This is a genomic window from Ancylobacter pratisalsi (assembly GCF_010669125.1).
Taxonomy (GTDB): Bacteria; Pseudomonadota; Alphaproteobacteria; order Rhizobiales; family Xanthobacteraceae; genus Ancylobacter; species Ancylobacter pratisalsi.
The window spans coordinates 4,360,694-4,416,757 of sequence record NZ_CP048630.1; the positions used below are offsets into that span (position 1 = coordinate 4,360,694).

Below are 56,064 nucleotides of genomic sequence, written 5' to 3' on the forward strand. Positions count from 1 at the left end.
GTGATGTTGTACCTGATCTATCGAAGGAATGAGGAGCTCACCTACAAGGGCGGGCAGGAGCCGATTATCCACCTAGAAGCCGATCTTCACGCCTCGATTGCCTGGGCGAAGCAGAACAACCGGCGCTGGGCGTTTACCTTGTCGAATGCCGGCGCATATTACTTTGAGGACCGGTCGGACATCGCCCAACTCGGCGATATCAACTGGGACGCCGTTCAAACGCGACAATGGTCGGGGAACGGCATTTCACGGTCGGTGAAGGAAGGCAAGCAGGCGGAGTTCCTGATCGAACAGGCGTTTCCCTGGCACCTTGTCGAGCGGATCGGCGTCTATTCGCAGGGATACGTGCAACCCGTATCGCAGGCGATGCAAGGCGCAGCCCACCGGCCGGGGATCGAAATAAGAAGAGATTGGTACTATTGAGGGAGGATGGCGATGATCGAATTCAAGACAGGGGACATCCTCCGGGCGGACGTGGAAGCGCTCGTTAACACGGTCAACTGCGTCGGCATTATGGGACGCGGCATCGCCCTTCAGTTCAAGAACGCCTTCCCGGAGAATTTCAAGGCTTACGAAGCCGCCTGCGAGCGCGAAGAGGTGCAGCCGGGCAAGATGTTCGTGTTCGAGACGCGGACGCTGACCAACCCGAAGTTCATCATCAACTTCCCGACCAAGCGCCATTGGAAGGGCAAGAGCCGAATGGAGGACATCGACTCGGGGCTGAAGGCTCTGGTCGATGAGATCCGCACCCGCAGCATTCGATCCATCGCCATCCCGCCGCTGGGCAGCGGCCTCGGCGGCCTCAACTGGGCCGACGTACGCCCGCGCATCGTCGAGGCCCTGCGCGGCCTCAACGACCTTCAGGTGATCGTGTTCGAGCCGAACAGCGCGCCCGTGGCCACGAAGTCGCGCGAAGTTCCGAACATGACGGCGGGCCGCGCCGCGTTGGTCGTGCTGATGCACCGGTATCTCGGCGGGCTGATGGACCCGTTCGTGACGCTGATCGAGATTCAGAAGCTGATGTACTTCATGCAGGAAGCAGGCGAGCCGCTGCGCCTGAATTACATCAAGCATCACTACGGCCCCTATGCCGACAACCTGCGGCATGTCCTGACCAAGATCGAAGGCCATCTCGTGTCCGGCTATCACGATGGCGGCGACGCCCCCGAGAAGCAGCTGGAACTCGTGCCCGGTGCAGTGAAGGATGCGGAGAGCTTCCTCGCGGCGGACGGAGACACGCGCGGCCGCTTCGATCGTGTCGGGAAGCTGGTCGAAGGCTTCGAAACCCCGTTCGGGCTTGAGCTGCTGGCGACCGTTCATTGGGTGGTCCGCCACGAGAACGCAACGAGCGCCGAGGATGCCGTTTCCAAGGTCTATGCCTGGAACGACCGCAAGAAGCGCTTCTCGCCGCGCCAGATTGGCATCGCGTACGAGACCCTTCATGCGAAAGGGTGGCTGGCGGCCGCATGAAGACCGACACCTCGGAAAAGGGCCTTGAGGCCCTCATCGTCACCGGAATGACGGGCCACACTTCGGCGCCGACCGGCGGCGGATTTTCCGAGGACCCCGAACCTTTCGTCGGCCTGCACAACTGGCTGCTCGGTGATCCGAAGGCATATGACCGGGCATGGACGGTCGACCTTGTGCAATTGCGTGCCTTCATCGGCGCGACGCAACCAACACTGGTGGAAGCATTCGATCTCGACAACGACAGCCCAACCCGCCAGAAATTTCTCGCCCGCCTTCAAGGCGAGATCGGCAAACGCGGCGTCATCGAAGTTCTGCGCAACGGCCTCAAGCATGGGCCGCACCATATTGACCTGTTCTATGGCACGCCGTCGCCGGGCAATGCCAAGGCGGCCGAGCGCTTTGCCATGAACCGGTTCTCGGTCACACGCCAGCTTCGCTATAGCCGCGACGAGACCGCCCACGCGCTCGATCTCGCGCTGTTCATCAACGGCTTGCCGATCGCCACCTTTGAACTGAAGAACAGCTTAACGAAGCAGACCGTCGAGGACGCCGTCGAGCAATACAAGCGCGACCGCGATCCACGCGAGAGGCTGTTCGAGTTCGGCCGCTGCATCGTCCATCTTGCCGTGGACGATGCGCAGGTGAAGTTCTGCACTCATCTGAAGGGCAAGGGATCGTGGTTCCTTCCCTTCAACAAGGGCTGGAATGACGGCGCCGGCAACCCGCCGAACCCCGCCGGCATCAAAACTGACTATCTGTGGAAGGATATCCTCACGCCGCTAGGCTTGACGGACATCATCGAGAACTACGCCCAGATCGTCGAACGCAAGGACCCGAAGACCAATCGATTAAGGCGGGATCAGCTTTTCCCGCGCTTCCATCAGCTCGACGTGGTACGCAAGCTTCTTGCCGATGCCAAGGCGAAGGGCGCGGGCCGTCGCGTGCTGATCCAGCATTCGGCCGGATCGGGGAAATCGAATTCAATCGCCTGGCTGGCGCACCAACTCGTCCGATTGGCGAACGATTCCCGTCAGGTCTTCGATTCCGTGATTGTGGTCACCGACCGTCGCATCCTCGATCAACAAATCCGCGACACCATCAAGCAATTCGCCCAGGTTGGTGCGACGGTCGGCCATGCCGAGCATTCAGGCGACCTTCGCCGCTTCATCGCCGACGGCAAGAAGATAATCATCACGACGGTTCAGAAATTCCCGTTCATCCTCGACGATATCGGCTCGCAGCACAAAGACCGTCGCTTTGCGATCATCATCGACGAGGCGCATTCGAGCCAGGGCGGCAAGGCCGCTGCGGCGCTCAATGTCGCGCTGACCGGCGCCGAAGACGGCGACGAAGAGGAAAGCGTCGAAGACAAGATCAATGCCATCATGGAGCAGCGGAAGATGCTCCCGAACGCAAGCTATTTCGCGTTCACAGCGACGCCCAAGAACAAGACGCTCGAGAACTTCGGCGAACCCTATCCCGAGGGCGACAAGATCAAGCGTCGCCCCTTTCATAGCTACACGATGAAGCAGGCCATCCAGGAAGGCTTCATTCTGGATGTGCTTCGCTATTACACGCCGGTCAACAGCTACTATCGGCTGGTCAAGACGGTCGATGCCGATCCGGAGTTCGATACGAAGCGCGCAACGAAGAAGCTTCGCCGCTATGTCGAGAGCAACGATCACGCGATCAAGCTCAAGGCCGAAATCATGGTCGATCACTTCCACGAGCAGGTGCTCGCGTTGAACAAGATCGGAGGCCAGGCGCGGGCGATGGTGGTGACTTCCGGCATCGAGCGCGCGATCCAGTACTACCAGGCGGTGAGCGCCTATTTGGTTGAACGCAAGAGTCCCTATCGCGCGATCGTCGCCTTCTCAGGCGAGCATGAATTCCGCGGCGTGAAGGTCACCGAGGCGAGCCTCAATGGGTTCCCGTCGAAGGATATCGCCGATCAGATTGAGAGCGACCCTTACCGCTTCCTGATTTGCGCCGATAAGTTCCAGACCGGCTACGATCAGCCGCTCCTGCATTCGATGTACGTGGACAAGGCCCTATCCGGCATAAAAGCCGTTCAGACCTTGTCGCGGCTCAATCGGGCGCACCCGCAGAAGCACGACGCCTTCGTTCTCGATTTCATGAACGATACCGCGACCATCCGCGCATCGTTCGATACTTTCTATCGCACCACAATCCTGAGTGACGAAACCGACCCGAACCGGCTCCACGATCTCAAGGCCACGCTGGACGGGTATCAGATCTACAATCCGGCCCAGATTGACCAACTCGTTGGTTTGTATCTGTCGGGCGCTGATCGCGATCAGCTCGACCCGATCCTTGATGCTTGCGTCGCTGCTTACAACGACAGCCTCGACGAGGATGGCCAGGTTGATTTCAAAGGCAAGGCTAAGGCGTTAGCGCGGACCTACGCCTTCATTGCGTCTATTCTTCCATACACCAACGCAGAATGGGAGAAGCTGTCGATCTTCCTGAACTTCCTGCTACCGAAGCTGCCGGCGCCGCGTGAGGAAGACCTGTCCAAAGGGATTCTCGAAGCAATCGACATGGACAGCTACCGGGTCGAAAAGCAGGCAGTGCAGCATATCCAGCTGGTAGACCAGAATGCCGAAGTGGACCCGGTCCCCACCGATGGTGGTGGGCGCACGCTGGAGCCAGAGCTCGACCGGCTGTCCAATATCATTCGCAGCTTCAACGACCTGTTCGGAAATATCACCTGGGAGGACGCCGACCGCATTCGGCGTCTGATCGGCACCGAAATCCCGAACAAGGTCGCTGCCAACATGGCATATCAGAATGCGAGGCAGAATTCAGACAAGCAGAACGCAAAAATAGAACATGACAAGGCGCTCACGAATGTAATTGTGGGCCTGATGAAGGACGACACAGAGCTATTCAAGCAATTCAGCGACAACTCTGAATTCAAGCGTTGGCTTGCCGATACCATTTTCTCTGCGACTTATGATCGGCCATTTTCGCCCCCTTCTTGACGGTGGCGGCTCGCGACGGAGGCCTTGGCTTTCGGGGAGGATGCCAATGTACGCAATTGGCGCAACCAGACCCTTCGGAACTGTAAGGCGCAACGTCTGCTTTCAGGAAATAGCTAGCACGATCTCTACGACCGAATTCAGGGCGTAAAGCCGCCATCCGCGCGGGCGTGTCGAGATGGCTTCTGGTCAAGGAAGTATTGCGTATTGCAGGTCATAGATCGGCTGTTGGGCATCCGTCGCCGTCGCGTCAGTCTTGGGAATGACCAGACGCTCACATTCACCCACTCGATACCCCGCATATCGATTTGTGCCGGGCCGGTTGCCCGACGACCTCTACACCTACGCCGAAACGCGGCCGCCCCGTCGCAGGCAGCGTCCGTCCCCAACTCCCGCCCCGATGACCGTCACTGACGACTGGCCAGAATACATTCCGGTGATGGAGGCGGAGATTGCTGTCTTCGAGGCATGGTTCGGGGATATTCTGGAGGAGCTGATCCAAGGGGGATGACTGCCTGACACGAAAGGCTCTGCCATGACCGCTTCGCTGCGTGCCGCTTTGTACCTGCGCGTCTCCACAGCCCGGCAAGCCGAGCACGATGTCTCGATCCCCGACCAGCGCCGGCAGGGCGAGGCGTACTGCCAGTCCCGCGGCTACCAGCTGGTCGAGACCTATGTCGAACCGGGGGCCTCAGCGACCAATGACCGCCGGCCCGAGTTTCAGCGGATGATCGAAGCGGGCACGCTGAAGCCGGCGCCGTTTGATGTCGTGGTGGTGCACAGCTTCTCACGCTTCTTCCGCGATCACTTCGAGCTGGAGTTCTATGTCAGGAAGCTCGCCCGCAACGGCGTGCGGCTGGTGTCGATCACCCAGGAGATGGGCGACGACCCGATGCACGTCATGATGCGGCAGATCATGGCGCTGTTCGACGAGTACCAGTCCAAAGAGAACGCCAAGCACGTCCTGCGGGCCCAGAAGGAGAATGCCCGGCAGGGCTTCTGGAACGGTGCTCGCCCGCCGATCGGCTATCGCGTGGTCGAGGCCGAGCAGCGGGGCGCCAAGGTGAAGAAGAAGCTGGAGATCGATCCGCTCCACGCCGACACGGTGCGGCTGATCTTCGACCTCGCTCTCAATGGCGATGGCCGCTCCGGCCCTATGGGCGTGAAGGCCATCGTCAGCCATCTCAACCGCAACCGGATCTACACCCGCGAGGGCGGGCGTTGGGGCATCGGTCAGCTTCACCGGGTGCTGACTCGCCGCACCTATGTCGGCGAGCACCAGTTCAACAGCCGCTCCAAGAGCAAGCAGAAGAAGCCCGAGAGCGAGGTGGTGGTGGTCGCCGTGCCGCCGCTGATCGACACCAAGGTCTTCGACGCTGTGCAGGAGCAGCTTCAGGCGCGCAATCCCAAGATCGTCCCGCCGCGCGTGGTGAGCGGTCCGACGCTTCTCACCGGCATCTGCTATTGCGCGCAGTGCGGCGGGGCCATGACCATCCGCACCGGCAAGAGCGGGCGCTATCGCTACTATGCCTGCTCGATCAAAGCGCGGCAGGGCGAAACCGGCTGCTCGGGGCGCGCCATTCCGATGGAGACGCTCGACACCCTTGTGGCGACCCATATCGAGCAGCGCCTTCTCCAGCCCGAGCGGCTGCAGGAAATCCTCGCTTCCATGCTCGACCACCGCCAGGAGCGGCTTGAACGCCGCCGCGAGCACATCGCAGAGCTCAACAAGCGCGCCACAGAGGCGGATCAGCGGCTACGTCGGCTCTATGACGCCATCGAATCGGGTGTCGCCGACATCACCGATCCGGCTTTGAAGGAACGAATCGACGGGCTGAAGGCGATTCGTGACCAAGCGCAGGCTGATATTGTCCGCGCGCAATCGTCGCTCGCAACGTCGGGCGAGGACGTTGTCACGCCCGCCATGGTCACGCGTTTCGCCGACATTGCCCGCAAACGCATGCGCATTGAAGGCGGCGGCTATCGGCGTGATCATTTGCGCGCCTTGGCTCAGCGTGTGGAAGTTGGAGCCAAGGAAATTCGCATCATCGGATCGAAGGGAGACCTGCTCCGAACGCTGGCTGCCGCATCGGGAGGGAAAACGGCTGCGCTAGGCGTGCCCAGTTTGGGACTGAAATGGCGGAAGAGGTGTCCGCCAGAAGATCGCCCTAACATGCTGCATCGATTGACGAGTTTATCACGCTGATACTCACGGCCCTACTTCTGGCCCTAGCCGATTTCAGCGGGTCCAGTTACGGCTCTGACTCACATTTGCTGCTGTTGGAAGGCATGCTTTTGCTGATTCACCGGAGGATCAGCTTATGCAGCATCGATTTCCTCGCGCGAGCCTCGCGCCTGACGGCTTTTCAGTAGATGAAGTAAAGGTTGTAGCGGATAGCGTTCAAATACAGTTGCGGTCGCGCCACCCCGTAGGAAGATGTCCGGACTGTGGGCGACTGAGCCGCAGAGTTCAAAGCCGATATGTGCGCCGACCTGCTGACCTTCCTCTTTCTGGTCGACCCGTCCAGCTAATGATAGTCGCGCGTCGATTCTGGTGCGATGCCGTACTGTGCGGTCGGCGCATCTTCTGCGAGCAGTTCGATGGCAGTGTATTAGCTCGCTATGGTCGGCGTACCCAACGGTTGGAAACAATCGTCCACCATCTCGGCCTGGCACTCGGCGGCAGACCGGCGGCGGCCTTTGCCAATCGCCTCATGATGCCGGTGAGCAACGACACACTGCTGCGGGTGGTTCGCCGGCGTATAGCCGATCAGAGTGATGAACTCACTGTCATAGGCATTGATGACTTTGCCTTTCGACGCGGCCAGACCTACGGAACAATCGTTTGCGACCTGGAACGGCGGAGGCCTGTCACCCTCTTGCCGGATCGTGCACTGGATACGTCACGATCATGGCTGGCCAAACATCAGTCGATATCGATCGTCGCTCGCGACCGGGGCGGCGGCTACGGCGAGGCCATCGCGAAGGCCCTGCCTGATGCAGAGCAGGTCGCCGACCGTTGGCATCTCATGGAGAATTCCAGCCGGGCGTTTCTCGATGCTGTCGGCAGGTCGATGCACCAGATCAGGCAGACGGTCGGCAGCAATGTCGTTGACCCCAAGCTTTTGACGTATGCAGAAAAGTTGCAATACGAAGGTTATCTGCGCCGTCAGGAAACGAATGAAGCGATCCGGGAGCTGTCGAAAAAGGGAACCCCAATTCGTCAGATTGTGCGGCAAACCGGTCATAGCCGGAAGCTTGTCCGCGACGTGTTACGTGGCCAGCGCCTCGATGTCTTTCGAACTCGGCGCAGTTCGCTCGATAACTGGCTGCCCTGGCGTGACAGCCGCTGGGACGAAGGGGCTCGAAACGCCTTGGCACTCTGGCGCGAGATGCGAGAAAAGGGTTTTCCAGGGCAAAGCGGCGTCGTCTCGCAATGGGCACAGCGTCGACGTCTGGCAGAGAAAGCTAACCAGAGTGGGCTCGCCCGAACACCATCGGCAAGGATTATCGCTCGATTGATGACTGCCGCACGCGATGATCTGACGAAGTCCGAAGCAATCTTGGTGGCAGCGATCGAAATGGGCGTTCCGGAACTGGTTGCCGCGCGCACGGTCATCGGCGACTTCCAGTCCATGATCCGCTCGAAAACGGCGAACAAGCTCGATGGTTGGCTTGAAACAGCCAAGAACAGCTTGGTCGGATCCTTCGCAAACGGCGTTGAAAAGGATATCGACGCCGTTCGAAACGCTATCATCTCTCCTTGGTCGAACGGGCAAACGGAAGGACAGATCACTCGCCTGAAGCTCATCAAACGCCAAATGTATGGGCGAGCAAAACTCGATCTGCTGCAGGCGCGATTGATCGGTGCATAAGCTGATTCTGCGGAGAAACAGCAAAAACGTGCCTTCCAAGAGCAGAAAATGTGAGTCAGAACTTGGAATTGTTCCGGCTTTTCTGAGCAACTGCCGATTGTTCAGAAAAGAGCAGGCATTTGGGCTTATGCATGACCAGCGAACCAAGGAGAACGCCATGAACGGAACGGAAAACAGCGAGATAACAGGACCTTCCCGGTCGGGTGGCACCCGCCGGACAGCGCGCGACCGCGGCGGATGGCTGAAGCCGCTTTCAACGTTCCGAGCTCTTGGTCTCGTCCTGCTCGCCGTGATGAGTGCCCTGAGTTCTGGTGCTGCCGGTGCGCTTGCTGCCGATTATGCCGTTTACGAAGAGCACTCGCCGGAAACGAAACCGATGCAGCCGGGGGCAAATCTCCGGGCGTTGAACCGGGTGATCACCCAGATGGGCGATGCGATCCATCTTGATACCGAAACCGGGATTGTCTCCCTGAAGGCGGGAACCTACCGGATCTCCGGCGTTTCGGTGCTGACCTATTTCGACGCGCAGGCGGATACGGATGGACGGGTTTCGGCCCAGGCCCGTCCCAACGCCAGCTACGCCATGCTGCTCCATCCGGGCTCGGCCAGCCGCGATGTTGAGCCTCTGGCGCTCGGGACAGTCTCGACGGCGAACATGGACCCGAGCTTGCTCGACGCGATTCTGACCTTCGACGCGGATACGCAGATCGTGCTGATGCATCAGGCGGGACGCGACGTGGGGGGCATTTATCTTCAGGTCTATGTCGACGGCTCCGACAAGCACGTCATGGCCCGGCTGGTCATCCAGAAGCTGGATTAGCATTACAGTCGCGTTTTCTAACGACGTCTGAATCCACATGTCTCCATGGTTCGAAGGTCGTGGATGAGTCCGTACCCCAGGTGCTGCACGTCAGCAAAAGTGCGTCAGAGCCCAGTTACCGCGTAGACTTCTCCACCTTCGCGCGCACCTCGCTGGCGAAGCGGTGCCACGGCGCCAGGATTGCCCGGCCAGCTTGACGCATCAGCAGGATGGAGCCGGCCGGCTTCACCCTTCGCTCTTCACCTGAGCTATGTCGATCTCGTGCACGTCTGAGCCGACCACGACGCGAATGCGATAAAATTTGCCGTCCGGATCATTGACGGGTGGAGCGATATGCACCTGCCCCCCCACCCACTCGCCGGGCATGACCGTGTTGTCTTTCAGAACCTGCTGCTCAAGGGTGGCCATGTTCCGTTGCCCCGTCTCGACCGCATCACGGATCATCGCCGAGTTCGTGGCGGACGCGTTTGCCTGAGCCAGGGCAGCCGCAGCAGGGTCATAACCGGACACTGTGTAACGGACAGGCCCTCGCGGGGTGTAGACGGTGCCCCGTCCTTGATAATACCCCGCCTGGGAGGCTGAGTAGGAATTCGCTGCCGAGCTAACGCCAACAGCGACGGCTCGCATAATCTGACGATTCTTTTCTTCACGAACCAAATCGTCGTAGCTGAGCACCTTGAGATCGGTGATCACCTCGCCATTTCGAGTCTGCTCGACGGCGATGTCGTTGGTCGACATGAGGACCGGCGTTGCGCCAGTGTTCATTACTGCGACGATATAGATCGGACGCGCACCCTGCTCTATGTGCCGACTTGCCGGTCGGATCAGCACGATCGATCTCGATTTCGTCGACACCAATGCCGGTTGCCCGTCGCGAACAAGGGTTTCTTGCCCGACCGAAGGCTTGAACTGAGCAGACTCGGTAACACAACCGGCCAGCATCACGCTGGCACAGGCCGCAACGATTATCTTCATTGAGCGCTTCCCCCACCCTATCGCTTAGGTTGCGCACAGCACTCGCCAGAGTCGAGTGAATTTTGAATCATCTGGGTGAGGGATTACCGGGGCCGCAGCGCGTAGCTGAAGCTCCACAGACCCCTTCCGCAATCTGGCCACTCGCGCCCGTTCTCTGTAATGAATGGCCCTGGCGACGTCACGAGCGCCGGGCCCGAATTATTGCGCTGATCGCGAGCAGCACCGCTGAAGTAGCAATCCCGACCGCGAGAATACCGGCCGGTGTCACGCGGGCGCGGCTCTGCAGGGTTATGCTCTTGCCAATCCTCATTTCCCACACCGCGTTCATTTCCTCCGGGTGGCAGCGATAGGCAGGCGTCTGATCCTCCGTTCCGTCCATCCCAAATCCCCGTTCGATCTACTGCTCTCGCTCCCGCAATCGTACACCCGGACCGTTGCCGTTCTGATCGATGAAGATCACGCCGGCGGATTCGAGGGTAGCCCGCATTTTCTCGACGCTGCTCATTCGGGCGTCCTGCCCTGTCTCAAAACGATTGACGGTGTTCACCCCGACCCCCGCTCTGGTAGCGAGTTCTTGAGTGCTCCAGTTGAGCGCGGCTCGGGCCATACGGCATTGAACTGACTTCATTTGGTGTTTTTATCACCACATAGGGTTGACATCAAACCTGTGACGCCTTCATGGTTAATGGTGTGTTTATCACCACTTCCTATCCGGAGAGCAGCGAGAAGCCGCCGTATGCCCCTCCGATCTAACCGGTAGCGAGCCGGCGGAACGATCCATTTTCCTGACCATATGAACAGGCCGGCGCGGCACGCGTGACCGGCGAAGGAGGAGCCATGTCCAAAGAATTTCCTGTCGATTTCCCCGTCGGTCAGTCGGCCTATGACGATCTCAAACAGGGCCTCGCCCAGGTCCGCACCGTACGGGCTGCACTCTTTGCGAATGAGGGCGGCGATTTGTCGGCCGACGACATCGACGCAGCCCGCGATGTGCTTGGCGAGGCCATCGGCTATCTGGAGGCCGCTGCGCGCTGGGCCTCGCATGCTCACAGCGAGGAGTGCCGCCGGGACGCCGAACAGGCTATCGGCGCCCCCGGCACGCCTCCTACCACCTTGCTCGGCCGTCCCCAGAACTGACGCCAAGGAGGTTATCATGGCCAGAACCCCGCGCGACCTGCTAATGGCGCGCCCATTCCTGTCACCGGAAGAGGTCATCACCCTCGCGGCGCAGCTACAGACAACGGACGAGGCGCACCCCGACGCCGCGCTGATCCGGCTGCAGGCGGAACTACGCATCCGGCATATTACCTGGATGGTGACTATGTTCGACGACGGCGAGGGCGCGAGCCCTCCATATACCGATGGCGACGCCCTTGAGGCTGCCAACACCGTCGCCAATGCCATCCGGGCCATTCCCGCCAAGACAGCCCGCGGGCTCGCTGCCCATGCGATGGCTCTCATCTGGGATAGCGGCGAACTCGTGGACCTCGCCCCCAATCCGTCCGATGACCTCGACTGGATGCCGAAATGCTTCATCGCGCTGATGCGAGAGGTGGAGCGCTTGGCTGATGTTTCCTGTGAACCGGTGGTCACCCTCATGCCACAGGCATGACTTCTCGTCGTCGTTTTGGTCTGGTTCAAGATCCCTCCGTCATCAACGGTGGAGATCACTATGCCCCGCCCGCTGAAGGAACTCCCCTTATTCCCGACCGAGTCGGAGATCGCGCGCGAGCTTTTCGGTGCCGAGCGGATCAACGGTTGGCCTGCGATCGTCAAATCGCTTGAACTTCAGGGTTTCCCGCGCATCGATCCGGTGTTTGGCCGCCGCTACTGGCCGGCCGTGCGCCAGTGGCTCGATCATCGCTATGGTGTCGGCACTCTTGGTGCCCCCTCCGCGGTGGATGGCGAGGAGAACTGGTCATGTCTGAAAAAAGGCCGAAGCCGCCAGGCTTGAAATGGCGGTCACGGAAAAGCGGCGAGAGGGTCGCGTATTGGGTCGCCAGGCCCGATGCCGTGAAGCAGGGTTTCCGGCCCGCCACGCAACGCCTGCCCTACGATCCTGACGACCCGGGGCACCTGGACAAGATCTCTTTCGAATGCGGGCGCCTGCAGGCTCAGATGATGGCCTTCCAGCATGGCGGCTGGGAAAGGATGAAGCGGCCCGAGGACGGCACGGTGAGGTCGATCATCAACCTCTACCTGCATGATGAAGAGAGCCCGTTCCACCGCCTCAAGCACACGACCCGCCGCCCCTATGAATGCTACGCGGTAGTGGTCATCGACACCGTCGGATCGCGGGAACTCGGATCGATAGACGGACGGGACGTGCGGCGCTGGTTCAATGGTTGGGCCGGAGCCGAGGAGACGCCCAAGCTGGCAAGGGCGCAGACCTGCCTCGCCGTGCTGAAATCCGCGCTGTCCTTCGGCGTCATGTGCAGGCGCAAGCACTGCGCCGAGCTGCGCGAGATCATCAGCGTCATGCGGTTCCCTCACCCGGCCCCCCGGAAGATGGCCCCGAGCCGGGCGCAGATCGTTGGAATCCGCAAGGCCGCGCACGAGAACGGCCACCCAGGCATTGCCCTTGCCGCCGCGCTTCAGTTCGAGACGATGCAACGGCTATGGGATGTGGTCGGGCAGTGGGTGCCGCTCGCGGATCCGACGCCCTCCGCCCGCATCGCCGGCCGGCACAAATGGGTCGGTCCTCAATGGTCGGACATCGACCAGAACATGATCCTGAGATGGAAGCCGACCAAGACCAGCAACACCACCGGCGTCGAGATCGAGGTCGATCTGTCCGTCTGCAGGATGGTGGCGGAGGAAATGGCGCTGGTGCCGCAGGAGCAGCGGGTCGGCCCGCTTATCGTCGACCCGAAGGGAAGGCCATACGACGCCAAGCGATATCAGCGGGCCTTCCGCGAGATCGCCCGTGCCGCCGGCATCCCGGATGCACTGTGGAGCCGCGACATCCGTGCCGGCGGGATCACGGACGCAAGGATGAACGGTGCGCTCATTGACGATATCGCGAAGGCCGCCGGCCATACCGACCAACGGACTACGTCCAATATATACAACCGCGATGCCCTAGGAGCTCATAGGCGAATTGCTGAGTTGCGGCGATCAACCATGCAGTGCGAATCCCACACAGATGACCGGGTGGCTCGGGGTAACGAACTCAATGAAGATCCTGCCGGACCGCCGCATCATTGAGACTTCATGGAATTATACACCACCGTCTCAGCGCGAACTTCGCGGCTTCAGTCACCCGTCGCTTGTCGCGCGCGCCTGTTCGCGGCGGCTTTCAGTCCGCCGAGGCGGCCGTATTTCTGCAGGATCGCACGATCCCGCGCGCCGACCGTCGGGTTACTGGGTGGCTTGAGCTTCTGCGCGCGACTACCGTCGTTGGGCTTGATGATGATGGTGTAGCCATCGGGAAAGATCGCCGCCATGAGGAGATCCAGCGTCTCCCAGCGCGATTGCCGGCCGCTTGGCGTATCCGGATGCAGCAGTTTCGCCGTGTACCCATCCTGCAGACCGGATAGATCGTCGCACTGCCACATGGGCAGCCCCAGGCGACGAATGCGCGCGTGGATCTGCGCCACAAGCGCGCGATAGGTGTCCGAAACACTCGCGCGCCTTGGATCGGCGATCGTGCCGCCGCTGGCCTCGTCCTGCATCTCGGGCGGGGTGCGATCAAGCACTGGGCAGAATGTCCTCTGAACGGAACGGGGACACCTTTGTGGGATCACCACATCGATCACAACGCACCACCTCGCTGAGCCGGTCGAGGGGGAGCTGCATCGCCTCCGGCGCAACGGTTCCGAGGTCGCGGTGCTGCGCGATCCTGCAGGCCGGGCACCACACCGAAAGCGCATTGATGCCGTGAGGTACCAGCCGGGCCAGCGTCATCGGGCCGGTGGCGGCCACCGGTGTCGACGTTTGGGGTTTGCGCTGCACACGGCTGCGGAGCAGCTCCATCTCGCTCCACGGACGATATGGGCTATCCTCGACATAGGTCCGGCCCGGACGGCGGAGGCGATCCCAATTCATGCGCGTCATCGCGCGCCTCGCGGGATGACATCCCCCGGCGCCCACCAGAATGACTGCTCGTAATCGCGCCGCGCGGCCCGCTCCTGCCGGCGGAAGCTGACTCGGTAGTCCGGATCGACAAGGGTTTGCAACTGATCGAACAGCACCCGGTCCACGGCAAGCCGCGTGTACCAGGTGCCCGGATCGTAGCGCCGCAGCGTGCGCACGACCTCGGCGCCGAAGGTCGTATCGGCGCCCTCCATCAGGCGCCGCAGCTGCACCGAAGACAGCCGGGCCACATCCTCGGCGACGCCGATCACCGGGCCTGCCAAATCCGAGACGAAGCTGCGGCCGGTGCGAGAACTGCTGGCGTTGATGAGATCGCCATACACACCCAGAGAGCCCGACTGGAGGCCCGAGCGCGCCCAGAAGGCTGCGGAGCCCATGCTCTCCGGCTCCCTGCCGGCCAGCAGGCTCTTGGCCTGGATGGCCGCAGCGCCGGCGAAGAGGTTGAACAGGACGAATGCGGCGCCGTTCCAAAAGCGCGTTTCGATCGGCCCCTGCGTTGCGATGCGCATGAGGTGGGTCGCGATCATCGTCACCGAGAAGCTTTTGAACATGGTCGCGCTGCGGACCATTTCGCCCCAGAATGTCCCCGCCGTCGTGCCGCCGGTCATCACCGCCCTGATGCGGGCGTCCGGCTCCAGCACGGCAAAGGCCCGTTCTTCGATGATCGCGCCGAGAAGCTTCTCCGCGAGCGCCCGGTCGGCGATGGCCTCGATGTCGAGGAAGGTGGCGCCCTCGACCACTAGCCCCTTGCCTGCGCGCATCGCGTCCCATTCAGCGGCGCTGATCTGGTGCCGATCGAGGAAGTTGGCGAGCGGTCGGTTGACCTCTGCGAGCTCGTCCAGCGAATGGCCGGCGTGGTCGGCAAGATGGCCGAGGAACTCCATGCTGAAAGTGCGCTTCATCAGGTCGGTCCAATAGGCGAGGCCTTGCGCCCGGATCACGACATTCGCCATGGCGCGCAGCACCTGCGGCCCGGCAACCTCATCGGTGAAGCGGGTGAAGCCGTGGGCGAAGTCAATCGCCGCGTGCGCCGTCAGATTGAGCCGCGCCGCGAGCACCTCGCTATCCGCGCCACCGGCAATCTCGCGCAGCGCGCCGCTGAGGATCCGGCCCGGCGCCATGCCGACGTGAGAGGCGGCGAGCGCCGCAGTGACGCTGTCGCCCGGCACGGCGGAAATGACCGCCCCGCCGAGCTTCGCCGCCACGTTGATGCTGCGCAGCCCGCCAAAAAGTCCCTGCATCAGCGGCCCGTCGACCGCGTTCGCGCGTCCGGTGAGCACGTCATAGGTCCGCTCGGCGACGGCACGGCTTTCGAGCATCCGAACCGGATTCATCCGCTGAAGTCGCGAGAGGCCTGCCTCCTCTTCGCGAAGCAGAGGCAGGGCGGCGCGCATGATCGCCCCATGGTTCGGCCCGACGACCTCAGCAAGGGCGATCTCGGTCGACATCCGCTGAAGGTGGCTGGTCAGCATTCCGAGGATGTTCTCGCCGCTGCCGAACTGATCGCTAAGCCGCAGCCACGCCTCGGCACCGGCCTCGCCATCGGTGAACTGAAAAGTGCGCTGCTCCGGCGCGAAAGCTTTCGAGCTGCTGTCGCCGATGGTGATGTCCCGATAGGCTCGCTCCAGTACGAAGTCGGTGCGGCCCGCCGCTGCCGGTCTGCCGGTGTCGCGATCCCAAAGGGTGAGGCCGCCGCGCTCAACCTCGGCCTTGAACGCCCGGGCGAACTCCTCCTGGCTGAACCGGCGGACACGCAGGCTGTCCCATAGTTGAGGAAGCCTCCAGTTCTCATTCACGGGCATGTTCCGCCCCGCGGCGGTCACACGGTCGACGGCCTCCTTCGTCGCCACCGTCCAGCCGCGGGCGGCCGCCTTGGCGACCTGATCGGCGGTGTCGACGCCGAACACCTCGCGCACCATGTTCCGGACGCTGGCGATCTGCTGCCCGGACTGTCCGAGGATGCCGGGAGCCAGCTTGCGCAGCGCGTCGTCGAAGCGTCGGAACAATTGGGCGCTGACCACTTCGGCCTTGGTGGCGACATTCTCGCCGCCGGTCTCCCAAAGGTCGCGGGTCAGCATAGCCATCAGGCCAGCGGCCCGGCCCTTCGGGTGCTCCAGCACGCGCCGCTCGGCATTCGCCCAGGCTATGGCCTGCTTAGCGGTGTCGTTCCGCAGCTTCCGGGCGCCGGCCTCAACGGCCTTGGCGGTGGCAAGAGCAGCCGCGGCATCGGCCTGCGCCGGGCCCATCGTTCGGCCGAACTCTCCGCGCGAGCGCTCATAGAGCCCCATCGCCTCCTCGCCGATATCCTTGGAGACGATGCCGGTCGCGACCAGCTTGGCGACGCAATCCGCAATGCTCATCAGGGCATCTCCGGCTTGGGCATGGCGCACGCCGAGATCTCGCGCGCGGCGGCGAGGCGGGCCTCGGCTTCGTCGAGGAGATCGTCGACCGAACGCATGACCGGCTCGAGCTCGCCCCGCTCATTCAGCCGCTCGCCGACAGGCACCTGCCGGTCACCCATCATTCGAAGCTTGTCGAAGTCATTCGCCACCACGTCATCGGTTGTGGACGCGGCGCGAGCGGCGGCGATCTTCGCAGGCGTCAACTCATCAGAAAGAGCCGCAATCTGTTCGTGGCGCGGCTCGCCGGCTACAGTGCTGCCGGCCTGCGAGGCGGGGGAGCTGTGTGAGCCCGCTTGGAGACCGCCGGGGCTCTCAGTCCTACCTCCGGCGCGCAGGCTGCCTTCCAGCCGCGCGGCTTCCGTTCCCGGCAGCGTTGCGGCCATCGTGCGCGGGCGCAGCAGCAATTCATCGAGGATCGCGCCGGCTTCGTCATCGGTCGAGGCGCGCACGATGGCCGCGGCGATGGCGGCGGCATCGTCCTTCGGCATCTCGTACCCGACCTCGCGGGCAAGGCTCTGCACACGCTTCCGGGTTTCCTCGACATGATACGCAACGCGGGCACGCTGCTCGCCAACCGGGTTCGCTCGGCCGGGCGACGGTTCGGCGATAGGCTGCGCGCGCTGCGCCTCCAGCCGGCGATCCACCAGCAATTCCGTCAGCTCGCGCAGGCGAGCGTCCACCTCGTCCGGCGCCGCGGTCATAATCCGATCCGCGATCGCCTGGGCATCATCGCGAGCGAGACGGATGCCATAGCCTTCCTGCGCCAAGCGGGACACGGCGCGGCGCAGCTCGGTCCCGGCGCTGGCTTCCCGGCTCGCGGCGCGGGTCTCTGCGGCGGTGCGACGGGCCGGCAGTTCTGCGTCGGCGCGGTCCAGTTTCGCGCGCTCTCGGGACAGGCGGCGGCCGGCGGTGTCGAGCGCGTTCTCGCGCGAGCGCAGCGCCCGTTCCAGTGCTTTGATCTCCTGCCGCAGTGAGCCGGCAAGACGGGCATCGACGGGCGCGGTGGCGGCGATCGTGTCGAGGATGGTAAGGCGCTCGCTCTCCAGCGCCACGCGCCGCTCGGCGGGCAAGCTGGCGGCGGTAAGGTCGCCCTCAATGGCATCGAGACGAGCCTGCGTCTCCGGATCGGTCGGCGGCCGCGCCTCAGCGAGGCGGGCGCGGGACCGCTCCAGATCAGCGCGCAGGCCGTCCACCTCTTCGCGCAGCGCCTGCACTTCGGTGTCGCGGCCAGTGAGAGCCGCGCGGCGCGCCGTCAGGCTGGTGGCGTCGGTGTCGAGGGACTGACGGGTCGCGCCGAGTTCGTCCCGCGCCGCCTGGGCGGTCGCTCGGATATCGGCAAGCTGAACCTCGCTCAGGCGCTCGACAGTGCCCGGCAGGCGGGCGCCCTCGCGCTCGATTGCCGCAACCGATTCCTGCGCCCCACGGGCGGCCGCGCGGGCTTCCATGACGGGTGCAAGGCGCGCTTCATAGCCGCGCAGCAGGTTCGGCGTGACCGTCTCGCTGACGTCCACCGGACGGCCCGTAACCAGCGCGTCGATGGCCGTCTGCAGCGCCGTGCGGTGCGCGACTTCGCCCTCGATGCCGGGCAACACATTGGTGTCTCCGACCTGGCCTTCGGACGCGACCACGTTGCCGGCGTCGCGGATCGAGCGCGGCCAGGCGCCCGTCTGCACGCGCGTCCAAACTGCCCCGAGCGCCTTTGCACCTCCGCCGAGCACGCCGCCGGCAAGGGCGGCGTGCCCTATATTCTTCAGTGGCTCGCCGGACGCACCGTAGCCTGGGGCAACCCGCTCCTTGTACGCCGAAGTGATCGCCTCAATGCCAAGCTGCGTGCCGCCGGTGATCCCTGCGGTTGCGAGCGCGGTGCCGAGGATTCCTAGCGACATCGGCGCGGCAAGCGGCACCGTGATGAGGTTGACAGGATCCAGCGCGCCAGCGGCTACGCTGCCCAGTACATTGCCAGCAGTCGAGCCCCAGGTCTGCTCGCGGCCGGCCATGCGCTGCTGCGCTTCCCGCGCCGCGCGGCTGCGGGCAAGCCCCATTTCGTCGAGATCAGCGTCGGTGAGGGGCTTCAGCCCCAGGTCCGGAAACTTCGGGGCGAGTTGGGCAATCTGGGCGTTCATCTGCTCCAGCGCCGCAGCACCGCCGTTGAGGGCCGGATTCACCAGCGTCACCCCGCTGCGCTGGCGGATACGGTCCACGAACTCTTGCACCCCCTCCATCCGTGCCCGGCTCTGAGCATCCGAGTTGCCGAACTCGATCCCGGCGCGCCATGCAGCCTCGAAGCTTTCCGAGAACGTCGCCGGAAGGTCCTGAGCGAGATGCTGGCGGGCGAAGGCGATATCGGCGGCGGTGCTGCCGGCGAAGACGTCGAGCGTCATCGGGCGCCCCCCGTCCAGAAGTCGCCAAAGCGCTGGCCCCCATAGACGCCGCGAGGCGCGACGACAGGCGCAGGCTGGCGGTCGCGCAGGTCGAGCATGAAGGGCTGACCGTCACGGACCGCGTAGGACGGCCGGGCCGGATCCCGATTGAGCCGGACGAAATAGCGCCCCTGGCCGATCGTCTCCAGCGAAGCCGAGTTTCGGAGGTACTCCGGCGTCACCGCCGAACCCGACAGCGTGGAGACGCCGGCGAGATCGGCCTCGGTGATGCCAGACAGGATGCCGTCGAAGTCGCGTTGCGACATGCCCCGCTCGGGCGCGATCAGTGGGCTACCGCTGTGTGAAAGAACGCCGCCGCTGATGTCTTCGACGGCGCGCTGCAGCCGGTTCTCGTCGAGCCGGCCTGTCGTGTCGCCCACCGTCGCGGACAGGTCGGCGTAGCGGGCGCGAACTGCCTCGCGCAGCACGGCGTAAGGTCCCGTCTCGCCGGTGCGGCTGTTCGAGCCGAAGGCCGTGGCCGGCAGCGCTTTGTCGAGACCCTCGCGGAATGCCTCGCCCTCGGTGCCCGCTTTTGGCGCATAGCGTGGCTCGGCGGCAACGTCCGGGTCGGCAGGCATCAGCCCGCCGGCAAAGCTGGTCAGCGCGGCGGCCGGCCCCTTCTGCCCCAGCGCCGCCCATGTCGACATGCGCACGCCTTCGGGCAGCGCCTGCGTCAAGTCGGCGGCAAGCCGGACCTTTGCAGTCGGATCAGGCCCATCGAGCACGGACTGCACCGCGGCGAGGTCACCCGGCCCAAGGACGGACAGTGGCCGCGTGCCGTACAACTGAGCCCCGAACTGCACCATCGCGGCGCGTTGGCGCAGGGCGTCCTGGAACTTCGCGCGGTCCGTTATATCCAGTGGCGCGGGCGCCTTGAACCGTTCGGGAAACCGCTGGGCCACAAGCGCGACGGGATCACGCTCGAGCCCGGAGATCGTCGAGTCGCGGACCTCCGTCGCGTCCTTGATCCATGCCGACTGGCCAGGCGAGAGCAAGCCCGCGCTACCGGCCTGCTGCAGGGTCGAGACCGCTGCATCCTGCTCGGTCAGGCTGGACTGGCCGAGCTCGCGGCTTAGGTCGTGTCGAGCCAGCCGATCACCGAGGTCTTCGAGCACGTTCTCATCACCGGCCAACCGCGCCGCGCCGATAAGATCGGACAGCGCCGAGGGGTCCGGACGAATGCCGGCGTCGAGGTCGCTACGAATTCTTGTCCATTAACGATCGACGGATTTGCCCAGCTCGTCCTGCATCCCGCGCGCGAGCGGCAGATCGGGCGCGCCGGCAACGGCTTGCGCCTGCTTAAGGCGGTTTTCCCAGCCGTGCGCGCCGCGCGGATTGGCGGCGGACCATCCCTGTGGCCGCTCGTAGCCGGCGAAGGCAGCGGTCGCCTCTTCGACCGTCTTCGAGCTCCTCAGTGCCGCGAGCGCGCCGGCTTCGTTCGTCTTCAACTCCTCGACCACGAAACCGAGCTGCGTCCGCAGGTCACTGGCGTTGCCGCCAGTCCGGTTCGCATAGGCCACGAGCGCCCGCGCGCGATCGCCGTTCCATTGGGCGATCCCGATGCTATCGGAGCCATCCCGCCCGTCATTCCGATTGCGGGCCCGCGTGTTCAGCCGGGATTCGTGAACGAGATTGCCGATGATGCCGGCGACCTGCTCGGGGGTGAGGCCAAGATCGGATTCGCGCAGGAAAACTGTCGCGGTCTGTACTGCGGCACTTCCCAGCGTTTCCTGAAGAGCGGCCGCCTGCTCACCGATTGGCAACCGGCCGAAATCGCGTAGCCGGTCCGCACGCAGCGCCGCCGCGTTCAGCCGCGCTGCGCCGGCCTGGTCGCCTGCTGCCCGGAGCTGGTCCGTCAGGCTGTCGATGGTGTCGGGTGCTACCCTGACGCCGCCGACCATCGCGTTCTGCGCCTCGCGCGCGGCTTGCCGGGCAAGGGCAAGGTCCTGCCGGCGGGCGGCCTCCTCGGCCGAGAGTTCCGATTTGATCTTGCTGGCATAGGCTCGCCGCTCTGCTGCCGAGAGGGGGATGTCGGGATTATTGATGATGTCGCGATCGACCACCTCGAGCGCCGCCCCGAGCGCGTCGCCCCCCTCTGCACGGTGAGCCGCATAGGCCTTCTGCGCAACGAAAAGCGTCGCCTCGGCCTGCGCATCACCCAGCGCGGCATTGTATCGGTAATCGGCCTTCTCGCGGGTCATAAGCCCGCCTGACACTGCGCTGTCGAGCACGGCACGCAGCTTCGCAAACCCCTGCTTGCCCGCCTCGCTCCCGAGTTCACCGCGCATGCCCAGCGCCGACAGGTCCGCGGTCGAACTGGCAATGGTGACGTCGATTGTCTCGGCCGTCGAGGCCCGATCGAGGCTGAAGCGGTGGTTGAGCGCGCGGCCGAACTCCGCGTCGCCGAACGAGCCCAGCGCCCTCTTTGCCGTATACACCAGATCGCGCGGTGCGCTGCCGAGCACGCCGTCGGAATATCCCTTCCACGCGGCCTGAAAGCCAACGGGGTCGTCCCGGAATTTTGCGCCGAGTTCCGTCGCTTTGGCGCGGATGGCGTTCTCCTGATCCGCCAGCGCGCCGGCCTTGCGAAGCTGCGCCTCGCGCTCGTGCATGTCCGCCCCAATGGCGGCCAGCCGCTCACCGGCCCGCGCCATCTGCAGCCACGACCCGGCCGCCGAGAAGCGGTCGCCATCGATCACGCCCGGCGACTGCGCCAGAACGCCGGTCTGGGGGATCGGAAGCCCGGTGCCCGCCATCTCAGCCGCGCCCCTCAGGCTCAACGTCCGCAAGCAAAGCGGCTTCCTGTCGAGCGATGTGGTCACGAAGCGTCATGCGGACGAAAGCCTCCACTGGCAAGTCGTTCGTCACAAGATCGAGCACCTGCCAGAGAGCGAGCGCCAGTTGGTCCGACGGATGGGCCGGGGAAATGGCGACCTCAAGAAGGAAGTCGAGGAGCCTCGCGTTCTCGCGCATGATAGCGACGGCCCGCTCGTCCACCGGTGGTGGCGCCAGTTTGGCGTCCCGCGCTGCGCGTCGGGCATCGAGCGTCGCAAGATCATCGCGGAACTTCTCGCGCACCGCCTGGACGCGAGGATCGAGCGATGCGGCGCAGGGGCTCGGGATATTTTCAGAATTGTCGAGGGGCGAAGGCCCACCCAGGGCGTCGATGCCCATTTTTACCCCCCCCGGGCTCGGCTGGGGTCTCGCTCGAAACAAGGGGTGCCCCGGGGGGTGCGCGGCCGAGCGATTGGCAGCCTGGGGCGGCATGGCGCGATCGGACTTGCGGGCCGGGTTGTCGATCATTGAAGGGCTCCTTCGACGGTCCGGCCTGCCAGGCCCGACGCGATAACGGGGATCGAATGAGACGATCGCCGGAACGCCGAAGGAGATCGGGTGCCGAGATCGCGTGCCGCCTGGCAGGCGACGTGAAGCTGATAGCGGGAGGATGTGCCACCTTCGCGAGAGGCGGCAACGCACTGGTCGTGCTGTACAGAAAACGCCGCCGAAAACGTCACATGGGGTTCGTGTGTTTCCAACGGCTTGCGGTTCGACATATCACCGTACAGAAAACAGTCTTATTCTGTACGGTCCGACGCTATGGTGACGACGTCAACGGGAGGACTTCACCATGCGCCGCGCTGCGATCTACGTCCGCGTGTCCACCGACGAACAGACCGTCGCGAACCAAGAGCGCGAGCTGCGCGATGTGGCAGCGCGCGCCGGCTGGGACATCGTGGAGGTCTACGCCGACCACGGCATCAGCGGCGCCAAAGGTCGCGACAAGCGGCCGGCTTTCGACAAGCTGTGCAAGGACGCGGCCCGCCGGCGCTTCGATGTGGTTATGTCCTGGTCGGTCGACCGCCTGGGTCGTTCGCTTCAGGATCTTGTCGGGTTCCTCGCCGACCTGCACGCGCTCAAGGTCGACCTTTTCCTGCAACAGCAGGGGATCGACACCACCACGCCGGCGGGTAAGGCGCTGTTCCAGTTGCTCGGCGTGTTCGCGGAGTTCGAACGGTCGATGATCCGGGATCGCACCAAGGCCGGGCTGGCGCGCGCCGTCGCCCAGGGAAAGTCGCTCGGCAGGCCGAAGACCGACGCGAAGACCGAACGCGCGATCCGCGATGCGCTCGCCGTCGGCGGTGAGGGCATGCACAAGATCGCACGCCGGCTCGGCGTCGGAACCGGCACCGTCCAGCGCATCCGGGCGGAGATGGCCGCCGCGGCCTGACGCTGCGCCCGCCATCACTCGTCGCCCCCGTCGCCGCCGTCTTGCCGCTGATCGTCGGCTGGCTGCACCAGCTCGCCGTCGATGACGCGCGCCCGGCTGCCATCGCCACCGCATCCGGACAGGTCGATCACGTAGCCAGGCGCATTCAGCGACACGCTGACAGCGGCGGTGTCCTGCGACACGATGCCGAACTGCCGAAGCACGGTGAGAGCGCCCTGGAGCTGCGCCGCCCGGTTGTCGCCGCCGAGCACTTGGACCAGCGCCTGGAACGCCTTAGGCAGCAGTGTAGAAAACATTTCGCCGGTCCGCTGGATGACTAAGGCCCGCAAGTGAGGCTTTTGCATCTCGCGATTGAAATGCTCGCGGGACAGCCCGGCCAATTCTGCCGCCGCTTTCTGCGTCGGAGCTTCGCCGGAGATGAGCGCATCAACGGCGCGACGCATACGGGCTGAGATGCGGGGCTTCTTCGCCGGTGGACGACGTCCTTTCGGCACGGTGATGTCGCTCTGATGTTCGCTCATGACGACCTCCTGCGCGTAACGCTGAGGTCGCCAGCAGGAGGGTTATCGCCGTCTACGCATATTCCTCCCCGCCCCAAAAGAGGGGGGGGATATATATACATAGTATATATAGCGACTTCCCGCCCGCAGACTTCCCGCAGCAATAACAATAACTTAGCGGTCGAGTTCCCGCAGTTTCCGCGACATCCCGCCCGCAACGATTTCAAGGACTTAGCGGAGAACTTCCCGCAACTTCCCGCACTCATTTTGCCCCCCGGATGATGGCCTTCACGTCGTGCCTATCGGGGCCCTTGACCTTGCCAACGACCACGGCGCCGGAGGCGAACAGGCGCTCCATGGCGGCTCTTAGCTCCTTCTCACGGACCCCCCTCGCAGGCGGCAGAGAGCGGAAGAACCGGGGCGCGAACCGCGGCGACTGCGGAGCGTCGCTGGCCGGACGGCCCTGTGCCAGCGCCATATCGATGCACGCCAGGAACGCGGCGTCGGCAGCGGTTGCGCGGGCATTCTTGGACAGGGGCGATTCGGGTAGTTCGCGGACGAACACACCATTGCGCCAGCGCAGGATCATCTCGTTGCCGCCAGGGCCATAATTCGACTTCTTGGAGGAAAGCGCGCGGAGGTCGCGATCCGCCTCCCCGCCATCCTCGCCGGCGGCCTCGGGCCGACTGAGGTAGAGCCGGCTGCGCACCGCATTGTTCCATGCCGTCGAACCCGAGGTGCCGCTGCCCGACGCTAGGCCCGCCTGCGACGGATGCCCGGCAAGGATGACGGCGCCGTTCATGCGTACCGCGAGGCCGCGGAACATGCTGACGAATTGCTGGACTTGCGGGCGCGAGTTCTCGTTGCCGGTGAATATGTTGTGTACGCTGTCGAACACCGCCAGCCGGGCACCGCTGTCGAGCACCGCCTCCTCTGTCGCCCGGAAAAGCGGCGTCGCTTCGCCTTTGTCCGTGACCCGGTTGAAGGACATCAGAGCATTGTCTTCTTCCTCCGCGCGGCTCACCAGCGTCACGCCACCGATCTCATCGAGTCCGCATTGCATCTCGGCGGCGATGTCGGTCCAGCGGCGCTGCAGTTCGTCGGCGTCGTCCTCACACAGAAACCCGAAGGCTCGACAGGGCTCAACGTCGGCCCCGACCCAACGCTCGCCGCGCGACACAGCGGCCATGAGCTGCAGCATGAGCAGGGTCTTGCCGAGGGCGCCGTCGCCGGAGAGCAGCGTGACGTTGCGCAGAGGCACCAGCTCCGGGACGATCCATTTGCGCTCCGGGACCGGCTTGTCGGCCCAGCTACGCGGATCGATCAAGCGGAGCGAGGAGCGAGGTCCTGCCGGCGGGCGAGCCCGCAAGTGGTCGTCCTCGAGTATTTGGGCCGCTGTGATGTAGTCGCCCCGCACGTCCATTCAGGCAGCCCTCTCAGCGGCCCGGGGCGCGAGGATGCGCTCGACGGCGACATGGGGAGAAAGCCGTGCGGCAAGTTCACGGGCATGCGCCGGATTCTCAGCCAGGATGCGCGGAGCGTCGGCAAGCCTGAGCGCGGCGCCGACCGGATCGACGATAACCAGCCCGTTGCGATCGTGTCGCAACCAGCTGAGGGCGTCGCGGAACACGCGCACGGGCCGGCCGGAGGCGAAGGTGGCCCGGTTCGCGATCATCCCCTCACCCAGCGTGGCGGCCGCACCGTCTCGTCGCGCAATGCGGCACGGCTCTCGGGTGGACCACGCCACAAGGTCGATGCCGACTTCCCAAACGTCGCGAACGAGCGTCACAAAGGCCGGTTCACCCTCGCCGTCGTGACGGGCCAGGCGGAAAAATCCCGTCGGCGAGAACACCACCGGCCAAGCCTTCACCTCGCGCAGCGCCCATTCCGTCGCGCCGTTCGAGCGCAGCATTTCGAGCTCCTCGCGGCTGGGCAGGGGCAGCGGGAGCCAGGAAAGCTCAGGATCCGGTGGTCGCCGATCCAGCGCGGCCAGCGCCTTCGTCATCTCGACTGTCAAATTCGTGAGGTCGGGCATCATCGCGCCATCTCCGCGGTCAGCACCGCCGCAAGCCATGCGTCACGGGCGCGTTCGGTCATCGGTGAAAGGTACGCAACCAGAGCGTTCTCGACGGCGCGCAGATAGCCCGCCAGCTCGTGTTCGAGCGGCGCGCCGTCCTCGACGCTCACGGTCAGCAGTGCCCTCGCGTGGGGATGTGGGATCAAGAGAACCGGCCCGGTGTCAGTGTCGACCGAAACCGTATGCACCTCCGGCTCCCCAGCGATGGCACGAACGTAACCGGCGAAGGTCGCCGGGCGAGGGCTAATGATCCCGATCACGTCGGCGGCAGCGACGTAGGGGAAAGCGCCCGCGACATCGTTGGGAGGAGCGAAGAACCGGAGGGGGCGACCTTTGCCCATGCTGTCGACCCACAACGGTTCGGTGAGCGGCGCTGTCATCGGGCGCCCTCCCCGTCGAGCAGGCCAAGCTCGCGCGCTCGCTCCTGCGCCGCTTGAAGTGCGGCAATCAGGTCGCCGATGAGGGAGGGACGGAGCGTAACGCCTCGCTTCGTGAATTGCGGGCGGGGACCGGATGCCGCGTCGATCAGGCGAAGATCTAAGTATGGGCGTCCTTCGTACTCGCACAGGCGCACGGCGAGGCATTCGCGAGCGTTCTTGCGGATCGTCGCCACGTCGGCGGGGAGCGCGGGGGCGGTCATCTGCGCCACCCCTCACGCGACCTTGCCGTTGCGGGCCGGCAGGCTTTCGAGCCACGCGGTTTCCGCCTCGACGGTGATGAGTGTGGCGCGGCCCAACTTCACCGCCTGCAGCGCGCCGGCGGCGATCAGGCTATAAACTGTTCTCTCGCTAATGCCGTTTCGTTGCGCGACTTCCGCGGGGCGAAAGCTGCGTTTCTCGGAGATCGCGTTCGGCTCCATGTCGGTGTCTCCAATCATGAGCGGGGGCGCTCGAATGATTTGAAAACTGCCGGCGCAATCCACTTAAGTCATTGTACTTATTGCGACATTTTACGACATATTGCGACATCCGCCCCTTCAGTCGCGGCCCTCCTCGATTTTCCTCATTTCACGAAGCAGCCGCCGGACGGCTGCATCCTCGGAAGCGCCCCCCGCTTTTTGAGCTTGTTGTCGGGCTGCCTGATGTTTGTTCGAAACGGTGCCGTTGCGCACCATCTCCAGCCCTTCGATGGCAAGGGCGTGGTCATTCGCATAGCTCTTGCCTCGGGTGCGGAGGGCCGAGACGGCAACCGGCGCGACGGCCGACGACGCCGGCCACAGCCAATCTATCGAGGCTTGGAGGATGACGAATTCCAGCGGCTTCGCGCGCGCATGGGTGCTGAAGCTCTCCCACCCGTGATTGAGATGCGGATATGCCAGAAGGGTGGAGCGCTCCCAGTCGATGACCGGACCAGCCGCCCAACTGCCCCAACGGTCGGATCGAACGGGAACCGCGAAGCGGATGATGAAATCCGGGCGCCTGCCGCCTGAAGGCCGGGAGCTGAACTTCAGGGCCCGAATGATGTCCTGCCGTGCCTGCTCCTCTGACATGCCGCGTTCATTCGCAACCCGGATCGCCTCGCTGGCCGTGAAGTAGGCGCTCATGTGCCTGCGGCCTCCGTCTGTTTGGGAGTTTCATTGCCAGACCGCGCCGGGGGCGCGGTGACGAACTTCGCCCACGCCGCCATCATCTCGCGCCGCTTCTCCAGCGCATCGCCGCGGCGGTACGCGCGCTCTACGGCGTCCCCGGAGAGATGCGCGAGCGCAGCCTCGGCGACCTCGCGAGGAAAGGCGGTGGCATCGCCAACCCAATCGCGGAAGCTGGAGCGGAAGCCGTGTGCCGTGAATTCTCCGCCTGCATGCCGGCGCAGCACCGCGGTCAACGTCATGTCGCTCAGCGGGCGGGAGTGCTTGGACGACGGGAAAACCAGCGCGTCGCCGTTGTCCCCCGCCGGTCGCAGTTGCGCGACTATATGCAGGATCTCTACCGCCCGGCTGGTGAGCGGCACGCGATGCTCGCGGCCCGCCTTCATTCGTTCGGCCGGGACCGTCCATAGCTCCCGCGCGAGGTCAATCTCCCGCCAACGCGCCTCCCGCACCTCGCCGGAGCGCGCGGCGGTCAATACGAGGAATTCGAGCGCCAGCGCGCCCATGCCGCGCACCAGCCGGAGCTTGCCGACGAATGCCGGCAACTGCGCCCATGGCATCGCCGGATGATGCCCACGCGCCAACTTCTTCGGCTTGGGCAGTATGACGGAAAGGTGGCCTTTCCACCTTGCGGGATTCGGCCCGGCGCGGTGCCCTGCCGCTGTCGCCGCGTCTAGCACAGCCTCGATGCGCCCGCGCAGGCGGGCCGCCGTCTCTGGTTTGTCGTTCCAGATAGCGGATAACACCGCCAACACGGCGGCGGTGTCTATATGATCGACGGGCTTATCGCGCAGCGAGGTGGAATACCCGTCCGCAGTCAGCCTCCCATCGCCGTCGCGCACGCGGGAGAGCGTCATGCGCCACTGTGCTTCGTGTTTGCTGTTGCGCCAGCTCGGCGCCATCGCGGCGATATGCGCGTCGGCGGCGTCGCCGAAGGTCGGCACCGACGACGGCTTTTCCGCCGCACGCTTTGCCTCCAGCGGGTCAATCCCATCGGCAAGCAGGCGGCGAGCCGCATCAGCCTTCCGCCGCGCTTCCGCGAGCGAAACGGACGAGGCCGGGCCCAAGCCCATCTCCCTCTGTTTCCCGGCGCGCTTGTAGAAAAATGTCCACCGCTTGCGCGATCCATTCGGGGCGATGGCGAGATAGAGCCCGCCGCCGTCCGCGTGCCGGCCAGGTTTGGTGCATGTCGCGACGAAGCGAGCGGACAGCCGATCTAGGGCCCGTGCCATGGCGAATCCCCGGCCCTAATGCGGGCCCTACCGAACCTCGCTTCATTGTAATGCAGAATGGCGCGCTTGGCTGCACCTCAGTGCAGAGAAGGCCCCAGCAATCCCAACGATTATCTTCGCTTTGATGCAGGCCGGTGCGCTTCAGTGCGGTGAGAATTGGCGGAAGAGGTGGGATTCGAACCCACGGACGGCTTGCACCGTCGCTGGTTTTCAAGACCAGTTCCTTAAACCACTCGGACACTCTTCCTTGCCGAAGCCGGGATCGCAGCTTGCCGGCGGCCTTTGGGTGATCCCGGGCCAAATTCCGGCTGCCGATCTTCGGCTCTTACGTTTCTCCATTCCCGCACGGGCGGCAAGCACATGCGGCCCCCCTTCCCTGCCGGACGTTCGGCAGGTGCGCCCTTGTTTCCAAACTCGGCGCGTTTGGCAAGTCGGTTCTGTCGCGCGGGTTCCGTCGGGGTCGTTTAGACGTGCGGTTCGAAGGCGTGAATGGCTGACGGGCGGGCGCTAGCCGTCATCCGGCTCACGGCCGGGGATGTTCCAGTTCGGGGATGTCCAGCTGGGCAGCTTCCAAGCCGGCTTCTGCCAGCCGCTCGGGGCCGTCGCGGCCGCGGGAGGCGATGCGGGCGGCGGTGCCGGGCGCGCTGGCGCGGGTGCCGACGCCGCGGCAGCCGGCTCTTCCGCTGACGGCGGCGGCGCGAGGCGCTCGGCTCGTTTTTTCAGATAGGCCGATGTCTGATCGAGGATGATCGATTCGACCACGGGATTGGTCGGCAGCTGGGCATGGGTGACGAACTTGGCACCCGACGCCCAGGCATCGATGTTGAGCGCGCCGCGCACATTGGCAAAGCCCGGGCCGTGGATGTTGATGCAGTTCGGCACCGGGCAGGCCGGCGGCGCCGGGGCCGCGTCGATGGTGATGATGAACGGCGCGGGCTGCCCGGCGGCGACAAGCTTGCGCGCGTAGCGCAGCGCCATATCGCCCCCCATCGAATGACCGATGATGACGTCCGGCACCAGCCCCTGCGTCTTCGTCATCAGGTGAGAATCGGTGCGGGTGCGGAAACCCTGCTGGCGCAGCGGCCGCGCCAGGGCCGAAAGCCCGATGTAGTCGCTTTCGACATAGACGCCGAGCCCGTCCAGCAGCAGCACCAGCGGCGGAGGCGGCGCTGGTGGAACGATCGCCGGGGCCGGTGAACTGCCGTTCTGGGTGATTCTGGCTTGAGCCGTCGCGCCGCCGGTCGGAAGCGTGACTGAAAGCCCGGTCAGAATCAGCGCTGCCAGCACGGGCCGAGCCCCGAAAGGTCTGGTCAGCGGAAAAGAAGTACGTCTCTGTCGTGTCACCGTGTCGCCAACGCCTCGAACCCTGCCCCACGGGGCAACTGGCGCGGAGCTAAGTCCGTCGCCAAGGCATTCTCAAGGCGCAGTCGAAAGTCGTTGTCAAACTTCATCCTGCCGCGCGCCGGGTGTGGGGTTACCCCCTGCCCGGCTGTGCGTTCAGAAAACGGCTCAGGCCGCGTGGCGCCAGCCCGGATTATGAGGCTGCAGGCCGCACGCCGCCGACCAGGTCTTGAACGCAACCCAGGCCTCGGCCTTCTGCGGGGTCGTGCGCGCAGATTCCATCTGCGTGAGCAGCATCTCGGCATAACGACCGAGATGGTCGTGGCGCAGCGACCGGATCAGGTCGACAGCACCGTCGAGCGATGTGATCTCAATATCCTCGCTGCCGATGCGCAGCACGAGAGGGGATGTGAACGTCTCGGTGAGTGTCGTGGTCATGGCGCGGAATCTCCTGTTGGCACTGGCCCTGCCGATGTTCCGTTTCTGCGGTTCGCCGCTTCTGGCGCCGAAATGACACTGTCAATGCGAATTCTGCTTTGACATGAATCACCTTACACCACGCCGATGACGCTTTGGACACACCTTTCAGTGAAATGCACTGGAAGATTGCCATGAAGAATATGGCACATCGGATATGGAATTTGGCATTCCAACGACTTGGCCAAAGCCCCGCGCGGCAATTCCACTATTCTCGGTGGCATGCCACCACTGTACATGCCATGCGTCAGTTATTTTGGCGATGACGACACCACCCGCCCCGCTGTCCCGGTTCATGTTCTGGAATACATTAGGGATGCGGAGCGCATAAATGACTGTAAACATAATCAATACATGATCATTTAAAAATATTTCGCATATGCGAAGCGTTATCCACCTTCCATGCTGCTTTGCAGCGCATAATACCTATTGCCTATTAGTTGATACTTCATGTTACGTTGCGCTCGGACGGCGAAAAGACCGTCCTGAGGAGGAAACGCCATGAACATCCGTACCCAGATCGCCGCGGTCGCCGCGGCGATGACGCTGGTGAGTGTCGCACCGAGTTTCGCGCAGGACGAGGCACCCCACGTCAAGCCGGTGACCGCCTATGTGCAGAAGAACGTCGAGCCCTGGCTCAACAATCCGGTGATCATCGCGGCCATCATCGAGTCGAACAAGAAGCATGCCCGCCTCATGCAGACCGACATCAACGACCTCGACGCCAAGTGGAAGGCGAAGGATCAGGCGTTGCGCGACAGCACCATGAAGAACGACGCGGCAGCGTTCCTCGTGGAGAAGAAGGACGCGTCGGGCGGCGTCATCACCGAGGCTTTCGTCATGGATAATCGCGGCCTCAACGTCGCGCAGACCGACGGAACCTCCGACATGTGGCAGGCCGACGAGGCCAAGTGGCAGAAGACCTACGGCGTCGGCCCGGGCACCATCTTCGTCGACAAGGTCGAGGAAGACGGCGGCAAGCAGATCGCCCAGGTCAGCGTCACCATTTCCGACAAGGACAAGGCGGTCGGTGCCATCACCATCGGCATCGATGTCGACAAGCTGAAGTAGGCCGGCACTCACGGTTAAGCCGACATTCGACGGTCTCTCCCGGATATCGGCGGGGCGGCATCAGCCGCCCCTTTTTTTTGCCCGCGCGGGCCATCGACCGCAGCGAGCGCTTCGGTTAAATCTGCCGCGCCGGGCCAAGCTGAGGAGATGACGCGATGTTTCTCGCCATGAACCGTTTCAAGGTCAAAAAGGGCTCGGAGGCGGATTTCGAAACCGTCTGGCGCGAGCGCGACAGCCAGCTCACCAGCGTGCCGGGCTTCGTCACCTTCAGCCTTCTTCGCGGGCCGGACCGCGAGGACCACACGCTCTATGCCTCGCACACCATCTGGAATTCCAAGGCCGATTTCGAGGCGTGGACCCGCTCCGAGGCATTCCGCGCCGCTCACCGCAATGCCGGCACCAACAAGCCGCTTTATCTCGGCCATCCCGAGGTCGAACTGTTCGAGAGCGTGATCGAGCTGTCGATGGACGACAAGGCGGCCTGACACGCCGTCGTCAGGGTCTGGCCGGCCTGCCCCGCCGCACCGCGCGGGTCAGGCGCGCGCGGCAGGATTGCGGTGGCCGTAGTTGACGGAACCGGCGCGCTCCAGTAACGCCTCGCGATCCTGAAAAAGCCGGGCTCCGACCGCACATGGCGACTTTCGCGTCCTCCGACGCCTTCAACGACGCACGCAACGGCGCGCCGCGCATTTCCTTTGTCTCGCTCGGGTGCCCGAAGGCTCTGGTCGACAGCGAACGCATCGTCACCAGCCTGCGCTCGGAGGGCTATGAGCTCTCGCGCCGCCATGAGGGCGCCGACCTCGTCATCGTCAACACTTGCGGCTTTCTCGACAGCGCCAAGGCCGAAAGCCTCGCCGCCATCGGCGATGCGCTCAAGGAAAACGGCAAGGTGATCGTCACCGGCTGCATGGGCGCGGAGCCGGAGCAGATCCGCGCCGTGCATCCCGGCGTGCTCGCCGTCACCGGCCCGCAGCAATATGAAAGCGTTCTTGCCGCCGTTCATCAGGCGGTCCCGCCGCAGCACGATCCGTTTGTGGATCTGGTGCCCCCGCAGGGCATCAAGCTCACGCCGCGACACTACGCTTACCTCAAGATTTCAGAGGGTTGCAACAATCGGTGCACCTTCTGCATCATCCCCAAGCTGCGCGGCGACCTGGTCAGTCGCCCGGCGGCGGATGTGCTGCGCGAGGCAGAGAAGCTGGTCGCGGCCGGGGTCAAGGAGCTGCTCGTCATCTCCCAGGACACCTCGGCCTATGGCGTCGACACGAAATACGCGCCGAGCCTGTGGAAGGACGGCCAGGGCCATGAGCGGGAGGTGCGCACGCGCTTTCTCGACCTCGCCCGCGAACTGGGCACCCTCGGCGCCTGGGTTCGCCTGCACTATGTCTACCCCTATCCCCATGTCGACGAGGTCATCGGGCTGATGTCGGACGGGGTGGTGCTGCCCTATCTCGACATTCCGTTCCAGCACGCCTCACCCAGCGTCCTGAAGCGCATGAAGCGCCCGGCGGCGCAGGAGAAGACCCTCGCCCGCATCCAGGCGTGGCGGGCCGCCTGCCCGGATCTCACCCTGCGTTCCACCTTCATCGTCGGCTTCCCCGGCGAGACCGAGGCGGAATTCCAGGAACTGATCGACTTCCTCGACGAGGCTGAACTCGATCGCGTGGGCTGCTTCAAATATGAGCCGGTCGCCGGCGCCCCCGCCAATGAGCTGGGCGCCGCGATTGCGGAAGAGGTGAAGCAGGAGCGCTGGGAACGCTTCATGGCCGTGCAGCAGCGCGTCAGCGCCCGCCGGCTCAAGCGCAAGGTCGGCACCCGCCAGCAGGTGATCATCGATTCCGTCGGCCCGACCGTCGCCGTGGGGCGCACCAAGGCCGATGCTCCGGAAATCGACGGCGTGGTCCATGTCGCCTCGCGCCGGCCGCTGCGGGTTGGCGAGATCGCCACCGTCAAGATCGAGCGTGCCGACGCGTACGATCTTCACGGCATGGCGGTGGGCTTCTGAACCGCTGGCCCCAAGTCGCGCACTGGCTCCGTGTCGCGCAATGGTGCTTCCGGTAGGCTCAGAATACGCTGCAGCTCCTCGGCGGGGATAATGCTCTCATCCACCGTCGGCCAGGCGAGCGTGGCCGTGTAGGCCAGCGTCACCGAGAACGCCAGGGAGAAGGTCAGAAGGCTCACGATGAGCTGTTGCCGTCTGCCGATATGGAGAGCCGCCAGCCCGATCTGCGACAGGATACCGAGCAGCACGACCACGAAGCCGCGGTGCGGGGCAAGATCGGCGTGGAGAATGAAGTAGCGGTCGGTGCGCAGCCGCCGCAGCTCCGCCTTTCCGGCCATCAGGGCCGATCGGATGTGCGGGGCGGCGGCGCCCTGCGCCTCGGCCTGTGCGATGGCGACGACCACGCTGTCCATCGCGGCGACCACGACGGGCGCCGGTTCGACCCAGCCCTGGTTCCATTCATTGGCCGACAGGTTCCGGGCATAGGTGCGCAGCGCATCGTCGACGCCCTGGCAGGGCTGCCCGCACACGCCCGTCAGATCGAGCATGGCGTCGATGCTCTGGGCCTCTTCCAGAACGGTCTGGGCGTAATGGGTTTCCCGGTTCCAGATGTCGCCGATCATGAAGGCGAGAAACAGCGAGAACGGCAGTGTCAGCGCACCGAGATAGGTGGGCGAGAATAACTTCGGATCCAGCCAGGCAATCATGGACGGGCGCATCGCCACGTAATAGGCGATGCCGCCCGTCAGCAGCGGGCCAAGGAAGACGAGGCTGACGAACAGCCAGAACTCGTCGACAACCAGCTGCGTCCAGGTCATGGCTCCCGTGCTTCCTCAGGGCGTGAGAAGGTCGCGCAGCGTGGCTTCGATCACCTTGGTGGCGGCCTGCAGGTCCGAGATGCGCACATGCTCGTCGGCGGCATGGGCATTGGCTTCAAGGATCGAGCGCGGCCCCGCGCCGTACAGAATGGTCGGCACACCGGCCGCCGTGTAGTGCCGAGCATCGGTGTAGAGCGGCACCGCGGTCGCGGGCGGCACTTCGCCCAGCACGTCCGCGGCATGCTTCTGCACGATCTCCACCAGCTTCTCGGTGCCGGGAAGCGTGCGCAGCGGCTCGGCGAGGATGATCCGGCGGCATTCGATCTCGATGCCGGGCCGGCCCTCGACCGAGGCCTCGATCAGCTTCGTCAGCTCCTGCTCGACGGTGACGCCGTCTTCCTCCGGCGTCAGCCGGCGGTCGATGCGCATGGCGATGCGGTCGGGCACGACGTTGGTGTTGATGCCGCCCGAGATCAGCCCCACCGTGATCTTCGGCGAGCCGATGCCCGGCGTTGCGCTGGTGATGCCGTAGAGCCGGCGACGCTCGGCATAGATCGCGTCGAGAATGTGCGAGGCCGCTTCCAGCGCGTCGGCGCCGGTTTCGGGCATGGCGGCGTGGGCCTGCTTGCCGCGCACCAGCACCTCCAGGTGTAGGCAGCCATTATGCGCGATGACGACGGCATAGGAGAAGCCGGCGGAAATCGCGTAGTCCGGCTTGGTGAACTCGTGCTCGATCAGCCATTTCGGGCCCAGGAAGCCGCCGGCCTCCTCGTCATAGGTGAAATGCAGCTCCACCGTGCCATTGAGCCCCTCAGGGCGCGCCTTCAGCGCAAGCAGGGCAAAGGCGTAGGTGGCGAAGTCCGACTTGGAGACGGCTGCGCCGCGCCCGTAGATCGCCCCGCCCTTTTCCTCGGCCCCATAAGGATCGAACGTCCAGCCCTGGCCGGGCGGCACCACGTCGCCATGGGCGTTGAGCGCGATGGTGGGGCCCTCGCCGCTGCCGAAGCGCTCCCGGATGACGAGATTGACCACCGACTTCATGCCGTAGGCCTTCACGAAGGGCTCGGGCACCGCGTGATGCTCGACCTTGAAACCGAGTTCCTCCAGCAGGCGACCGGCGATTTCCGCGTGGGGGGCGCAGTCGCCGGGCGGGTTGTCGCTCGGCACCCGCACAAGTGCCTTGAGGAATTCGACCTCGCGGGCCAGAAGCTGCGCGCTGTCGTCGTCGGGGAGGGTCACGTCTCTGCTCCGGTGGTATTATTTTCCAGATGCGGAAGGTTGAAGCGTTCGATGAACCGCACGAGCGCCGCCGCCGCAAGCCCCATGTCCAGGGGTGCGGCGAATTCCGCGGGATTATGGCTGATGCCGCCCCGGCAGCGCACGAAAAGCATGCCGATCGGACACAGCTTGGACATCGCCTGCCCATCATGACCCGCCCCCGAGGGCATCGCCACCGCGCGCCGGTCGACGTCGGTAATCGAGCGGCGCAGCCGAAGCTGCAGGTCCGGGTAGCAGGGAACGGTCGCCACCTCGTGGAAGGCGGAGATCACGACGCTGAGCTGGCGCTGGGCGGCGATGCGGTGCGCCTCGCGCTCGAAACGGGTCAGCGCGTCGCGTCGCGAGGTGTCGGAACCCGAGCGCAGGTCCACGGTGAACACCACGCGCGAAGGGATGACGTTGACCGAGCCGGGATCGATGTGCATCCGTCCGACGGTCGCGACCATGCCGTGGCGGTCCGCCTTGGCGATGCGCTCCACCGCCAGCGCCATTTCGGCCGCGCCCAGCAGCGCGTCGTGGCGCATGCGCATCGGCACGGTGCCGGCATGGCCGGCCTCGCCGGTCACGGTCACCGAGAGCCGCGACGCGCCGGCGATCGCGGTCACCACGCCCAGCGGCTCGTTTTCCGCCTCCAGCACCGGCCCCTGCTCGATATGGGCCTCGACATAGGCGATCACCTTGTCGGGGTCGTAGGCGGCGGCGGGAATGTCGTCGGGATTCTTGCCATAGGCGATCAGCGCGTCGCGGTAGCTGATGCCGTCGGCGTCGCGCATTGTCAGGTTGGCGGGCGAAAAGATGCCGGCCACGGCGGCCGATGCCGACAGCGTGGTGGGAAAGCGCGTGCCTTCCTCATCGCCGAAGGCCAGCACGTCGATGCCATAAGGACGGCTGAGGCCGACGCGTGTCACCGCCTCCAGCGCCAGTATGGCGAGGATCACGCCCATGCAGCCGTCATATTTGCCAGCTTCGGCGACGGTGTCGATGTGGGAGCCGATGAGCAGGCGCGGCGCTTCCTCGCCGGCGGGGTGCCAGTGGCCCCGCACCGTCCCGAGCGCGTCCTCGGTCACGTCGAGCCCGGCCTCGCGCATCCAGCGGCCGACGAGGTCGGCGGCGCGGCGATGTTCCGGCGTCAGGAAGAAGCGGGTAAGCGTGTCGGGCGACTGTGAGATCGCACCGAGTTCCTCGATCATCGCCGCCGCGCGCTCACCCAGCGCGGCAATGTCCAGCGGAATGCTCATGGTGTCGATGCCGCGCCTCCGGGCAGGGCCAGCGGTCGATCCGCGCAGCTCCGCCCTGTTGCGCAATCGCATATGAACGGCATTTTGGCAACGCGGCCGGTCGCGCCGCGGACGCGAGCCGTGCGCCTGAAGAGGTCGGCGGGCCGCCGCACGTGGCGCCCCGCCCTACCCTGAGACGTGGGCGCCTACTTGCCCGGCACCGCGTCGTCGATGCCCTTCACGTACCAGTTCATCGAGAGGATATCCTTGTCCGGGAGCACCTCGCCTTCCTTGACCACAAGTTCGCTGGCCTGGTTGTAGATCGGGCCCTTGAAGGGGTTGAGCGCGCCGGACTTGATCTGGGCTTCGGTCGCTTCGGCCATCGCCTTCACATCGTCGGGCATGTTGGTGTAGGGCGCCATCACGACCTCGCCGTCGCCCATGCCGGACCAGGTGTCGGTCGACTTCCAGGTGCCGTCCATCACTTCCTTGACGCGCTCGATGTAGTAGGGCGCCCAGTTGTCGACGATGGAGGTGAGCTGCGCGTGCGGGCCGAACTGGATCATGTCGGAGGCCTGGCCGAACGCCTTCATGCCGCGCTGTTCGGCGGCCTGCATGGCGGCCGGGCTGTCGGTGTGCTGGGTGATGATGTCGGCGCCCTGGTCGATCAGCGCCTTGGCGGCGTCGGCTTCCTTGGCGGGGTCGAACCAGGAGTTCACCCACACGATCTTGATCTTCATGTCCGGGTTCACGGACTGCGCGCCGAGCATCACCGAGTTGATGCCGGAGATCACTTCCGGGATCGGGAACGACGCGATGTAGCCGATGGTGCCGGTCTTCGACATCTTGGCGGCGATCTGGCCCAGGATATAGCGGCCCTCGTGGAACTTCGAGTTGTAGGTCGCCACGTTCTTGGCCTGCTTGAAGCCGGTGGCGTGCTCGAAGAAGACCTTGGGATGGCGCTTTGCCACCTTCAGCGTCGGTTCCATGTAGCCGAAGGAGGTGGTGAAGATGATGTTGTTGCCGGCACGGGCGAGCTGCTCGATCACGCGCTCGGCGTCGGGGCCTTCGGGCACGCTCTCGACATAGGTGGTCTCGACCTTGTCGCCGAATTCCTTCTCCACCGCCTTGCGGCCCTGGTCGTGCTGGTAGGTCCAGCCGAAATCGCCCACCGGACCAATATAGACCCAGGCCGCCTTCACCTTGTCGGCGGCATGGGCCGGCACGCCACCCAGTCCGGCGAGGGTGACCCCCGCGGCAAGGGCCAGCACCGTTGACAACATCTTCCGCATGAACGTCTCCGCTCTCGTCCTTCGCGGCCACGTGATGACCGCCCCTACCTGGCCGCGGTCGTAGGGGCTGGGGCCGCGCGTGGCGGCCGGGATGCAGTGGGCCAGGCCCGCCTGGGTCAGCGGTCCGGCACGAAAGGTACGCCAAGCGAGGCTGGCGCGCCCTGCCCGCGCTTGAGCGCGGATATGGCCACCAGCGCCGCGATTGTCGCCAGATAGGGCAAGGCGGACAGGACCTGGGAGGGGATGCCGAGGCCGAAGCCCTGCACATGCAGCTGCAGGATAGAGACCGCGCCGAACAGATAGGCGCCGGCCAGCAGCCACAGCGGCTTCCAGGCCGAGAACACCACCAGCGCCAGCGCGATCCAGCCGCGCCCGGCGGTCATGTCGCTGGCCCAGAACGGTGTGTAGGCGAGCGAAAGCTGGGCGCCCGCCAGGCCGGCACAGGCGCCGCCGAACATGACCGCGAGGGTGCGGATCTTGCGCACTGGATGGCCGAGCGCATGGGCGGCGACATGGCTCTCGCCCACCGCACGCAGCACCAGCCCGATCCGGGTGCGGGACAGCGTATAGGCCACCAGCGCCAGCAGGACGAAGGAGGCGTAGGCGAACGCGTCTTGCCCGAACACCACGCGGCCGATCAGCGGCAGGTCGCTCAGATAGGGAATGTTGAGCGCCGGCGCGGCTTCCAGCGTGGTGCCCACGAAGGGCGCCCCGATGAGGCCGGCGAGGCCTAGCCCGAGGATGGTGGTGGCAAGCCCCGCGGCCACCTGGTTCGCGGCCAGCCAGATCGCGAGGCCGGCGAACACCAGTGACAGCAGCGTCCCCGCCAGCACCGCCGCCAGCGTGCCCACGATCAGGCTGCCCGTGCCATACGCAGCCGCATAGCCGACGGCGGCCCCGATGATCATCATGCCCTCGACACTGAGATTGAGCGTTCCCGCGCGCTCGGCCACCAGTTCGCCGAGTGCTGCCAGCAGCAGCGTTGTGGCGGCCGCGACGATGCTGGCGAGCACCGCGCCGAGAATGGCGGCATCAAGCATGGCTGGTTCCTTCAACCCGTCGAATGCGGTAGCGCACCAGAACGTCGGCGGCGAGAATGGCGATGAGCAGCGTGCCCTGGAACACGCGCGTGACGTCGAACGGCATGCGCATGGTGATCTGCGCCGCCTCGCCGCCAATATAGGTCAGCGCCAGCACGAGGCTGGAAATGAGGATGCCGACCGGGTGCAGCCGCCCGAGCATCGCCGCGATGATGGCGGTGAAGCCGTAGCCGGGCGAGATCGAGGGCTGGATCTGGCCGATGGTTCCCGCCACCTCGACGATGCCGGCAAGGCCCGCGAGACCGCCAGAGACCGCGAACACGCCATAGGTCACGCGGCGCTCGTCGAAGCCGGCGAAGGCGGCCGCACGCGGCGCCGAGCCGCCGAGTTCGATCGAAAACCCGACAAGGGTGCGCCCGAGCACGAAGGTCGCGCCCGCCACCACGACCAGCGCGATCAGGATGCCCGCATGCATGCGCCCTTCCTCCATCAGAAGCGGCATGATGGCGACATCGTCGAACGTCACGCTCTGCGGGAAGTTGAAGCCCTGCGGGTCTTTCCAGGGGCCGCGTACCAGATAGTCCAGCCCGAGTTGGGCGACATAGACCAGCATCAGGCTGGTGAGGATCTCGCTGGAGCCGAAGCGCACGCGCAGAAAGGCGGGGATCAGCCCCCACAGGGCGCCGCCGATCACCCCCAGCACCAGCATCGCCGGCAGCACCCAGGGGCCGGCGTCGGTGCCGTTGGTTGCCAGCGCCAGCCACGAGCCGAACACCGCGCCGGCGACATACTGCCCTTCGGCGCCGATGTTCCAGCGATTGGCGCGGTAGCAGAAGGCGAGGCCGATGCCGATCAGCATCAGCGGGCAGGCCTTCACCACGAGTTCCTGCAGCGTCCACGGGTCGAGCAGCGGGTCGATGAAATAGATTCCGAAGGCGCGCAGCGGGTCCTGCCCGAGCGCGACGAACATCACCGCCCCGACGATGAGCGTGAACACCAACGCAACCACCGGGGCCGCGATCAGTCCGATGAGCGGAACGTTCTCCTGCCGTTCGATCCTAAGCGCCATGGGTGGCCTCCCCGTCATCGTGCGAGCCGCCCATGGCAAGGCCGATCGCTTCGCGCGACGTCTCGGCGACGGGCACCGGCGCGGTAAGGCGCCCCTCGCACATCACCGCGATGCGGTCGGTGAATTCCAGCAATTCGTCGAGGTCCTGGCTGATCACCAGCACCGCGCAGCCTTCCGCCGCCTTGGTGCGCAGCGTGGTGCGGATGAAGCCGGCCGCCGCCGCATCCACGCCCCAGGTCGGCTGGTCCACGACGATGAGCACCGGCTCGCGCAGCACTTCGCGCCCGATGACGAATTTCTGCAGGTTGCCGCCGGACAGGCGCCTGGCCTTCGGGTCCCTGCCGCCGAAGCGCACGTCGAAGCGCTTCACGATCTCCTGGAACCGCGCATAGAGCGCCGAATGGCTGACCACGCCCATTTTCACGATGGCCCCGTCGCCATGCGTGGTCAGCAATACGTTGTCGGAAAGCCGCATGTCGGGGGCGGCGGCGTGGCCGAGCCGCTCCTCGGGCACGAAGCCGGCCCTGAGCGCGCGCCGGGCGGTCGGTCCCAGCCCGCCGGCCGGCGTGCGGTCGATGACGATGGATTCGGGATCCTCCGCCAGCTTCTCACCGGAAAGTGCCTCGAACAGCGTGGTCTGCCCGTTTCCCGCGACCCCCGCGACGCCGACGATCTCGCCGGCACGGATCTCCAGATTGATGGCGTGAAGCGCCGAACCGCGCGAGCCGTCCCCCTTCACCGAAAGATTGCGCACCAGCAGGCGCGGCTCGCCAAGATCATGGGTGAGCGTGCGCGCGGTGCGCGGCACCTCGGCCCCGACCATCAGCCGGGCGAGGCTGCCCGCGGTCTCCGTGCGGGGATCGACCTCGGCGATGAACTTGCCGCCTCGCAGTACTGTCGCGCGGTGGCACAGGCGCCGCACCTCGTCGAGCTTGTGGCTGATGAACAGCACCGCCCGCCCTTCATCGGTGAGCAGGTCCACGGTACGGAACAGGCTTTCCGATTCGTCCGGCGTCAGCACCGAGGTCGGCTCATCGAGAATCAGCACGCGCGGATTGCCGAGCAGGCAGCGCACGATCTCCACCCGCTGGCGCTCGCCGACGGAGAGTTCGCCCACGCGGCGGTACGGCTCGACCGCGAGCCCGTAGCGGGCCACGCATTCGTCGATGCGTGCCGCGAGCGCAGGCAGGGGCTCGTGACCGGGCAGGCCGAGCGCGACATTCTCCACCACGGTCATGGCGTCGAACAGGGCGAAATGCTGGAACACCACGCCCACGCCCTTGGCGCGGGAAGAGGCGGGATCGGGAAAGAAGATGGGGCTGCCTTCATACAGCAGCTCCCCGGAATCGGGCTGCAGCAGCCCGCACATCATCTTCACCAGCGTCGACTTGCCGGCCCCGTTCTCGCCCAGAAGCGCGTGGGTTTCGCCGGCGCGGATGGCGAGGCTGACATGGTCATTGGCCACGAGCGCACCGAAGCGCTTGGTCAATGCAACGGCTTCGAGCAGCGAGGCGGGCAGTGCCCCCGCCTCGGCGGAATCGTCCGCGCTCCGGGTCTGGATCGGCTCAGCCATGCCGGTCTCCCGCGGGTGTGGGCCCATACGTGCAGGAGCGGCAGCGCCCTGCGGATGGCCGGCCTCGTCGATGGCTAAGTTCGGGCGGGGTCTCGCGTTTCATACGCTCTCTAACGTGGCGTGCGATGCTAACGTCAGCATCGCACGCCACCTTTCGGGAGCAAGCCTAAAGTCTGGCCCGTTTAGTCCGAAATCTGACGCGTTTTGCGTCAATTCGCACTCACGGCAGAAGGATGGTCGAGCCCGTGGTCTGGCGCGCTTCGAGGTCGCGATGGGCCTCGGCGGCATCCACCAGCCGGTAGCGCTGGTTGACCGGAATCTTCACCACGTCGGATCCCACCACCTTGAACAGGTCCGCCGCATTGGCTTCCAGCGACTCGCGTGTGGCGACATACGAGAACAGGGTCGGCCGGGTGGCGTAGAGCGAGCCCTTCTGCGACAGCGCGAGCAGCGAGAAATTCTGGATCGGCCCCGACGCGTTGCCGAAGCTGACGAACAGCCCGCGCGGGCGCAGGCAGTCGAGAGAACCGGGATAGGTGGCCTGCCCGACGCCGTCATACACCACATCGCACAGCGCGCCGTCGGTGATGTCCTTCACCCGCGCGACGAAGTCCTCGTCGCTGTAGTTGATGACATAGGCCGCGCCCGCCTGGCGGGCGAGTTCGCATTTCTCGCGCGAACCGGCGGTGGCGATCACCGTGGCGCCCAGATGATGGCCCCACTGGCACAGGATCTGGCCGACGCCGCCGGCCGCCGCATGCACCAGCAGCGTATCGCCGGCCTTCACCGGAAACGTCTCGCGCAGCAGGTAGCGCGCGGTCATGCCCTTCAGCATCATCGCCGCCGCGGTTTCGTCCGACACCGTGTCGGGAAGCTTCACCAGCGTCGCGGCCGACATGACGCGCTCGGTGCAATAGGCGCCCAGAGAGGAGCCATAGGCCACGCGGTCGCCGCGCCGGAAGCCGGTGACGCCCTCACCCACCGCCTCGATGACGCCGGCCGCCTCGCTGCCGGGAATCATCGGATAGCCGTTGGGAGCGGGATAGAGACCACTGCGGAAATAGGTGTCGAGGAAATTGAGGCCGATCGCGGTATGGCGCAGTCTCACCTCGCCCGGTCCCGGCGCGCCGACACTTATGTCCTCATACTTCAGGACTTCCGGGCCACCGGGCTGATGGATGCGTATGGCTGACGACATGATGTGCGCGCTCCGAGGAAATCAGGCCTCGCGACCCGTCCGCAGACGGCGCCAGGGAATGAGGCCGAAGAGAAGGAAATAAAGGGCGCAGGCGCACAGGCCGAGAACAATCCAGCCGGGCGGATGCAGCCCGTCGATCACCGCGACCACGGCGAGCACTGCCCACAGCGCGAGCAGCCCGATGGTCAGCAGCCGCAGCCGCACCACGCGGAACGGATGCACGAACTTGATCGGCAGGAAGGTCGCCACCGAGAGCAGCGCGATGATGCCGGCGATCACCCAGGCATTCAGCGGGACCAGGAAGAAATAGAACACGACCAGATTCCAGACCGCCGGGAAGCCCTGGAAATACAGGTCGTCGGTCTTCATCGTGGTGTCGGCGAAATAGAGCGCGCTGGTGAGCAGGATCGCGGCGCTTGCCGCCACCCCCATCCAGAACGGCATCAGCCCGCTGGTCGCCACCGCGAAGGCCGGCACCAGCACATAGGTGAGATAGTCGACCACGAGATCCAGCGTCTCGCCGGACCAGCGCGGCAGCACTTCGACGACGCGGGCGCGGCGGGCCATGGTGCCATCGATGCCGTCGACGAACAGCGCCGCGCCGAGCCAGGCGAACATCAGAGCCCAGTTCCCCTCGACGGCCGCCATCAGCGCCATCAGGCCGCACACAGCCCCCGAGGCCGTGAACAGATGAACGGCGAAGGCCAGCGCATGTCGACGCGTTGGACGCTCCCCCAGCGTCTTGGTCGTTACTGCCACCGACTTCCCTCCTGTAGCCGCGCGCATGTCGCGGCCACCGTCCTTTTCGTCGTCACGCATATAGCATGTGTCCGTTCTGGTCCGCATTGCCAGAGCGACCCAGTCCGCTTATCCCACACTCCGGCGCACGCTTACAGTCCCGCCGGCTCGCAGGGGGATCGGTATGACCTCGCACGATGATATCAAGCAGACGGTTGCCGTCGTTGGCGGCGGTGCCAGCGGCCTCATCGCCGCGCTCGCCCTTGCCTCGGCCGGGCTCCGCGTTCGGCATGTCGCGCCCGCCCGTGCGCCGGATCCCCGTGCGACGGCGCTCATGGACGGTTCGGTGCAGGCGCTGCGGGCGCTGGGCCTGTGGGACGCCCTTGCCCCCTCCGCCTCCCCGCTTCGGGTGATGCGGCTGATCGACGGCACCAAGCGCCTGCTGCGCGCCCCGCAGGTGGATTTCCGCTCGGACGAGCTGGGTCTGGAAGCCTTCGCCTGGAATGTCGAGAACGAGCCTCTGCTCGCGGTGCTGGAGGACGCGGCCGCGCGGCATCCCGCCATCGAGCGGCTCGGCGCGCGCGTGGCGCACTTCGAGACCGGCGCGCAAAGCGTGAGCCTGCATCTGGAAGATGGCCGCCGGGTCGAGGCCGCGCTGGTGGCGGCGGCGGACGGGCGCAACTCGCCAAGCCGGGTCGCCGCCGGCATCGAGGTGACGGTCCGCGACTATCCCCAGGTGGCGGTCACGGCGACCCTCGCCCATGAACGCCCGCACCGCGACGTCTCGACCGAGTTCCATACCGAGACCGGCCCCTGCACGCTGGTGCCGCTGCCCGGCATGCGTTCCAGCGTGGTCTGCGTCGTCACCCGGCGCGAGGCGGAGGCGCTGATCGCGATGAACGCGGACGACTTCGCCCGCGAAATCGAGCGCCGCGCGCGCTCGGTGCTTGGCGCGATGCGGCTCGATTCGCCGCGCGGGAGCTTTCCGCTGAGCGTGCGCACCGCCGGCCGCTTCGCACGGGGGCGGATCGCGCTCATCGGCGAGGCCGCGCATATCATTCCCCCCATCGGGGCGCAGGGGCTCAATCTCGGGGTACGCGATGCCGCGACCCTGGCGGAACTCGCGGTCAACGCGCACCGGGCGGGCGAGGACATCGGCGGCACGGCGGTGATGGATGCCTATGAGAGCCGCCGCCGCCTCGACGTGGAAAGCCGCAGCGTCGCCGTGGACCTGCTCAACCGCTCGCTGCTCAGCGAGTTCCTGCCCGTGGCCGGGCTGCGCGGCATGGGCATGTGGATGCTGGGCCGTTCGGGAACCATCCGCCGCGCGGTGATGCGCCAGGGGGTGGGGCCGACGCGCGACGTCCCGCGCCTCGTCGCCGGCGAGCCGCTCTAAGCCGGGCCGCCCTGCCCTTCGCCGGCCCGATTGCCGGCCGACGGGTCCGCCTCGGCGTGGACGCCGCTTGCCCAAGGTGGTTTTTTGTTTCATGCCAAGGCGAGCGCGACGGGTGCTGCTGCACACGTCGGAGAATGCGGCGAGACGCCGCCTTTGAGGTCAACCGGACTGACAGATGCGGATTGGTTCAGCAGGCGCCGTCGTCGCCGACGGAGAGCGCGAATTTCGCGGGCAGGACGACCTGCCGCTCGCGGTTGACCTCGACGGTACGCTGACGCCATCGGACACGCTGCATGAAGGCCTGATAACCTACGTCAAGAATTCGCCGAACAACCTGCACCATCTGTGGCCCCACCTGCGGGCCGGCAAGGCGGTGTTCAAGCGCTCCATTGCCGAGCGCACCGTGTTCGACCCCACGCTGCTCCCCTACAATGAGGAACTCCTCGCCTGGCTGCGCGCGGAGAAGGCGCGCGGCCGGCGCATCGTCCTGATCAGCGCCGCCGACAGGTCGATCGCCGAAGCGGTCGGCGCTCATCTCGGCCTTTTCGACGAGGTGCACGGGTCGCTGGGCGTGGAAAACCTGTCCGGCGTGCGCAAGCTCGCCCTCATCCGCGAGACGCTCGGCGAGCGTTTCGTCTATGCCGGCGACAGCCGCGTGGACGTGCCGATCTTCCAGGCTGCCGAAAAGGTCGTTCTGGTGGGCGATGTTGCCCGCCTCGAAACCATGCTGCCGCCGGGCAAGGTGATCGAACAGCGATTTCCCAATGGCTCCAACGGATTGCGGACCTGGGCGAAGGCGCTGCGCCTCGGGCACTGGTCGAAGAACGTGCTCGTGCTGGTGGCGCCCGCGCTGGCGCTGCAGACCCTGTCGCCCTGGATGGCCGTCCAGGCCCTCATCCTGTTCGTCGCCATGGGGCTTCTGGCCTCCGCCACCTACATCGTCAACGACCTGCTGGACCTCGCCGCCGACCGGCAGCACCCGGTAAAGAAGGACAGGCCGTTCGCCTCGGGCAGGATCAGCGCCCGCAAAGGGGTGATGGCGGGTGCCGGGCTGGTGTTGGCCACCGGCGTGCTCGCCCTGTTCCTGCCGCCGGCGGTCGACCTCATGCTGGCGGTCTATGCGGTCGTCACCCTGCTCTACTCCTTCGTGCTCAAGCGACAGGCTTTCATCGACGTCTTCGTGCTGGCGATGCTGTTCACGGTGCGCGTGCTGGCGGGCAGCCTGCTCCTGCCGCCGGATGTCTCGCCCTGGCTTCTGACCTTCTCCATGCTGCTTTTCCTGAGCCTTGCCATGGTCAAGCGCTATGCGGAGCTGAACCGCGTGGTGGAGAGCGGCGGGCGTGATGTCGTGGCGCGCGGCTACACCGCCCGCGACCTGCCGCTGCTGCTCGCCGCCGGCGTGGCGTCGAGCTTCTCGGCCATCGTGATCTTCGTGATCTACCTGATCGCCGAGCAGTACTCGCGCGACATCTACAACCAGCCCGGCATGCTCTGGGCCACCATGCCCCTGATCCTGATGTGGGTGCTGCGGATCTGGCACCTCACCATTCACGGGCAGATGAGCGAGGATCCGGTCGTCTTCGCGCTGAAGGATCGTTTCTCGCTCGCCCTTGGCGCGCTGGCCGTCGCCGCCCTGATTCTGGCGTGGGCGTGAGTGCGTTGGGCATGAGTGTGTCGGTCATGAGCGGTTCGGACATGAGCGCCTCGCCGGCCGCGTCCCGCACCCGCCTGTATGGCTCCTGGGGCAACATCCTGCGGGCGGAGCACGAGACGCTCGCCCCGCGATCCGTGGACGGCGCCCGCGAGATCGCCGCGCGGCTGCCGGCCCATAGCGCCATCGCTCGCGGCAATGGCCGCTCCTATGGCGACGTGGCGCTGAATCCGGGCCGCACGCTGGTCGACATGCTCGGCCTCGACCACTTCATCGCGTTCGACGCCACGACCGGCCGGCTGCGCTGCGAGGCCGGGATCCTGCTCTCGGACATCCTCGCTGTGCTCTCGCGGCCGGACCGGGACGGGTCGGGCTGGCTGCTGCCGGTGATGCCGGGCACGCGGTTCATCACCGTGGGCGGCGCGATCGCCAACGACGTGCACGGCAAGAATGCGCACGGGCTGGGCAGCTTCGGCTGCCATGTGGTCGATCTGGAACTCGCCCGCAGCGATGGCCGGCGCCTCGTGTGCTCGCCCGAGGAGAACCCCGACCTGTTCGCGGCGACCATCGGCGGTCTCGGGCTCACCGGCCTCATCCTCACCGCGACGTTGCAGCTTCGCCGCGTGCCCGGTCTGGCGCTGGAGGCGGAGGACATCGCCTTCGACCGGCTGGAGGACTTCTTCACCCTCGATGCCGAGAGCGCGCAGGCGTGGGAATATACCGCCGCGTGGATCGACTGCCTCGCCGGTGGCGAGGCACTGGGCCGGGGCATCTATATGCGCGCCCGCCACGCGCCGGGTGTCGGCGCCCCGCCCCCTGCCCGCGCGCCTTCGCGCTCCGTCCCCCTCACCCCTCCGCTGTCGGGCGTGAACGGGCTGTCGGTGCGGGCCTTCAACGCGCTTTACTGGCGCAAGCTTGGCAGCAAACGCCGAAAAAGCCATGTCGGCTCCTATGAGAAGGTGTTCTTTCCGCTGGACGCGATCGGGCACTGGAATCGGCTCTATGGCCCGGCGGGCTTCTACCAGTTCCAGGCGGTGGTGCCACCCGAGCACGCTGAGCCGGTGACGCGGGAATTGCTGGCTGAGATATCGTCGGCGCGGCAGGGCTCGATGCTGGTGGTGCTCAAGCGTTTCGGCGATATCGTCTCGCCGGGGCTGATCTCGTTCCCGATGCCGGGTATCACTCTGGCGCTGGATTTCCCCAATCTCGGCGATGCCACGCGCAAACTGCTGGCACGGCTGGAGAGAATCGTCGTAGCCGCCGGGGGGCGCATCTATCCGGCCAAGGATTTCAGCATGTCGCGGGAGAGCTTTGCCAAGGGCTACCCCGCGCTCCAGGACTTCCTGCGCCACCGCGACCCGGCGATGTCGTCGGCCTTCGCCCGGCGCATGGGTATCGTTGAAGAAGAGGACGCCTCTTGAGCACGTCGCCACGCCGCATCGCCATCTTCGGCGCCACTTCGGACATCGCCGTTGCGTTCGCCCGCGCGCATGCGGCAGGCGGCACGCGCTTCGCCCTCTCGGCAAGAGACGGTGCCGCGCTCGACCGGCTGGCGCAGGACCTGAAGGTGCGCGGGGCGGGCGAGGTCACGGTCCGCACGGTCGATTTCGCTGATCTGTCGCAGCTTCCCGCCATCGCGGAAGCGATGTGGGGCGCCTTTGGCGGGCTGGATGTCGCGCTCATCGCCTATGGCTCACTGCCCGATCAGGCGAAAGCGTGCCTCGATCCCGCCCTCGCCGAGGAGGCGCTGCGCCTGAACTTCACCAGCCCGGCCTTGCTGGTCAACACGCTGGCCGGCTATTTCGAGGCCGCTCGGGCGGGAACCATCGCCGTCATCACCTCGGTGGCGGGCGATCGCGGCCGGCAGAGCAATTATGTGTATGGCGGCGCCAAGGGCGGGCTTCAGACCTTCCTCGACGGTGTACGCCATCGCCTGCACGCCTCCGGCGTTACGGTCCTCGACATCCGCCCCGGTTTCGTCGCCACCAAGATGACGCAGCACCTGCCGCAGACCGGCCCGCTCTGGGCGCAGCCCGACAAAGTGGCGTCCGATATCTCGGCCGCGATCGCCAAGCGCCGGGCGGTGCTCTACACCCCGTGGTTCTGGTGGGTCATCATGACGATCGTATGCGCCCTTCCGCGCGCCGTCTTCCACCGCAGCAAGCTCTGAGGCCAGCATGAAGGTCGTTGTCACCGGCGCCGCCGGTCTGGTCGGTCAGAATCTCGTCCCCCGCCTGCTGGCGCGAGGCCATGAGATCATCGGCATCGACAAGCACCCGGCCAACACCCGCATCCTGGCCGACATGCATCCCACCATCACCACGGTGCTGGCGGACCTCGCGCAGGATGGCGACTGGCAATCCGCGCTGGACGGCGCCGACGTCGTCGTGGTCGGCCACGCCCAGATCGGCGGGCTGGTGGAAGACGAGTTCATCCGCAACAACATCCACGCCACGGAAAAGCTGATCGAGGCTATCAAGGCGCGGGGCCTGGGGTGCCGGCTGGTCCATATCAGCTCGTCCGTGGTCAATTCCGCGGCCGTCGACTGGTACACCGAGACCAAGAAGAAGCAGGAAGCCTATGTGCTGGCGAGCGGCCTGCCCACCGTGGTGCTGCGCCCGACGCTGATGTTCGGCTGGTTCGACCGCAAGCATCTGGGCTGGCTCGCCCGCTTCATGCAGAAAGCGCCGGTCTTCCCCATTCCCGGCACTGGCCGCTATCTGCGCCAGCCGCTCTATGAGGGCGATTTCTGCGACATCATCGCCGCCTGCATCGAGCGCGATTTCAGCGGAAACATCTACAATATCAGCGGCCAGGAGCGGATCGACTACATCGACCTGATCCGCCTGATAAAGGACGTGACGCAGGCGCGCACCCGCATCCTCACCATACCCGTACCGCTCTTCGCCCTGCTCCTGCGCACCTATGCGCTGGTGGACCGCAATCCGCCCTTTACGGTGAAGCAGCTCAAGGCGCTCACCACGCCGGACGTGTTCGAGGTCATCGACTGGCCGGCGATCTTCGGCGTGCGGGCGACGCCGCTGCGTCAGGCGATGGAAGAGACCTTCCGCGACCCGCGCTATTCCTCCGTCGTGCTGGAGTTCTGATCGGATGGCTCGACTTGTCGTTCTCGGAGCCGGAGCCATGGGGCTGGCGGCGGCGTATCGCGCGCTGAAGCTTGGCCACGACGTCACGCTGCTGGAGGCCGCGCCCGAGGCGGGCGGCATGGCCGCGCATTTCGATTTTGACGGCCTGTCGATCGAGCGCTTCTACCATTTCGTCTGCAAGTCGGATGATCCCACCTTCGCGCTGATGGACGAACTGGGCATCGGCGACAAGATGCGCTGGCGCGCGACCTCGATGGGGTATTTCACCAAGGGCGAGCTGAACCCCTGGGGCGACCCGGTCTCGCTGCTGCGCTTCCCGCATCTGTCGCTGATCGAGAAGTTCCGCTACGGCCTTCTCGCCTTCGTCTCCACCAAGCGCGCGTCCTGGCCCGCGCTCGAACACGTCTCGGCAAAGGACTGGATCGAGCGCTGGTCCGGCGCTTCGGTCTACAGGAAGATGTGGCACCCGCTCTTCGCGCTGAAGTTCTACGAGTACGCCGACAACGTCTCCGCCTCCTGGATCTGGACCCGCGTCCGGCGCATCGGGCGGTCGCGGCGCTCGCTGATGCAGGAGGAGCTGGGCCATATCGAGGACGGCTCGCAGACACTGGTCGATGCGCTCATGGTGGCCATTCTCGCCGAGGGCGGCGAGGTGCATCTGGGCGAGCCCGCGCTCCGGGTCGAAACCAGGGATGGGCATGTGCACGAGGTCGTCACCCCCACCGGCCGCTACCCGGCCGATGCGGTGATCTCCACCGTGCCCACGCCGCTGGTCAGCCGGCTGGTGCCGGACCTGCCGGAGGCGAGCAAGGCCGCCTATGACGCCATCGCCAATATCGGCGTGGTGTGCGTGATGCTGAAGCTCAAGCGCCCGGTCACGCCGCATTTCTGGGTCAACGTGGTCGAGCCCGACATGCCGATACCGGGCATCATCGAGTTCTCCAATCTGCGCCCGATGCCGGATGGCGAGAGCGTGGTCTACGTGCCCTACTACATGCCGGTGACCAACCCGCTCTGGGCGCGTGCCGACCAGAGCTTCCTCGACGAGGCCTTCGGCTGCCTCCGGCGGATCAATCCGGGCCTCACCGAGGCGGATCTGCTGGCCGGTCAGGTCGGCCGCCTCACCCATGCCCAGCCGGTCTGCCCCCCGGGTTTCGCGGCCACGCTGCCCCCGGTGCAGACCCCCATCGCCGGCCTCCAGATCGCCGATACCTGCTTCTACTACCCGGAGGATCGCGGCATTGCCGAGAGCATCCGCATCGGCGAGCGCATGGCGCGCGATGTTGCCTGACGCACACAAGGGGCATTTCCGCCGATGAGCCGCGAGTTCCTTCTCTTCGTCCTGATCGGCGCCTTCGCGGCGACGATCAACCTGCTGGCGCGCCTGCTCTTCAGCCTCGCGATCCCGTTCGAGATCTCGGTCATCCTCGCCTATCCCGTCGGCATGACGGTGGCATTCGTGCTGAACCGCTACTTCGTGTTCAACGCCGGCGGCTCGGCAGCGACGGGCCAGTATGTCCGCTTCGCGCTGGTGAACCTTCTGGCGCTGGTGCAGATCTGGCTGGTGAGCGTGGGCCTCGCCCGCTACCTGTTTCCGGCCATCGGGTTCGTCTGGCACAGCGAGACCATCGCCCATGCCATCGCGCTGGGAAGCCCGATCCTCACCAGCTATTTCGCCCACAAATACTTCTCGTTCCGAACCGTCTGAGCGCGGCCGCCCTCACGGCCCCTGTTGCGGCGAGAGCAGCTGGCAGCCGCCATACGCCCCGATCACGGCGCGACGGGCGACAAAGTCGGTGATCAGCTTCTGGTTGTCCCCGAATCCCGGCAGCATATCGGCACAGTAGACGATGCCCCCCAGCGGTCGGTCGCCAAGCAAGGACTGCGGATCGGTGACCACGTGCTCCACCAGCGGCCGGGGAAACCAGCCGCCAACGGCCAGCGACTTGCGCTGGGCATAGTAGGGTATGGCCGAGGACCAGTCGTCGCCGATGACGATCAGGCTCTGGTCGGGCCGGGTGTTCTCCCGCGCGACGAGCCCGATACGCAGCAGCCGGTCCTGTATCGGCACCTGTTCAGCCTTGATGACCGGCCTGTAGGACGCGTTGAAGAACGCGATCTGCCCGCCGGCCAGCACGGCAAGGCCCAAGAGCGCAATGCGCGGATGCCCGTTCTCGAACAGGCTCCCCACACCGAGGCCGACAGCCGCCAACAGGAATATCGCGTTGGCGACCTGGTAGTAGCTGTGGACCATATGCACGTTGAAAAACAGCAGGATCGGCGTGAAGAACCCGAGGATGGCGGCCAGAACCGCCCAGCGCCGACGCGGTGCGACGAGCCCGACGCCGACGAGCAGGACGCCGACAACAAAGAAGTAGCCAAGGATGTCGGGCGCCATGCGCCCGATCAGCACCTCGTTCCAGAGCCGGGCCGTCAGCCGCTGGTCCAGCGTCCCGAAATTCCACTTCGCCAGCGACGACGAGGTCATCATCGCGCCGAACTGGTTGGCCATCTTCACATGGTCGGAATAGGCCACCCACACCGTGCCGATGGCCAGCGGCACCAGTCCGATGCATCCGATGACGAAGACCGCCGCCAGCAGCCGGGAATAGCTCTCGCCGGACCGCAGCCGGCCGGCCAGAATCCACAGCGCATAGAGCGCGCCGAGCAGCGCGAAGGCGGGAAAGGTCGTGGCCTTGGCCAGCACCGCCAGCGTGCCCGCCACGATGGCGCCGATCACGCACGCCAGCCCTCCTCCCGCGAGATAGCGCACGAGCAGCGTCAGCCAGAACAGGGCAAAGAACAGGGCGCAGGATTCGATGAGGAACGTCCGGCTCCAGTAGAGGTAGAGCGGCGACGCCACGAACAGGATCGCCGTCGCCAGATAGCTCGCCCGGCTCAGCTGAAGGGTGCGGAACAGCAGCGCCAGCGGCCACAGCGTCGCGATGAAGAACAGGAAATTCACCAGCCTCCCGGCCGCGTCGAGCGGCACGCCCAGCGCGCCCACGCCGGCGACGATGAGCTGGAACACGGGAAACTCGAACGGGATCGCCCAGGGAGCGCCGAGCACCGGCGTCTCATAGGCGAACCACGGCCCTCCCTGCAGCAGCCAATAGGTCGTCAGGGCGGTCTGCGTCTGGCGGAAGTAGAAATTGTCGACGATCGGAAAGGTGAGGCCGATGAACAGGATATAGGCGGCATAGACACACAGGCCGATCAGCGCCAGTTGCATCACCCGCAGGCCGAAGGCTGCGTCGCGGTCCATAGGCGGCGGTGTCCCGACGTCACTCATATCCATGCACTCTCTTCATTCCAATCCGGTGGCGCAGACCCCGAACGGGCCCCGTTCCCCTGATCCCGAATCACGCGCCCGCGCAATGGCGATTAACCGCTGCGAGGCGCGAGTGGCGGTCAGTTCAGCCCGTGCGGAAGCATGTCGTGCTGCACCGCATAGAGCATGAAGGTGACGGTCGCCACCGAGACCACGGTGCCGATCAGCACGCCGCCGGAGGCACCGGCGACATAGGTATCGTACTGCTTGGCCATGATGAAGGCGTTCAGCGCCGGCGGCAGGCTGGCCATCAGCACGGCGGTCGCGATCCACACCGGGTCGAACCCGCCCACCAGTGCCAGCACCAGCCATACCAGCGCGGGGTGGATGAGGAGCTTGATGGCGAGCAGTGCCGGCACCTCGCCCTGCATCCGCCCCATCGGCCGCAGCGCCACGGAAACGCCGAGCGTGAACAGCGCGCAGGGCGCGGCGGCGTTGCGCAGGAATTCCAGCGTGCGCTCGATCGCGGCCGGCGGCTGAAACTCGATATAGGCGGCGGCGACGCCGAGGAAGGTCGCGACGTTGAAGGGATGGGTCAGCACGCGCCGCACCACCAGCAGCAGCGTGGCGCCGATGCGCCGCTGGTCGCGCCCCCCGATCGCCATCATGATCGGCACGATGGTGAAGAAGAACAGGCTGTCGAATACGAAAATCAGCGCTGTCGGCACCGAGGCCGCCGCCCCGAGCGCGCCCAGCGTGAGGCCGGGGCCCATGTACCCGACATTCGAGTAGGAGCCGAGGATGGCGGAGATCGTCGCCTCGGGCAGGTTGCCGCGACGCAGCCACAGGCCGACGCCCAGCGACAGCGCGAAGCACAGCGCGGTGGAGAAGGTGGTCGCGGCGATGAAGCGGCCGTTGGTCAGTTCGTGAAACGGCGTGCGTGCCACCAGCGAGAAGAACAGCGCCGGCAGGGCGACATAGATGATGAAGAAGCTGAGCCACGCCAGCCCGCTCTCGGGGATGCGCGCCAGCCGGCCGCATCCGAGCCCCAGAAAGATCACACCGAAAAAGGGAAGCGCCAGCGCCAGGACATCGGCCATTCGCGATCGCTAAACGCTCGCGCGGCGCTGGTCAATCGGTCCGTTCGCAGCGCCGCGGCCGGCAGGCACGCGCGTTGCATTGCCGCGTCAGGACGAACCCGGTAGACAGGGGCCGTTGCGGCCTGACGGGTCAGCGGATCGAGGTGGTGGCAATGATGATGAAGGCGCGGAACGCCAAATACCGCATCGGGCAGGTTGTCCGCCACCGGCACTATTCCTTCCGTGGCGTGGTGTTTGATGTCGATCCGGAGTTTTCCAACACCGACGAATGGTGGGAAGCCATCCCCGAGCATATCCGCCCCACCAAGGACCAGCCGTTCTACCATCTGCTGGCGGAGAATTCGGAGACCGAATACGTCGCCTATGTCTCCGAGCAGAACCTGGAGCCCGACACCTCCGGCGAGCCGGTGCGCCATCCCCAGGTCGAGGAAATGCTGGTCGCCGATGGCGATGGCGGCTGGCGGGTGCGCTCCGAACGGCTGCAATAGCGCCCGTCCTCCCGGCCCGGCCCTGCCGGTGATCGGGCCCGGAAACGAAAACGCCCGGCACAAGGCCGGGCGTCGACGTCGGTTCGGTGCGGATCGAAGCGATCACTGCGCGGGCTGGGCGCCCTTCAGCTTCTCGGCACCGAGCTTCTCAAGACCCTGCTTGGTCTGCTGGTCACGCTGGGCGGCTTCGGCCTGGAGCGCGTCCTGGCGGGCCTTAACCTGATCCTGGATCTTCTTCAGCTCGGCGTCGAAGACCTTCGGGTCGGTCTGCGGGCCGTCATAGACCTTGGCGAAGTCGCCGAGGCCGATCGGGTAGGAAATGACGCGGCCGACCGCGTTGGCGACCTGAAGCGTCAGGCCCGGCGCCTTCTTCATGCGGTCGATGAAGCCCTGGTCGATCTGCAGATCGCCGCGGCACACCTGATTGTCGCACATGATGAAGGTGCCGAGGATCGGCTGCTCGTTCGCCAGCGCGACGCGGAAGCCGTTGCGCAGCAGCAGACCGGTCGGGAAGGAGACGATGAACGCCTTCTTCGGATCATCCTTCACCTCGAAGATGCCGAAGCGGACGAGGAACTGTCCGGTATCGGTGATCACGGTCTGCTCGAGGTTGCAGACCTCCTTGTTGATCGACGGCTCCTGGACGCAGCGCTTCACCCACGGAATGGTAACCGCGGGGATCTGCTGGTTCGTGGTCTGCTGGCCACCGGCGGCCTCGGCCGGCTTGGCCGCGGGAGCGGCGGGCTTTGCGGCCGGCTTGGCCTGCTGAGCCTGAGCGGTCGCGGCGCCGCCTACCAGCGAAAGGGCCAGAACGGCACCGGCTAGGTTGCGCGCGAGAAGGGAGCGTTTGGTCATATCAGGTTCCTGTCGTGCGTACCGCAACGGGAGCGTGGCTAGCGGACGCCTCGGCGCCAACTCGGACGAGGCTGTCTCCCGTCCAAATGAGGCGACAGAGTGACCCTTGGCCTTTCCGGGTGCGGTTCATGTTAGACATGAGAGCAGGGATCGCGACTCGAATGGTTGATCGGGAGATGAAGCGTGACCGGTATCACCCGCCGCGCCTTGATGCGCAACGCTCTTCTCGCCGGTGGCGGGGTCGTCGGGGCTGGTTTCCTCCCCTTTCGTGCCTTTGGCGGCGTTGAATCCGCTTCCGCGGGCGCTCCGGCCCATGGCATCGCCATGCATGGCCGCCCGCTCTATCCGCCCGACTTCACCCATTACCGCAGCGTCAATGCCGAGGCGCCCAAGGGCGGGCA

55 protein-coding genes and 1 tRNA gene (2 of these 56 only partly in view) are annotated in these 56,064 nt (G+C 65.5%); 23 read left to right on the forward strand and 33 right to left on the reverse strand.

The features are described 5' to 3' along the window. The 6 genes from darT to G3A50_RS20335 all read left to right on the forward strand — a co-directional run. Positions 1-423: the 3' portion of a type II toxin-antitoxin system toxin DNA ADP-ribosyl transferase DarT gene (gene darT / locus G3A50_RS20310; RefSeq protein ID WP_163076929.1), read on the forward strand. It extends 234 nt beyond the left edge of the window; only the last 423 of its 657 coding nucleotides appear in the window; its start codon lies beyond the left edge, outside the window; its stop codon occupies positions 421-423. A 12-nt stretch (positions 424-435) separates the two neighbouring features. Next, the gene (darG, locus tag G3A50_RS20315; RefSeq protein WP_163076930.1) at positions 436-1,470 is read left to right on the forward strand and encodes a type II toxin-antitoxin system antitoxin DNA ADP-ribosyl glycohydrolase DarG; all 1,035 of its coding nucleotides are present in this window, start codon (positions 436-438) and stop codon (positions 1,468-1,470) included. Beyond that, the gene (locus tag G3A50_RS20320) at positions 1,467-4,475 is read left to right on the forward strand and encodes a type I restriction endonuclease subunit R (RefSeq protein WP_163076931.1); all 3,009 of its coding nucleotides are present in this window, start codon (positions 1,467-1,469) and stop codon (positions 4,473-4,475) included. Before darG ends, G3A50_RS20320 begins: the two co-directional genes overlap by 4 nt. Before the next feature lie 532 nt (positions 4,476-5,007). Next, positions 5,008-6,678, forward strand: a complete 1,671-nt coding sequence (locus tag G3A50_RS20325; protein WP_163076932.1) for a recombinase family protein — start codon at positions 5,008-5,010, stop codon at positions 6,676-6,678. Between the two features lie 115 nt (positions 6,679-6,793). Next, on the forward strand, positions 6,794-8,347 hold the full coding sequence (locus G3A50_RS20330; protein ID WP_163076933.1) for an ISL3 family transposase: 1,554 nt from the start codon (positions 6,794-6,796) through the stop codon (positions 8,345-8,347). Between the two features lie 157 nt (positions 8,348-8,504). After that, the gene (locus tag G3A50_RS20335; RefSeq protein ID WP_163076934.1) at positions 8,505-9,167 is read left to right on the forward strand and encodes a hypothetical protein; all 663 of its coding nucleotides are present in this window, start codon (positions 8,505-8,507) and stop codon (positions 9,165-9,167) included. A gap of 225 nt (positions 9,168-9,392) precedes the next feature. Here the strand turns inward: G3A50_RS20335 and G3A50_RS20340 are convergent, their stop codons facing one another. The 3 genes from G3A50_RS20340 to G3A50_RS22880 all read right to left on the reverse strand — a co-directional run bounded on the left by G3A50_RS20340 (position 9,393) and on the right by G3A50_RS22880 (position 10,770). Then, positions 9,393-10,142 carry a hypothetical protein gene (locus tag G3A50_RS20340; protein ID WP_163076935.1) on the reverse strand — a complete coding sequence of 250 codons (750 nt, stop codon included), beginning with the start codon at positions 10,140-10,142 and terminating at the stop codon, positions 9,393-9,395. A 178-nt stretch (positions 10,143-10,320) separates the two neighbouring features. Then, positions 10,321-10,521, reverse strand: a complete 201-nt coding sequence (locus G3A50_RS20345) for a hypothetical protein (RefSeq protein ID WP_163076936.1) — start codon at positions 10,519-10,521, stop codon at positions 10,321-10,323. 18 nt (positions 10,522-10,539) lie between these two features. Next, positions 10,540-10,770, reverse strand: a complete 231-nt coding sequence (locus tag G3A50_RS22880) for a helix-turn-helix domain-containing protein (RefSeq protein WP_163076937.1) — start codon at positions 10,768-10,770, stop codon at positions 10,540-10,542. A 209-nt stretch (positions 10,771-10,979) separates the two neighbouring features. Here G3A50_RS22880 and G3A50_RS20355 point away from each other — a divergent pair, with 209 nt between their 5' ends. The 4 genes from G3A50_RS20355 to G3A50_RS20370 are packed head-to-tail and all read left to right on the forward strand — an operon-like array spanning position 10,980 to position 13,349. Next, positions 10,980-11,279 carry a hypothetical protein gene (locus tag G3A50_RS20355; RefSeq protein WP_163076938.1) on the forward strand — a complete coding sequence of 100 codons (300 nt, stop codon included), beginning with the start codon at positions 10,980-10,982 and terminating at the stop codon, positions 11,277-11,279. Positions 11,280-11,295: 16 nt separating this feature from the next. Beyond that, positions 11,296-11,754, forward strand: coding sequence for a hypothetical protein (locus G3A50_RS20360; RefSeq protein WP_163076939.1), 459 nt, complete (start codon positions 11,296-11,298; stop codon positions 11,752-11,754). Between the two features lie 60 nt (positions 11,755-11,814). Continuing rightward, positions 11,815-12,096 carry a hypothetical protein gene (locus G3A50_RS20365; protein WP_163076940.1) on the forward strand — a complete coding sequence of 94 codons (282 nt, stop codon included), beginning with the start codon at positions 11,815-11,817 and terminating at the stop codon, positions 12,094-12,096. Continuing rightward, a complete protein-coding gene (locus G3A50_RS20370) occupies positions 12,063-13,349 on the forward strand; it encodes a tyrosine-type recombinase/integrase (protein ID WP_163076941.1) in 1,287 nt (428 codons plus the stop codon). Before G3A50_RS20365 ends, G3A50_RS20370 begins: the two co-directional genes overlap by 34 nt. A gap of 47 nt (positions 13,350-13,396) precedes the next feature. Here G3A50_RS20370 and G3A50_RS20375 read toward each other — a convergent pair whose 3' ends face one another. The 7 genes from G3A50_RS20375 to G3A50_RS20405 all read right to left on the reverse strand — a co-directional run bounded on the left by G3A50_RS20375 (position 13,397) and on the right by G3A50_RS20405 (position 22,362). Continuing rightward, entirely contained in the window at positions 13,397-13,840 is a 444-nt protein-coding gene (locus G3A50_RS20375; RefSeq protein ID WP_163076942.1) for a hypothetical protein, read from the reverse strand. Further along, on the reverse strand, positions 13,833-14,189 hold the full coding sequence (locus G3A50_RS20380) for a hypothetical protein (protein WP_163076943.1): 357 nt from the start codon (positions 14,187-14,189) through the stop codon (positions 13,833-13,835). Before G3A50_RS20380 ends, G3A50_RS20375 begins: the two co-directional genes overlap by 8 nt. 5 nt (positions 14,190-14,194) lie before the next feature. Next, positions 14,195-16,597 (reverse strand): hypothetical protein, encoded by a 2,403-nt coding sequence (locus G3A50_RS20385; RefSeq protein WP_163076944.1) that lies wholly within the window; start codon positions 16,595-16,597, stop codon positions 14,195-14,197. Next, on the reverse strand, positions 16,597-19,020 hold the full coding sequence (locus G3A50_RS20390; RefSeq protein WP_163076945.1) for a hypothetical protein: 2,424 nt from the start codon (positions 19,018-19,020) through the stop codon (positions 16,597-16,599). Before G3A50_RS20390 ends, G3A50_RS20385 begins: the two co-directional genes overlap by 1 nt. Further along, entirely contained in the window at positions 19,017-20,174 is a 1,158-nt protein-coding gene (locus tag G3A50_RS20395) for a hypothetical protein (protein WP_163076946.1), read from the reverse strand. Before G3A50_RS20395 ends, G3A50_RS20390 begins: the two co-directional genes overlap by 4 nt. A 99-nt stretch (positions 20,175-20,273) precedes the next feature. Next, the gene (locus tag G3A50_RS20400; protein WP_163076947.1) at positions 20,274-21,881 is read right to left on the reverse strand and encodes a phage tail tip lysozyme; all 1,608 of its coding nucleotides are present in this window, start codon (positions 21,879-21,881) and stop codon (positions 20,274-20,276) included. Beyond that, on the reverse strand, positions 21,817-22,362 hold the full coding sequence (locus G3A50_RS20405) for a hypothetical protein (RefSeq protein WP_163076948.1): 546 nt from the start codon (positions 22,360-22,362) through the stop codon (positions 21,817-21,819). Before G3A50_RS20405 ends, G3A50_RS20400 begins: the two co-directional genes overlap by 65 nt. A gap of 325 nt (positions 22,363-22,687) precedes the next feature. Between G3A50_RS20405 and G3A50_RS20410 the strand changes: the two genes are divergently transcribed. Further along, positions 22,688-23,287 carry a recombinase family protein gene (locus tag G3A50_RS20410; RefSeq protein ID WP_163076949.1) on the forward strand — a complete coding sequence of 200 codons (600 nt, stop codon included), beginning with the start codon at positions 22,688-22,690 and terminating at the stop codon, positions 23,285-23,287. Between the two features lie 14 nt (positions 23,288-23,301). On the opposite strand, the gene G3A50_RS20415 is transcribed toward G3A50_RS20410, so the two are convergent. The 11 genes from G3A50_RS20415 to G3A50_RS20465 all read right to left on the reverse strand — a co-directional run bounded on the left by G3A50_RS20415 (position 23,302) and on the right by G3A50_RS20465 (position 30,460). Then, positions 23,302-23,808, reverse strand: a complete 507-nt coding sequence (locus G3A50_RS20415; protein WP_163076950.1) for a hypothetical protein — start codon at positions 23,806-23,808, stop codon at positions 23,302-23,304. Between the two features lie 241 nt (positions 23,809-24,049). Beyond that, positions 24,050-25,210 (reverse strand): AAA family ATPase, encoded by a 1,161-nt coding sequence (locus G3A50_RS20420; protein WP_246251934.1) that lies wholly within the window; start codon positions 25,208-25,210, stop codon positions 24,050-24,052. Next, entirely contained in the window at positions 25,211-25,825 is a 615-nt protein-coding gene (locus G3A50_RS20425) for a hypothetical protein (protein ID WP_163076952.1), read from the reverse strand. Beyond that, entirely contained in the window at positions 25,822-26,244 is a 423-nt protein-coding gene (locus G3A50_RS20430; protein WP_163076953.1) for a hypothetical protein, read from the reverse strand. The genes G3A50_RS20425 and G3A50_RS20430 overlap by 4 nt, the downstream gene beginning before the upstream one ends. Beyond that, positions 26,241-26,504 (reverse strand): hypothetical protein, encoded by a 264-nt coding sequence (locus G3A50_RS20435; protein WP_163076954.1) that lies wholly within the window; start codon positions 26,502-26,504, stop codon positions 26,241-26,243. Before G3A50_RS20435 ends, G3A50_RS20430 begins: the two co-directional genes overlap by 4 nt. Positions 26,505-26,516: 12 nt before the next feature. Further along, positions 26,517-26,723, reverse strand: a complete 207-nt coding sequence (locus tag G3A50_RS20440; RefSeq protein WP_163076955.1) for a helix-turn-helix domain-containing protein — start codon at positions 26,721-26,723, stop codon at positions 26,517-26,519. A gap of 117 nt (positions 26,724-26,840) precedes the next feature. Then, the gene (locus G3A50_RS20445) at positions 26,841-27,407 is read right to left on the reverse strand and encodes a hypothetical protein (protein ID WP_163076956.1); all 567 of its coding nucleotides are present in this window, start codon (positions 27,405-27,407) and stop codon (positions 26,841-26,843) included. Then, entirely contained in the window at positions 27,404-28,681 is a 1,278-nt protein-coding gene (locus tag G3A50_RS20450; RefSeq protein ID WP_163076957.1) for a tyrosine-type recombinase/integrase, read from the reverse strand. The genes G3A50_RS20445 and G3A50_RS20450 overlap by 4 nt, the downstream gene beginning before the upstream one ends. A gap of 157 nt (positions 28,682-28,838) precedes the next feature. Then, positions 28,839-28,928 (reverse strand) — tRNA-Ser (locus tag G3A50_RS20455). A 260-nt stretch (positions 28,929-29,188) separates the two neighbouring features. Beyond that, a complete protein-coding gene (locus tag G3A50_RS22470) occupies positions 29,189-29,968 on the reverse strand; it encodes an alpha/beta hydrolase family protein (RefSeq protein WP_210255182.1) in 780 nt (259 codons plus the stop codon). Between the two features lie 222 nt (positions 29,969-30,190). After that, positions 30,191-30,460 carry a hypothetical protein gene (locus G3A50_RS20465; protein WP_163076958.1) on the reverse strand — a complete coding sequence of 90 codons (270 nt, stop codon included), beginning with the start codon at positions 30,458-30,460 and terminating at the stop codon, positions 30,191-30,193. Between the two features lie 540 nt (positions 30,461-31,000). Here G3A50_RS20465 and G3A50_RS20470 point away from each other — a divergent pair. The 3 genes from G3A50_RS20470 (at position 31,001) to rimO (ending at position 33,575) form a co-directional block, all read left to right on the forward strand. After that, on the forward strand, positions 31,001-31,570 hold the full coding sequence (locus tag G3A50_RS20470; RefSeq protein WP_163076959.1) for a hypothetical protein: 570 nt from the start codon (positions 31,001-31,003) through the stop codon (positions 31,568-31,570). Between the two features lie 155 nt (positions 31,571-31,725). Then, a complete protein-coding gene (gene hmuQ / locus G3A50_RS20475) occupies positions 31,726-32,055 on the forward strand; it encodes a heme-degrading protein HmuQ (RefSeq protein WP_163076960.1) in 330 nt (109 codons plus the stop codon). 146 nt (positions 32,056-32,201) lie between these two features. Next, positions 32,202-33,575: a 30S ribosomal protein S12 methylthiotransferase RimO gene (gene rimO, locus G3A50_RS20480; RefSeq protein WP_163076961.1), complete on the forward strand. Its 1,374-nt coding sequence runs from the start codon at positions 32,202-32,204 to the stop codon at positions 33,573-33,575. On the opposite strand, the gene G3A50_RS20485 is transcribed toward rimO, so the two are convergent. The 9 genes from G3A50_RS20485 to G3A50_RS20525 all read right to left on the reverse strand — a co-directional run bounded on the left by G3A50_RS20485 (position 33,551) and on the right by G3A50_RS20525 (position 43,876). Further along, positions 33,551-34,390: a bestrophin-like domain gene (locus G3A50_RS20485; RefSeq protein WP_210255183.1), complete on the reverse strand. Its 840-nt coding sequence runs from the start codon at positions 34,388-34,390 to the stop codon at positions 33,551-33,553. The genes rimO and G3A50_RS20485 overlap by 25 nt on opposite strands. A 15-nt stretch (positions 34,391-34,405) precedes the next feature. Continuing rightward, the gene (locus tag G3A50_RS20490) at positions 34,406-35,629 is read right to left on the reverse strand and encodes an ArgE/DapE family deacylase (RefSeq protein ID WP_163076962.1); all 1,224 of its coding nucleotides are present in this window, start codon (positions 35,627-35,629) and stop codon (positions 34,406-34,408) included. Next, positions 35,626-36,906, reverse strand: a complete 1,281-nt coding sequence (locus G3A50_RS20495) for an allantoate amidohydrolase (protein WP_163076963.1) — start codon at positions 36,904-36,906, stop codon at positions 35,626-35,628. Before G3A50_RS20495 ends, G3A50_RS20490 begins: the two co-directional genes overlap by 4 nt. A gap of 185 nt (positions 36,907-37,091) precedes the next feature. Then, positions 37,092-38,168, reverse strand: a complete 1,077-nt coding sequence (locus tag G3A50_RS20500; RefSeq protein ID WP_425483486.1) for a BMP family ABC transporter substrate-binding protein — start codon at positions 38,166-38,168, stop codon at positions 37,092-37,094. 125 nt (positions 38,169-38,293) lie between these two features. Beyond that, positions 38,294-39,217 (reverse strand): ABC transporter permease, encoded by a 924-nt coding sequence (locus G3A50_RS20505; protein ID WP_163076965.1) that lies wholly within the window; start codon positions 39,215-39,217, stop codon positions 38,294-38,296. Then, positions 39,210-40,286 carry an ABC transporter permease gene (locus G3A50_RS20510; RefSeq protein WP_163076966.1) on the reverse strand — a complete coding sequence of 359 codons (1,077 nt, stop codon included), beginning with the start codon at positions 40,284-40,286 and terminating at the stop codon, positions 39,210-39,212. The genes G3A50_RS20505 and G3A50_RS20510 overlap by 8 nt, the downstream gene beginning before the upstream one ends. Beyond that, positions 40,276-41,859 carry an ABC transporter ATP-binding protein gene (locus tag G3A50_RS20515; protein WP_163076967.1) on the reverse strand — a complete coding sequence of 528 codons (1,584 nt, stop codon included), beginning with the start codon at positions 41,857-41,859 and terminating at the stop codon, positions 40,276-40,278. The genes G3A50_RS20510 and G3A50_RS20515 overlap by 11 nt, the downstream gene beginning before the upstream one ends. 220 nt (positions 41,860-42,079) lie before the next feature. Next, the gene (locus G3A50_RS20520) at positions 42,080-43,057 is read right to left on the reverse strand and encodes a quinone oxidoreductase family protein (RefSeq protein WP_163076968.1); all 978 of its coding nucleotides are present in this window, start codon (positions 43,055-43,057) and stop codon (positions 42,080-42,082) included. 21 nt (positions 43,058-43,078) lie between these two features. After that, on the reverse strand, positions 43,079-43,876 hold the full coding sequence (locus G3A50_RS20525; RefSeq protein WP_246251936.1) for a CDP-alcohol phosphatidyltransferase family protein: 798 nt from the start codon (positions 43,874-43,876) through the stop codon (positions 43,079-43,081). Positions 43,877-43,979: 103 nt separating this feature from the next. Between G3A50_RS20525 and G3A50_RS20530 the strand changes: the two genes are divergently transcribed. From G3A50_RS20530 to G3A50_RS20560, 7 genes are all read left to right on the forward strand, one after another. Continuing rightward, positions 43,980-45,191 (forward strand): UbiH/UbiF family hydroxylase, encoded by a 1,212-nt coding sequence (locus G3A50_RS20530; protein WP_163076969.1) that lies wholly within the window; start codon positions 43,980-43,982, stop codon positions 45,189-45,191. A 175-nt stretch (positions 45,192-45,366) separates the two neighbouring features. Then, positions 45,367-46,845, forward strand: coding sequence for a UbiA family prenyltransferase (locus G3A50_RS20535; RefSeq protein WP_163076970.1), 1,479 nt, complete (start codon positions 45,367-45,369; stop codon positions 46,843-46,845). Between the two features lie 26 nt (positions 46,846-46,871). Then, entirely contained in the window at positions 46,872-48,263 is a 1,392-nt protein-coding gene (locus G3A50_RS20540) for an FAD-binding oxidoreductase (RefSeq protein ID WP_210255184.1), read from the forward strand. Then, positions 48,260-49,012 (forward strand): SDR family oxidoreductase, encoded by a 753-nt coding sequence (locus G3A50_RS20545; protein WP_163076971.1) that lies wholly within the window; start codon positions 48,260-48,262, stop codon positions 49,010-49,012. The genes G3A50_RS20540 and G3A50_RS20545 overlap by 4 nt, the downstream gene beginning before the upstream one ends. 7 nt (positions 49,013-49,019) lie before the next feature. Beyond that, positions 49,020-49,949, forward strand: coding sequence for an NAD-dependent epimerase/dehydratase family protein (locus tag G3A50_RS20550; protein WP_163076972.1), 930 nt, complete (start codon positions 49,020-49,022; stop codon positions 49,947-49,949). Between the two features lie 4 nt (positions 49,950-49,953). After that, positions 49,954-51,240, forward strand: a complete 1,287-nt coding sequence (locus G3A50_RS20555; protein WP_163076973.1) for an NAD(P)/FAD-dependent oxidoreductase — start codon at positions 49,954-49,956, stop codon at positions 51,238-51,240. A 24-nt stretch (positions 51,241-51,264) separates the two neighbouring features. After that, positions 51,265-51,657, forward strand: a complete 393-nt coding sequence (locus G3A50_RS20560; protein WP_163076974.1) for a GtrA family protein — start codon at positions 51,265-51,267, stop codon at positions 51,655-51,657. Between the two features lie 12 nt (positions 51,658-51,669). On the opposite strand, the gene G3A50_RS20565 is transcribed toward G3A50_RS20560, so the two are convergent. Together G3A50_RS20565 and G3A50_RS20570 are read right to left on the reverse strand one after the other, a co-directional pair. Then, positions 51,670-53,214, reverse strand: a complete 1,545-nt coding sequence (locus G3A50_RS20565) for a glycosyltransferase family protein (RefSeq protein ID WP_163076975.1) — start codon at positions 53,212-53,214, stop codon at positions 51,670-51,672. Positions 53,215-53,360: 146 nt separating this feature from the next. Next, entirely contained in the window at positions 53,361-54,320 is a 960-nt protein-coding gene (locus tag G3A50_RS20570) for an AEC family transporter (protein ID WP_163076976.1), read from the reverse strand. A gap of 155 nt (positions 54,321-54,475) precedes the next feature. On the opposite strand from G3A50_RS20570, the gene hspQ reads away from it, so the two are divergent. Then, positions 54,476-54,808, forward strand: a complete 333-nt coding sequence (gene hspQ, locus G3A50_RS20575) for a heat shock protein HspQ (RefSeq protein ID WP_163077930.1) — start codon at positions 54,476-54,478, stop codon at positions 54,806-54,808. Positions 54,809-54,910: 102 nt separating this feature from the next. On the opposite strand, the gene G3A50_RS20580 is transcribed toward hspQ, so the two are convergent. Beyond that, the gene (locus tag G3A50_RS20580) at positions 54,911-55,663 is read right to left on the reverse strand and encodes an invasion associated locus B family protein (protein ID WP_163076977.1); all 753 of its coding nucleotides are present in this window, start codon (positions 55,661-55,663) and stop codon (positions 54,911-54,913) included. Positions 55,664-55,987: 324 nt separating this feature from the next. On the opposite strand from G3A50_RS20580, the gene G3A50_RS20585 reads away from it, so the two are divergent. Beyond that, on the forward strand, positions 55,988-56,064 hold the beginning of the coding sequence (locus tag G3A50_RS20585) for an extracellular solute-binding protein (RefSeq protein ID WP_163077933.1). 1,624 nt of this gene lie beyond the right edge of the window; 77 of the gene's 1,701 nt are visible here — the first part of the coding sequence; the start codon lies at positions 55,988-55,990; its stop codon lies off the right edge, out of view.

Excerpts from the sequence above, each read along its gene's own strand:
- hspQ (WP_163077930.1), top strand. The coding sequence starts at position 54,476 with ATGATGAAGGCGCGGAACGCCAAATACCGCATCGGGCAGGTTGTCCGC.
- G3A50_RS20370 (WP_163076941.1), top strand. The coding sequence starts at position 12,063 with ATGTCTGAAAAAAGGCCGAAGCCGCCAGGCTTGAAATGGCGGTCACGG.
- G3A50_RS20525 (WP_246251936.1), bottom strand. The coding sequence starts at position 43,876 with ATGCGTGACGACGAAAAGGACGGTGGCCGCGACATGCGCGCGGCTACA.
- G3A50_RS20435 (WP_163076954.1), bottom strand. The coding sequence starts at position 26,504 with ATGACCGCCCCCGCGCTCCCCGCCGACGTGGCGACGATCCGCAAGAAC.
- G3A50_RS20420 (WP_246251934.1), bottom strand. The coding sequence starts at position 25,210 with ATGGACGTGCGGGGCGACTACATCACAGCGGCCCAAATACTCGAGGAC.
- G3A50_RS20565 (WP_163076975.1), bottom strand. The coding sequence starts at position 53,214 with ATGGACCGCGACGCAGCCTTCGGCCTGCGGGTGATGCAACTGGCGCTG.
- G3A50_RS22880 (WP_163076937.1), bottom strand. The coding sequence starts at position 10,770 with ATGAAGTCAGTTCAATGCCGTATGGCCCGAGCCGCGCTCAACTGGAGC.
- G3A50_RS20335 (WP_163076934.1), top strand. The coding sequence starts at position 8,505 with ATGAACGGAACGGAAAACAGCGAGATAACAGGACCTTCCCGGTCGGGT.
- G3A50_RS20430 (WP_163076953.1), bottom strand. The coding sequence starts at position 26,244 with ATGACAGCGCCGCTCACCGAACCGTTGTGGGTCGACAGCATGGGCAAA.
- G3A50_RS20570 (WP_163076976.1), bottom strand. The coding sequence starts at position 54,320 with ATGGCCGATGTCCTGGCGCTGGCGCTTCCCTTTTTCGGTGTGATCTTT.
- G3A50_RS20555 (WP_163076973.1), top strand. The coding sequence starts at position 49,954 with ATGGCTCGACTTGTCGTTCTCGGAGCCGGAGCCATGGGGCTGGCGGCG.
- G3A50_RS20425 (WP_163076952.1), bottom strand. The coding sequence starts at position 25,825 with ATGATGCCCGACCTCACGAATTTGACAGTCGAGATGACGAAGGCGCTG.
- G3A50_RS20410 (WP_163076949.1), top strand. The coding sequence starts at position 22,688 with ATGCGCCGCGCTGCGATCTACGTCCGCGTGTCCACCGACGAACAGACC.
- G3A50_RS20325 (WP_163076932.1), top strand. The coding sequence starts at position 5,008 with ATGACCGCTTCGCTGCGTGCCGCTTTGTACCTGCGCGTCTCCACAGCC.
- G3A50_RS20540 (WP_210255184.1), top strand. The coding sequence starts at position 46,872 with ATGAGCGGTTCGGACATGAGCGCCTCGCCGGCCGCGTCCCGCACCCGC.
- G3A50_RS20345 (WP_163076936.1), bottom strand. The coding sequence starts at position 10,521 with ATGGACGGAACGGAGGATCAGACGCCTGCCTATCGCTGCCACCCGGAG.
- G3A50_RS20530 (WP_163076969.1), top strand. The coding sequence starts at position 43,980 with ATGACCTCGCACGATGATATCAAGCAGACGGTTGCCGTCGTTGGCGGC.
- G3A50_RS20515 (WP_163076967.1), bottom strand. The coding sequence starts at position 41,859 with ATGGCTGAGCCGATCCAGACCCGGAGCGCGGACGATTCCGCCGAGGCG.
- G3A50_RS20470 (WP_163076959.1), top strand. The coding sequence starts at position 31,001 with ATGAACATCCGTACCCAGATCGCCGCGGTCGCCGCGGCGATGACGCTG.
- G3A50_RS20440 (WP_163076955.1), bottom strand. The coding sequence starts at position 26,723 with ATGGAGCCGAACGCGATCTCCGAGAAACGCAGCTTTCGCCCCGCGGAA.
- G3A50_RS20535 (WP_163076970.1), top strand. The coding sequence starts at position 45,367 with ATGCGGATTGGTTCAGCAGGCGCCGTCGTCGCCGACGGAGAGCGCGAA.
- G3A50_RS20405 (WP_163076948.1), bottom strand. The coding sequence starts at position 22,362 with ATGATCGACAACCCGGCCCGCAAGTCCGATCGCGCCATGCCGCCCCAG.
- G3A50_RS20450 (WP_163076957.1), bottom strand. The coding sequence starts at position 28,681 with ATGGCACGGGCCCTAGATCGGCTGTCCGCTCGCTTCGTCGCGACATGC.
- G3A50_RS20320 (WP_163076931.1), top strand. The coding sequence starts at position 1,467 with ATGAAGACCGACACCTCGGAAAAGGGCCTTGAGGCCCTCATCGTCACC.
- G3A50_RS20495 (WP_163076963.1), bottom strand. The coding sequence starts at position 36,906 with ATGAGCATTCCGCTGGACATTGCCGCGCTGGGTGAGCGCGCGGCGGCG.
- G3A50_RS20520 (WP_163076968.1), bottom strand. The coding sequence starts at position 43,057 with ATGTCGTCAGCCATACGCATCCATCAGCCCGGTGGCCCGGAAGTCCTG.
- G3A50_RS20445 (WP_163076956.1), bottom strand. The coding sequence starts at position 27,407 with ATGAGCGCCTACTTCACGGCCAGCGAGGCGATCCGGGTTGCGAATGAA.
- G3A50_RS20330 (WP_163076933.1), top strand. The coding sequence starts at position 6,794 with ATGCAGCATCGATTTCCTCGCGCGAGCCTCGCGCCTGACGGCTTTTCA.
- G3A50_RS20550 (WP_163076972.1), top strand. The coding sequence starts at position 49,020 with ATGAAGGTCGTTGTCACCGGCGCCGCCGGTCTGGTCGGTCAGAATCTC.
- G3A50_RS20360 (WP_163076939.1), top strand. The coding sequence starts at position 11,296 with ATGGCCAGAACCCCGCGCGACCTGCTAATGGCGCGCCCATTCCTGTCA.
- G3A50_RS20385 (WP_163076944.1), bottom strand. The coding sequence starts at position 16,597 with ATGAGCATTGCGGATTGCGTCGCCAAGCTGGTCGCGACCGGCATCGTC.
- G3A50_RS20365 (WP_163076940.1), top strand. The coding sequence starts at position 11,815 with ATGCCCCGCCCGCTGAAGGAACTCCCCTTATTCCCGACCGAGTCGGAG.
- G3A50_RS20580 (WP_163076977.1), bottom strand. The coding sequence starts at position 55,663 with ATGACCAAACGCTCCCTTCTCGCGCGCAACCTAGCCGGTGCCGTTCTG.
- G3A50_RS20500 (WP_425483486.1), bottom strand. The coding sequence starts at position 38,168 with ATGTTGTCAACGGTGCTGGCCCTTGCCGCGGGGGTCACCCTCGCCGGA.
- G3A50_RS20485 (WP_210255183.1), bottom strand. The coding sequence starts at position 34,390 with ATGACCTGGACGCAGCTGGTTGTCGACGAGTTCTGGCTGTTCGTCAGC.
- G3A50_RS20465 (WP_163076958.1), bottom strand. The coding sequence starts at position 30,460 with ATGACCACGACACTCACCGAGACGTTCACATCCCCTCTCGTGCTGCGC.
- G3A50_RS20560 (WP_163076974.1), top strand. The coding sequence starts at position 51,265 with ATGAGCCGCGAGTTCCTTCTCTTCGTCCTGATCGGCGCCTTCGCGGCG.
- darG (WP_163076930.1), top strand. The coding sequence starts at position 436 with ATGATCGAATTCAAGACAGGGGACATCCTCCGGGCGGACGTGGAAGCG.
- G3A50_RS20355 (WP_163076938.1), top strand. The coding sequence starts at position 10,980 with ATGTCCAAAGAATTTCCTGTCGATTTCCCCGTCGGTCAGTCGGCCTAT.
- G3A50_RS20390 (WP_163076945.1), bottom strand. The coding sequence starts at position 19,020 with ATGACGCTCGACGTCTTCGCCGGCAGCACCGCCGCCGATATCGCCTTC.
- G3A50_RS20380 (WP_163076943.1), bottom strand. The coding sequence starts at position 14,189 with ATGAATTGGGATCGCCTCCGCCGTCCGGGCCGGACCTATGTCGAGGAT.
- G3A50_RS20340 (WP_163076935.1), bottom strand. The coding sequence starts at position 10,142 with ATGAAGATAATCGTTGCGGCCTGTGCCAGCGTGATGCTGGCCGGTTGT.
- G3A50_RS20505 (WP_163076965.1), bottom strand. The coding sequence starts at position 39,217 with ATGCTTGATGCCGCCATTCTCGGCGCGGTGCTCGCCAGCATCGTCGCG.
- G3A50_RS20510 (WP_163076966.1), bottom strand. The coding sequence starts at position 40,286 with ATGGCGCTTAGGATCGAACGGCAGGAGAACGTTCCGCTCATCGGACTG.
- rimO (WP_163076961.1), top strand. The coding sequence starts at position 32,202 with ATGGCGACTTTCGCGTCCTCCGACGCCTTCAACGACGCACGCAACGGC.
- G3A50_RS20415 (WP_163076950.1), bottom strand. The coding sequence starts at position 23,808 with ATGAGCGAACATCAGAGCGACATCACCGTGCCGAAAGGACGTCGTCCA.
- hmuQ (WP_163076960.1), top strand. The coding sequence starts at position 31,726 with ATGTTTCTCGCCATGAACCGTTTCAAGGTCAAAAAGGGCTCGGAGGCG.